Genomic DNA, 57671 nt, shown 5'->3' with positions numbered 1-57671 from the left:
CGCACAGCTGGGGGAACTGCTCCGCGACATGGACGACCGGGCAGTGGTGCTGGCAGAGCTGCTCGCCTTTTTGAGGGAGGGGCGCGCTGCGCGCCGTAGCAGCGTACCCGTCGACGCTCAAGGCCTTGGCCAGGGCTTCGGTCCGCTCATCGGGGCTGACGGCCTCGATCGCCTTGCGGTAGACGCTCGCCTGGGCGGCGATCCGGGCGCGGGCGAAGGCGGCGACCGCCTCGCTCCCGCCCTCGCGCTCGGCGATCCACTTCAGGGCGTCAGCGGCGAGCTTGTCGTAGGACTGGTCGAAGGCGTCCCGGCCGCAGTCGGTGAGCGCGAAGACCTTGGCGGGACGGCCGCGCGTGCGCGTGCCGTACACCCGCTGTTCCCGGGGCTCCACGACGTCGTCGGCGACCAGTGCGTCCAGATGCCTGCGTACGGCGGCCTGGGTGAGACCCAGGCGCCCCGCCAGCTCGGCGACGGTCGACGGGCCGTGGTGCAGGATGGACCGCGCGACCCGGTTGCGTGTCGAACGCTCCCCGGTCGTGAGCTCCTCCTGAGGGGCCCCCGTGGGGGTCTCCCGAGCCTCGCCGACGTTTTTCACAACGCCATTGTTGCGTAATTCCTCAAAGGCAGGCAAGCCGCGCCCGCGCCCCCCGACGGTGCGCTGCGTCACTTAGGCATACCTAATCTGACCTGCGGAAACGATCTTTGATCGATCAAACCAGTGGCGCCGCGAGACCCCCTTCCGGAACACTCCGGAAGCATGCCCACACCCCCTCCGACCGGCCCTCTTGTCACTCGGGGCACCCTCGCCGCACAGTTGCGCGAGGTAGGCGTCCGATCCGGTGACACGCTCCTCGCGCACTCCTCGCTCAGCTCCCTCGGCTGGGTCTGCGGAGGCCCCGTCACGGTGGTCCAGGCACTGCTCGACGCCCTCGGTCCCGAGGGCACGCTGGTGGTGCCCACCCAGACCGGTGACCTCTCGGATCCGGCGGTGTGGAGCAACCCGCCCGTTCCCGAGGAGTGGTGGGAGACCATTCGGGCGACGATGCCCCCGTACGACCCGGCCGTCACGCCCACGCGCGGGGTCGGCGTCGTTCCGGAGACCGTGCGGACCTGGCCGGGCGCCCTGCGCAGCGCGCACCCGCAGACGTCCTTCGCGGCTCTCGGCCCGCGCGCGGCCGAGATAGTCGGGGGCCACGCCCTCGACTGCCGGCTCGGTGAGCGCAGCCCGCTGGCCCGGCTGGAGGCGCTGCACGCACGCGTGCTGCTGCTCGGCGCCGGCTACGACACCTGTACGTGCTTTCACCTGGCCGAGTACCGGATCCCGTCACCGCTGGTGAAGGTGGGGCGGCCGGGGCCCACGGGCTGGGAGGTGGTGACCGAGGTGTCGATCACCTCGGACCGGTTCGACGAGCTCGGCCACGACTTCGAGCGGGACCGTCCCGTGGTGCGCGGGAAGGCGGGCGCGGCCGACGTGCGACTGTTCCCGGTGGCCGACGCGGTGGCCTACGCACAGCGGTGGCTGGGCATCCACCGGCCCCGCGTGGAGGAGATATGAGGACGGCCCTGCGGGAAGATGTGAACCCGGCCGTCCGGGGGACCCGCGCCCTACCTAGACTCTGGAGCCATGCGAACTGAGCCCGTGCTCCAGGTCCAGGCCCTGGTGAAGCGGTACGGCGGCAAAACCGCGGTCAACGGCCTCGACCTGGTGGCCCGGGCCGGTGTCACCGCCGTGCTCGGACCCAATGGCGCGGGCAAGACCACGACCGTCGAGACCTGCGAGGGATACCGCAAGCCGGACTCCGGCTCGGTACGGGTCCTGGGGCTCGACCCGGTGAGACAGTCCGCTGCGCTGCGGCCCCGGATCGGCGTGATGCTCCAGTCCGGCGGCGTCTACTCGGGCGCGCGGGCCGACGAGATGCTCCGCCATGTCGCCAAGCTGCACGCGGAGCCCCTGGACGTGGACGCCCTCATCGAGCGGCTCGGTCTGGGCAGCTGCGGCCGGACCGGCTACCGCCGGCTGTCCGGCGGGCAGCAGCAGCGGCTCGCGCTCGCCATGGCCGTGGTCGGACGCCCGGAGCTGGTGTTCCTGGACGAGCCGACCGCCGGTCTCGATCCGCAGGCCCGCCGGGCCACCTGGGACCTGATCCGGGACCTGCGCACGGACGGCGTCTCCGTGATCCTCACGACGCACTACATGGACGAGGCCGAGCAGCTCGCCGACGATGTCGCGATCATCGACGCCGGCCGTGTCATCGCCCACGGCTCCCCCGAGGACCTGTGCCGCGGCGGCGCCGAGAACACCCTCCGCTTCACCGGCCGCCCCGGCCTGGACGTGGGGTCCCTGCTCAAGGCGCTGCCCGCCGACTGCACGGCCGCGGAGCTGACGCCGGGCTCGTACCGCGTCGTCGGCAAAGTCGACCCGCAGTTGCTCGCGACGGTGACGTCGTGGTGCGCACAGCACGGGGTGATGCCGGACCGGATCTCGGTCGAGCGGCACACCCTGGAGGACGTCTTCTTGGAGCTCACCGGTAAGGAGCTGCGCGCGTGACCGCCGTCGGTACAGGTTCGGGTACCTACACCCCGAGGCCGGGCGCCGCCCCGCTCCCCCGCATGATCGGGGCGCAGGCGGCCCTGGAGACGAAGATGCTGCTGCGCAACGGCGAGCAGCTGCTGCTGACGGTGGTGATCCCCACCCTGCTGCTGGTCCTGTTCAGCTCGGTGGACATCGTGGACACGGGCGCCGGCGAGGCCGTCGACTTCCTCGCTCCCGGCATCCTGGCGCTCGCCGTGATGTCGACGGCGTTCACGGGGCAGGCCATCGCCACGGGCTTCGAGCGCCGCTACGGCGTGCTGAAGCGGCTGGCCTCCTCACCGCTGCCGCGCTGGGGCCTGATGACGGCGAAGACGGTGTCGGTGCTGGTCACCGAGATCCTCCAGATCGTCCTGCTGACGATGATCGCCTTCGCGCTGGGCTGGTCGCCCGAGGGCAGCCCGCCGGCCGTCCTGCTCCTGCTGGTCCTCGGCACCGCGGCCTTCTCCGGGCTCGGTCTGCTGATGGCCGGCACGCTCAAGGCCGAGGCCACCCTGGCTGCCGCCAACCTGGTGTTCCTGCTGCTGCTCGTCGGGGGCGGGGTGATCGTGCCGCTGGACAGGTTCCCGGCCGCCGCGCAGGACGTCCTCGGTCTGCTGCCCATCTCCGCGCTCTCCGACGGACTGCGGGACGTGCTCCAGCACGGGGCCGGAATGCCGTGGGGCGACCTGGGGATCCTGGCCGTGTGGGCGGTCGTGGGCCTGGCGGCGGCCGGCAGGTTCTTCCGCTGGGAGTAGGGCTCCGCGAACCCGGTGGGGACCCTCGTGAAAGCGTGCACAAGCGGCCGCCTACGATAGGGCGCGTGCCAAACGTGACCCGCGCCGACGCCGTAGCGGCCGTGCGCAACCCGCTCGCCTTCATCGCCGCACGCTGGACCCCCGCTCCGAGGACGGTCCGACGGGCGGCCCTCGCCGCGCTCGTGATGTCGGTGCTCATCGTGGTCACCGGCGGTGCGGTGCGCCTGACCGGGTCCGGGCTCGGCTGCCCGACCTGGCCCAAGTGCACCGACGACTCGCTCACCGCCACCAGCGAGATGGGTCTGCACGGCGCCATCGAGTTCGGCAACCGCATGCTGACGTACGTGCTGTGCGCCGCGGTCGGCTGGGCGATCATCGCCGCGCGCGCCACGAAGCCCTACCGGCGGGACCTGACCCGCCTGGGGTGGGCGCAGTTCTGGATCGTGATGAGCAACGCCGTGCTCGGCGGCATCGTCGTCCTGGTCGGCCTCAACCCGTACACGGTGGCGGCCCACTTCGTGGCGACGTCCGCGCTCATCGCCGTCGCCACGGTGATGTGGCAGCGCACCCGGGAGGGCGACGGCGCCCCGCGCCCCCTGGTGGGCAAGGCGGTGCAGCAGCTGGTGTGGGTCCTGGTCGCGGCCTCGGTGCTGCTGATCCTGGTCGGCACGGTGGTCACCGGCGCGGGCCCGCACGCGGGCGACTCCAGCGAGGTCGAGCGGATGCCGGTCGACTGGGAGAACGTCACCAAGCTGCACGCCGTGCTGGCGTGGATCGTGGTCACCCTGACCTTCGCGCTCTGGTTCGTCCTCAAGGCGGTCGACGCCCCGAAGGGCCCCCTGAACCGCACCCGCGACCTCTTCCTGATCCTGCTCGCGCAGGGCGTCATCGGCTACGTCCAGTACTTCACGGACCTGCCGGAGCTGCTGGTCGGCCTGCACATGTTCGGCTCGGCCCTGGTCTGGATCGCCGTGCTCCGCGTGCTGCTCGCCCTGCGGGAACGGCCGCTCGACGAGGTCGCGATCCCGCAACCGGCCGCCGAGGCCGCGGTCGGCACGCGCGCGTAGGCCGTCCGGGCCGCTCGGTCCGGCCCCTGCACATGCGTAGCCGTTCGTCCGCTCAGTCCAGCCCGTACACCCGCCTGGCGTTGGCCGCCGCGACCATGCCCGCCACCCGCTGGGCGTCCGCGAGCGACCACGCGCCCTCGGCGACCCAGCCGCCGAGCACCCTGGCGAGGGCCTCGCGGAAGAGCCGGGCGCCCACCACGTGCAGTTCGGGCAGGCCCTGGGCACCGCTGGAGAAGAGGATCTTGCCGAAGGGCGCGAGCTCCAGGATCTCGGCGAGGATCGTCGCCGCGCGGGCGCCGGTGCGGACGAGTGCGGCGCCGGAGTCGGCGTAGACGTGCGGGAAGACGCCGGCCAGATGGGCGGCGTGCCGGTGGTACGGGTAGCCGTGCAGCAGGACCAGATCGGTGCCGAGGCCGGCCGTGGCGCGGACGAAGTCCGTGAGCAGCACCGGGTCGGTGCGGTCGATGCGCAGGCCCGGCTCGCCCAGCCCCGCGTGCAGTTGGAGCGGCAGCCCCGAGGCGATGGCGATCCACAGCAGGTGCCGCAGCAGCACGGGGTCGCTCAGCTCACCGCCGACCCTGCGGGCCGCGAGCCAGCGCCCCGCCGCGCCACGCACCTCTCCCGGGCCCGGCGGTTCGGGTGCGAGCGCGAGGCCGTGCCGTACGCCCGCGACCGAGGTGAAGGCCACGGCGTTCACGGCAGCACCGTGCACCGACTCGGCGAGGTTGGCGAGGAAGGACTCGACCGTGCCGGAGGTGTCGGCGACCTGTTCGGCGAGGAGTTCCAGGCGCACGATCTCGTGGGCCCGGGCGGAGCCGGCGGACGCCATCTCGGGCGGTCCGGTGAGGTCGCCGGGCAGTCCGGTGTCGACCAGGTAGGTGGTGATGCCGCTGCCCCGCAGCAGACGCCGGCCCGCCTCCAGTACGCCGAGTTCACGACGCCGGGCCAGATAGCGGGCGGGCGGGCAGTGCGGTTCCAGGCCCAGCAGAGGGGGGCACCAGCGTCGTACGGCGAAGCCCGTCTGGGTGTCGAAGAGGGTGGTGCCGGGCGCGGGCGGGCCCTCGGTGCGGGCCAGCTGGGCCTCGAAGGTGCCGAGGCCCAGTTCCGTACGCAGTACGCCGTGGCAGTACTGGTCCACGAGGGACGGCGTCTCGATCATCCGGGCTCCCCGTGGGTGGACGCTTCTTACACGTCCTAACGGGTGAACCGGTGAGTTGGTGTTGCGAAAGGGGAGGGTGGCTCAGGAATGGGCGTGACTCAGCCGCCGATCTGGATGCCCGCCATCCTCTTCCACTCGTACGGCCCGGTCGTCACCTTCGCCGCGAACTCGCCGTCGAAGGACTCGTGGCGGGTGATCCCGGACTTCTCCACCGCCTTCTCGGCGATCTCGTACGACGGTGCCACCAGGTCTCCCCAGCCGCCGTCCTCGCCCACGAGCACGATCCGGGCGCCCCGCTCGCCGATGTAGGCCACCTGCCCCTCGGCGCCGCCGTGGGACTTCGCGAAGGAGTTGATCTGCTTGGCCAGCTTGGCCACCCTGCGCTCGGCCTTCTGGTCAACCTGCTGCGTGTCTGCCATGGCCAGGATGCTACTCACGAGTAGATCAGCTGGCGAGAGCGGGGCACTGTGACGTGCGTCAGCGCAGGAAGGGATCCACCGCGACCGCGACGAAGAGCAGCGAGACGTAGGTGATCGACCAGTGGAACAGCCGCATCTCCTTGAGCCTGCCGCCCGTCACCTCGGCCTTCGCGCGGTTCTGGAGGGCGTGCGCCTCCCACAGCCACCAGCCGCCCGCGCCCAGCGCGACCGCGGTGTAGAACCAGCCCGTGTAGCCGAGCGGGGTCAGCAGCAGGGAGACCGCCACCATCACCCAGCTGTAGATGACGATCTGCTTGGCGACGACCTTGTTGGAGGCGATGACCGGGAGCATGGGCACGCCCACGCGCGCGTAGTCGTCCTTCACCTTCATGGACAGCGGCCAGTAGTGCGGCGGCGTCCAGAAGAAGATCACCATGAAGAGGATGAGCGGGGCCCAGGACAGCGAGTTCGTGACCGCCGACCAGCCGATCAGCACCGGCATGCAGCCCGCGATGCCGCCCCACACGATGTTCTGCGACGTACGCCGCTTGAGGATCATCGTGTAGACGACGACGTAGAAGAGGAGCGCTCCGAGTGAGAGCCAGGCGCTCAGCCAGTTGACGGTCAGGCCGAACAGCAGGGTGGAGACGACCGCGAGGGTGATACCGAAGGCCAGGCACTCGCGCGGGCTGACCGTCCCGGTGACCAGCGGCCGCTGCGACGTGCGGTCCATGAGCGCGTCGATGTCGCGGTCGATGTACATGTTCAGCGCGTTGGCGCCACCCGCGGAGAGGTAGCCGCCGATGCAGGTGAGCAGCACCAGACCGAGGTCGGGCACCCCCTGCTCGGCCAGGAACATCACCGGAACCGTGGTGATGAGCAGCAGCTCGATGATCCGCGGCTTGGTAAGCGCCACGAACCCCTTGACCCGGGCCCCGATCGGCCGCCGGCTCGGGCTCTGGCTCGTCCCGATATCCCCCATGGCCTTAATGGCATGGGCGGTGCCCCCATCCGCTGGACGGGATTCAACGGCCGTCACGCACACCCCTGACAGAGACATCCCAGCAAGCCTCTCCGTGTGAAGTCCCGGTAAAGGCTCGCGCGTACCACGCCACTGTAGACGTTGCCCAGACCCGGACATTCGCGGGGGTGGGGTCGTGTTGGAGGGGGCCGTCCGAAGGGCGCGACGAAGCTCGATTGAGCACCCGGATGAGCGGCTCCGTATTCACTTGCCGAATGCGGAACGTCCCAGTCGGGAGGCACATCCCGGCGACTCCCGGCAGTCTGGAACGAGTCGAAAAAACGCACGTACTTCCGGGGGTAGGCTCGACAACGGCCGGCCGACGCCGAGTACGCCGGCAGCCGGTGGGCCGTGTGCCCGCGACACCGGCAACCGACATGTGGAGAGGAGCCCTGACCCAGGGTGAGCACCAAGCCGACCACCACAGACCTCGAGTGGACCGAGCTGGACCAGCGGGCTGTCGACACCGCCCGCGTCCTGGCCGCCGACGCCGTACAGAAGGTCGGAAACGGCCATCCGGGTACGGCGATGAGCCTGGCCCCCGCCGCCTACACCCTCTTCCAGAAGGTGATGCGGCACGACCCCGCGGACGCCGAGTGGGTCGGTCGCGACCGCTTCGTGCTGTCCGCGGGCCACTCGTCCCTGACCCTCTACACCCAGCTGTACCTGGCCGGCTTCGGTCTGGAGCTGGACGACCTGAAGGCGTTCCGGACGTGGGGTTCGAAGACCCCGGGCCACCCGGAGTACGGCCACACCACGGGCGTCGAGACGACGACCGGCCCCCTGGGCCAGGGTGTCGCCAACGCCGTCGGCATGGCGATGGCCGCCCGCTACGAGCGCGGCCTGTTCGACCCGGAGGCCGCCCCGGGCACCTCCCCCTTCGACCACTTCGTCTTCGCCGTCGCCGGTGACGGCTGCCTCCAGGAGGGCATCTCCGCCGAGGCGTCCTCGCTGGCCGGCCACCAGCAGCTCGGCAACCTGGTCCTGCTGTGGGACGACAACCACATCTCGATCGAGGGCGACACCGAGACGGCCGTCTCCGAGGACGTCTGCAAGCGGTACGAGGCGTACGGCTGGCATGTGCAGCGGATCGCCCCGAAGCCGGACGGCGACCTCGACCCGCACGCCGTCTACAACGCGATCGAGGCGGCGAAGCAGGTGACGGACAAGCCGTCCTTCATCGCGATGCGCTCGATCATCGCCTGGCCCGCCCCGAACGCGCAGAACACCGAGGCCGCGCACGGCTCGGCGCTCGGCGACGACGAGGTCGCGGCCACCAAGCGCGTCCTCGGCTTCGACCCGGAGCAGTCCTTCGAGGTCACCGACGAGGTCATCGGCCACACCCGCAAGGCACTGGAGCGGGGCGCCGAGGCGAAGGCCGAGTGGGAGAAGTCCTTCCAGCTGTGGCGGGACAACAACCCCGAGCGCGCCGCGGAGTTCGACCGGATCAGCAAGGGCGAGCTGCCCACGGGCTGGGAGGAGAAGCTCCCGGTCTTCGAGCCCGGCAAGGGCGTCGCCACCCGCGCCGCGTCCGGCAAGGTGCTCCAGGCGCTCGGCGCGGTCATCCCGGAGCTGTGGGGCGGCTCGGCCGACCTGGCCGGCTCCAACAACACGACGATCGACAAGACCTCGTCGTTCCTGCCGGCGGACAACCCGCTGCCGGAGGCCGACCCGTACGGCCGCACGATCCACTTCGGCATCCGCGAGCACTCCATGGCCGCGGAGATGAACGGCATCACCCTGCACGGCAACACCCGTGTCTACGGCGGTACGTTCCTCGTCTTCTCCGACTACATGCGCAACGCCGTCCGGCTGTCGGCGCTGATGCACCTGCCGGTGACGTACGTCTGGACGCACGACTCCATCGGTCTGGGTGAGGACGGCCCCACGCACCAGCCGATCGAACACCTGGCGTCGCTGCGCGCCATCCCCGGTCTCAACGTGGTCCGCCCGGCGGACGCCAACGAGACCGCGATCGCCTGGCGCGAGATCCTCAAGCGGTACACGAAGGAGTTCGGCAAGGGTGCCCCGCACGGGCTCGCGCTGACCCGTCAGGGCGTGCCGACGTACGAGGCCAACGAGGACGCCGTGCGCGGCGGTTACGTGATGTTCGAGGCCGAAGGGCCCTCCGGGCAGAGCGCGGCGCCGCAGGTCGTCCTCATCGCGACCGGCTCCGAGGTGCACGTGGCCGTCGAGGCGCGCGAGCGGCTCCAGGCCGACGGGGTGCCGACGCGGGTCGTGTCCATGCCCTCGGTGGAGTGGTTCGAGGAGCAGGACCAGGGGTACCGGGACAGCGTTCTGCCGCCGGCCGTGAAGGCGCGGGTGGCGGTCGAGGCCGGTATCGGTCTGACCTGGCACAAGTACGTCGGGGACGCGGGTCGCATCGTTTCCCTGGAGCACTTCGGTGCTTCGGCCGACGGCAAGGTCCTTTTCCGGGAGTACGGCTTCACTGCCGAGAACGTGGCGGCCGTCGCGCGGGAATCCCTCGCCGCGGCCCAGCGCTGACGCTCATATACAAGACGTAGGAGTTTGATTTTCCATGACAGACGCACTCAAGCGCCTCTCCGAGGAAGGCGTCGCGATCTGGCTGGACGACCTGTCGCGCCAGCGCATCACGTCCGGCAACCTCGCCGAGCTGATCGACCAGCAGCATGTCGTCGGTGTCACCACCAACCCGTCGATCTTCCAGAAGGCGATCAGCGGCGGTGACGGCTATGAGCAGCAGGTCGCCGACCTCGCCGCCCGCAAGGTCACCGTCGAAGAGGCGATCCGCATGATCACCACGGCGGACGTCCGGGACGCCGCCGACATCCTGCGCCCGGTCTTCGACGCCACCGGCGGCCAGGACGGCCGGGTCTCCATCGAGGTCGACCCGCGGCTCGCGCACAACACGCGTGCGACCGTCGCCGAGGCCAAGCAGCTGGCCTGGCTGGTCGACCGCCCGAACACCCTGATCAAGATCCCGGCCACCAAGGCGGGCCTCCCGGCGATCACCGAGGTCGTCGGCCTCGGTATCAGCGTCAACGTCACGCTGATCTTCTCGCTGGAGCGCTACCGCGAGGTCATGGACGCCTACCTGGCCGGTCTGGAGAAGGCCAAGGAGCGCGGGCTCGACCTGTCGCTCATCCGCTCGGTGGCGTCCTTCTTCGTGTCCCGGGTGGACACCGAGATCGACAACCGTCTCGGCTCGCTCGGCACCGACGAGGCCAAGGCGCTGCGCGGCAAGGCCGCCGTCGCCAACGCCCGGCTCGCCTACCAGGCGTACGAGGAGGTGTTCGCCTCTGGCGACTATTCGACACAGCCCTCGGACCGCTGGAGCGCGCTGGAGAACGCGGGCGCCAACAAGCAGCGTCCGCTGTGGGCCTCGACCGGCGTGAAGGACCCGGCCTACAAGCCGACCCTCTACGTCGACGACCTGGTCGCCCCGAACACGGTCAACACCATGCCCGAGGCCACCCTCCAGGCCACGGAGGAGAAGGGCGAGATCACCGGCAACACCGTCGCCGGCACCTACGAGCAGGCCCGTGCGGACCTGGACGCCGTCGAGCGCCTGGGCATCTCGTACGACGACGTGGTGCAGCTGCTGGAGGACGAGGGCGTCGAGAAGTTCGAGGCGTCCTGGAACGACCTGCTCAAGTCGACCGAGGCGGAGCTGGAGCGCCTCGCCCCCTCGGAGGGCTGATCCCTTGCCACCCTTCACCGTCACTGAAGCGAACCCGCTTCGTGACGCCGCCGACCGACGGCTCCCGCGCATCGCGGGGCCGTCGGGCCTGGTGATCTTCGGCGTTACGGGCGATTTGTCACGGAAAAAGCTCATGCCTGCCGTGTACGACCTCGCCAACCGGGGTCTGCTGCCGCCGGGCTTCTCGCTGGTCGGCTTCGCCCGCCGCGAGTGGGCCAACGAGGACTTCGCGCAGGAGGTCCACGACGCGGTCAAGGCACACGCCCGCACGCCGTTCCGCGAGGAGGTCTGGCAGCAGCTCATCCAGGGGATGCGCTTCGTGCAGGGCACCTTCGACGACGACGACGCCTTCGAGCGGCTGCGCGCCACCATCGACGAGCTGGACAAGGCCCAGGGCACGGGCGGCAACTTCGCCTTCTACCTGTCGGTGCCGCCGCGCTCCTTCCCGGTGGTCATCCAGCAGCTGAAGAAGCACGGCCTCGCCGACCAGACGTCGAACTCCTGGCGCCGCGCGGTCATCGAGAAGCCGTTCGGCCACGACCTGGCCTCCGCCGAGGAGCTCAACAAGGTCGTGCACGAGGTCTTCGCCCCGGACCAGGTCTTCCGCATCGACCACTACCTGGGCAAGGAGACCGTCCAGAACATCCTGGCACTGCGCTTCGCCAACACGATGTTCGAGCCGATCTGGAACCGGTCCTTCGTGGACCACGTGCAGATCACCATGGCCGAGGACATCGGCATCGGCGGCCGGGCCGGGTACTACGACGGCATCGGCGCCGCCCGTGACGTCATCCAGAACCACCTCCTGCAGCTGATGGCCCTGACGGCCATGGAGGAGCCCGCCTCCTTCGACGCGGACGCGCTGGCCGCCGAGAAGACCAAGGTGCTCGGTGCCGTACGGCTGCCGAAGGACCTGGGCCGCGACACGGTGTTCGGGCAGTACGCGGAGGGCTGGCAGGGCGGCGAGAAGGCGGTCGGCTACCTCCAGGAGGAGGGCATCGACCCCAAGTCGAAGACCGACACCTACGCCGCGGTCAAGCTGTCGATCGACAACCGCCGCTGGGCGGGTGTCCCCTTCTATCTGCGCACCGGCAAGCGGCTCGGCCGGCGCGTCACCGAGATCGCGGTCGTCTTCCAGCGGGCACCGCACTCCCCGTTCGACACGACCGCCACCGAGGAGCTGGGCCAGAACGCGATCGTGATCCGCGTCCAGCCCGACGAGGGCGTCACGGTCCGCTTCGGCTCCAAGGTGCCCGGCACCTCCATGGAGATCCGGGACGTGTCGATGGACTTCGCCTACGGCGAGTCCTTCACGGAGTCCTCGCCCGAGGCGTACGAGCGGCTGATCCTCGACGTCCTGCTCGGCGACTCCAACCTCTTCCCGCGCACCGAGGAGGTCGAGCTGTCCTGGAAGATCCTCGACCCGATCGAGCGGTACTGGGACACGCACGGCAAGCCCGCCCAGTACCGGTCCGGTACCTGGGGGCCCGTCGAGGCGGACGAAATGCTCGCACGAGAGGGACGGAGCTGGCGCCGGCCATGAAGATAGACCTCACGGACACCACGGCCAGCAAGATCAACAAGGCTCTGGTGCAGGGGCGGCGGGCCATCGGCACGCCGGCCGTCGGCATGGTGCTCACGCTGGTCATCGTCACGGACGAGGAGAACGCGTACGACGCGCTCAAGGCCGCCGGCGACGCCTCGCGCGAGCACCCCTCGCGCACGCTGGTGGTCATCAAGCGGGTCTCGCGCTCGCCCCGCGACCGTACGACGTCCCGGCTGGACGCCGAGGTGCGGGTGGGCGCGGACGCGGGCACCGGTGAGACGGTGATCCTGCGCCTGTACGGCGAGGTGTCCGAACACGCCCAGTCCGTCGTCCTCCCCCTGCTGCTGCCGGACGCCCCGGTGGTGGTCTGGTGGCCGGTGAACGCGCCGCTCGACCCGGCGAACGACCCGCTGGGCGCGCTGGCCCAGCGCCGGGTGACCGACACCTACGCCTCGGAGCAGCCGGTGCGGGAGCTGTCGTCCCGCGCCGACGCCTACACGCCGGGCGACACGGACCTGTCCTGGACCCGGATCACGCCGTGGCGCTCGATGCTGGCGGCGGCTCTGGACCAGGTGGTCTGCGAGGTGAAGGCCGTCGAGGTGGAGGGCGAGGAGTTCAACCCGAGCTGTGAGCTGCTGGCGATGTGGCTCGCGGACCGGCTGGACGTCCCCGTGAAGCGGTCGCTGTCGTCGGGCCCCGGTCTGACGGCGGTCCGGATGGACACCGACTGCGGCCCGATCGTGCTCGACCGGGCGGACGGCTCGCTCGCCACCCTCTCCATCCAGGGCCAGCCCGACCGTGCGGTGGCGCTGAAGCGGCGCGAGACGGCCGAGCTGATCGCGGAGGAGCTGCGCCGGCTCGACCCGGACGACACCTACGCCTCCGCCCTGCGCTTCGGCGTGGAGCGGCTGAACTCGGTGCCGGCCTCCTCGGTCCGGGGCGCCGAGGCGGCCGTGGCCAAGGCGGAGCAGGCCGTGGCACTGGCCCAGGCCGCCGTGGCCCAGGCCGGGCAACCGGTGGCGGAGGCGCAGGCCGAGGGGGCGTCTGCGGCCAAAGGAGAACCGGCCGGAACGGCCCAGGCAACTGCGCAAGCATCCGGGAAGGAAGCGGCGGCGCAGGAAGTGACGGCGCAGGGCACGAAGAAGGCGGCGGCGAAGTGAGTACTCCGCAGCTCGTCGTGCACCACGACAAGGAGCTGATGGCCCAGGCCGCGGCGGCCCGCCTGATCACCAAGATCGTGGACGCGCAGGCCTCCCGGGGCTCGGCGTCCGTGGTCCTCACGGGCGGCCGCAACGGCAACGGCCTGCTGGCCGCGCTGGCGGCGGCCCCGGCTCGGGACGCCATCGACTGGGGCCGTCTGGACCTGTGGTGGGGCGACGAGCGCTTCCTCGCCGAGGGCGACCCCGACCGCAATGTCACTCAGGCCCGTGAGGCCCTGCTGGACGCGGTGCCGCTGGATCCCGAGCGGGTGCACGCCATGCCCGCCTCGGACGGCCCGTTCGGCTCGGACGTGGAGGCGGCGGCCGCCGCCTACGCGGAGGAACTGGCCAGGGCGGCCGGCCCCGAGAACCACGGGGCGGTCCCCACCTTCGACGTCCTGATGCTGGGCGTGGGCCCCGACACCCATGTGGCCTCCCTGTTCCCGGAACTGCCCGCGGTACGGGAGACGCAGCGCACGGTCGTCGGAGTGCACGGTGCCCCGAAGCCCCCGCCGACCCGTGTCACCCTCACGCTCCCCGCGATCCGTGCGGCGCGCGAGGTGTGGCTGCTGGCGGCGGGCGAGGACAAGGCCCGGGCCGCGGCGATCGCCCTGTCGGGCGCGGGCGAGATCCAGGCACCGGCGGCGGGCGCCCGCGGCCGTTCCAGGACCCTGTGGCTCCTGGACTCGGCGGCGGCTTCACAGCTGCCGAGGTCGCTGTATCCACCGGCGTCTCCCTGAACGCCTCTTCGGGCCCCCGCTTCGGTCGAAGCGGGGGCCGAAACACTTGGGCTACTTCACGGAACCGGCCATCACGCCCTGTACGAAGTGCCGCTGGAAGGCGAAGAACACGACCACCGGCACCACCAGGGAGACGAACGCGCCGGGTGCGAGGACGTCGATGTTGCTGCCGAACTGCCGTATCTGGGACTGGAGTTCCACGGTCAGCGGCTGTGCGGAGCTGTCGGCGAAGAGCAGCGCCACCAGCATGTCGTTCCACACCCACAGGAACTGGAAGATGGCCAGCGAGGCGATCGCCGGGCGTCCGACGGGCAGCACCAGGCGGGTGAAGATCCGCCACTCGCTGCCGCCGTCCATGCGCGCCGCCTCCAGCATCTCCTTCGGCATCTCGGCGAAGTAGTTCCGCAGCAGGAACACCGCGAACGGCAGCCCGTACGCCACGTGGAAGAGGACGACGCCGGGAATCGTGCCGAACAGCCCCAGCTGGCCGAAGAGTTTGGCCACCGGGAGCAGGCCGATCTGCACGGGCACCACGAGCAGCGCCACCACGAGAAGGAAGAGCGCCTCGCGGCCGGGGAAGTCCAGCCAGGCGAAGGCATATCCGGCCAGGGCCGCCAGGACGACCACCAGCAGGGTCGCCGGCACCGAGATCAGCACGGTGTTCCAGAAGGCCTGGCTGATCCCGGCGTTGCCCAGCAGTGCCGAGTAGTTGTCGAAGGACAGCTGGCCGGGGCTGGTGAACACCGTCCACCAGCCGCCGTTCGCCGTGTCCTCGGCGGAGCGCAGGGAGGAGAGGAACAACCCGGCCAGCGGGGTCAGCCACACCAGTCCGATCACCACGAGGAACGCCTGGACCAGTGAGTTGCCCAGGGCCCGCCTGACCGCGTTCATCGCTGACTCCTTCGGAAGCGGCGGACGTTGAAGACCATCGCCGGGATGACCAGCAGCAGAAGCAGGACGCCGAGCGCGCTGCCCAGGCCCTGGTTGTTGCCGCCGCCGAACGACACCAGCCACATCTGGGTCGCGAGCACGGTCGCGTCCTCCTGCACCGGACCGGGCGCGATGATGTAGACGAGGTCGAAGACCTTCATCACGTTGATGACGAGAGTGATGAAGACGACGGTCAGGACCGGTGCCAGCAGCGGCACCGTGATCCGCCGGAAGATCTGCCACTCGTTCGCGCCGTCCATCCGCGCCGCCTCCAGCGCGTCCCGGGGCAGCGTCGACAGGCCCGCGCCGATCAGGACCATCGCAAAACCGGTCCAGATCCACAGGTACGCCCCGATGATCGCCGGGGTGACGAGCGTGGGGCCGAGCCAGGAGATGCCCTCGTAGGGGGCGGCGAAGTTCGAGGCCGGCAGCTTCACCGTGTACGAGCCGTCGTCCAGCCCCTCGAAGCGGAAGGAGCCGTCGGACGCGGTGGTCGCCGTGGCCACGGTCTCACCGGCCCGTGACGCCTCGACCGTCACCTCCGGCAGCCCGTTCTCACGCCGGTCGACCTTGCCCTGCTCCCCTCCCCCGCCGGGCGTGAAGTCGAGGTACACGACACCCCGCAGCTCACCGGGGCCCGCCTTCTGGCCCGCCGCCGCGTACGCCGGTTCGGTCCCGCGGGGCAGGTCGTCGGGGAGGACACCGACCAGGCCGAGCGTGAGCGCGTCACCCGGGGACACGCTCGTGCTGGTGCGGTACGAGCCGTCCGGGTCCTTCGTCAGCCCCTGTCCGTCGCGTGCCCGGGCCGTCGGATAGGTCGACGTGCCCTGGAAGGCGTCGTGCACGGAGACGGCGGCGGCGTTCAGCACACCCTTGTCGGGGTCCTCGTCGTAGGCGAGGCGGAAGATGATGCCGGCGGCGAGGAAGGACACGGCCATCGGCATGAACAGCAGCAGCTTGAACGCCGTGGCCCAGCGGACCTTCTCCACCAGCACGGCCAGGATCAGACCGAGGCCGGTGAGCAGGGCCGGGGCCACCACGACCCAGATCGTGGTGTTGCGGATGGCCTTCAGGGTGGCCGGGTCGCGGAACATCTCCGTGTAGTTCTCGCCGCCGACGAAGCGCGTGCCGGAGGCGTCGAAGAAGCTGCGCCCGATGGAGAACAGCACGGGGTAGACGACCAGCGCGCCGAGCAGGAGCAGCGCGGGGAAGACGAAGAGGAGTGCGACGATCCGCGCGCGCCGCCGCGAGCGCCTGGCACGTTCCCGGCCAGGGCTCGCGGCGGCCCCCCGGCCCGCCTCCTTGACGAGAGTGGCGGTCATGTCGGGTCAGCCCTGGCCCTGGTACGCCTTGGCCGCCGCGGCCTCCAGCTTCGCCGCGGTCCCCTTCGGGTCGGACGGGTCGCGCAGGAAGTCCTGCAGGAGCTTCCATTCGCCCGCGCCCTTGGTGCCGCCGAACGCCGCCGGGGCCTGGTCGGACATGTCGAAGCGGACCGAGTCGCCCGCGGAGACGAGGGACTTGGCGGTCGCGCGGGTGACGTCGTCGCCGTAGGAGGCGAGGTCGACGTTCTTGTTCGGGGAGAGGAAGCCGCCGGCCTCGGCCCAGACCGCCGCGGCCTCCGGCGTCGCCAGGTACTCCAGCAGCGCCATGCCGGCCTTCTGGTTCTTGCCGTCCTTCAGGACGACGGCCGCGTCACCGCCGCTGACCACGGGCGCCTTGCCACCGCCGACCGCCGGGAACGGGAAGAAGTTCGCGTCCTCGCCGATCTTCTTGCCGAACTGGTCCTTGGCGACGCCCGCGACGAAGTCGCCCTCGTAGACCATGCCCGCCTCGGGCTTCGGCCCGAACACCTTCTCCACCGAGCCCGGGAAGTCGGTGTTCAGGGCGCCCTTCTGGCCACCCGCGATCAGCTGCTTGTCCTTGAACAGCTCGCCCAGCGTGGTGAGCGCCTCGACCACGGAGGCGTCGGTCCACTTCAGCCGGTGCGCGGCGAGGGCGTCGTACTTCTCGGGTCCGGCCTGGGAGAGGTAGACGTTCTCGAACCAGTCGGTCAGGGTCCAGCCGTCCTGTCCGGCGACCGAGAAGGCGGCGAGACCGGAGTCGGAGACGGTCTGTCCGGCCTTCAGCATGTCGTCGTAGGTCTTGGGTGCCTCGACGCCGGCCTGCGCGAGGGCGTCGGGGCTGTACCAGACGGTCGACTTGTGGGCGGCCTTGAAGTAGAGGCCGTAGAGGGTGTCGTCGACGCTGCCGTAGTTCTTCCACACGGGGGCGAAGTTGGTGTCCACGGACTTCTGGGCGGCGGACGACAGCGGCTTGAGCCAGCCGTTCTGCGCGAACTGCTTCAGGACGCCGACCTGCGGGACCATCACCACATCGGGGGCGTTGCCGCCCTCGATCTTGCTGCCGACGACGGTGGAGACGTTGTCGCCGGTGGACGTGAACTGGGTCTTGGCGCCGGTCTTCTCGGTGAAGGCGTCCAGCACCTTCTGGAAGTTCTTCTGCTCGCTGCCGGACCAGACACCGGCCACGGTGACCGTCTGGCCGTCGAGCGCCTTGTCGCCGCCGCCGGCGGAGACGTCACCGCCGCCGCAGGCGGTCGCGCCGAGTGCCAGGACGAGTGCGGTGCAGCCGGTGAGCAGGGTGGTACGTCGTCGCATCATCGTTGATGTCCCTTCGGGGATGGGGAGTTGACGGAGGTCGGTTCGGGGGAATCAGCGGTCGTTGATCCACCAGGCGGCGGTGGAGCCGGGCAGCACCCCGGCCGGGCAGGGACCGCTGGACAACAGGGGGGTGCCGGAGACCGGCGCGGGGGTGGGCGCCGTGCCGAAGTTGACGGCGCAGACCACGCCGTCGCCGCGCTCGAAGGCCAGGACACCGGGCGGGCTGTCCAGCCAGCGCAGCGTGCCCTCGCCCAACTGCGGCAGCCCGGCGCGCAGTTGGAGACCGTCGCGGTACAGGTGCCAGAAGGAGCGGGTGTCGGCGAGGGCGCGGTCGGTGGCGTACTCGGCGAAGTACTCCGGCTGCGGCAGCCACGGCTTGGCGCTCTCCGCGCCGGAGGTGAAGCCGAAGGGCGATGCCTGTCCCGACCACGGCAGCGGCACCCGGCAGCCGTCGCGGATCCGGGCCCGGCTGCCGGTGCGGCGGAAGATCGGGTCGGTGAGCACGTCGTCGGGCAGATCGACGACCTCGGGCAGCCCCAGCTCCTCGCCCTGGTAGATGTACGCGGCTCCGGGCAGCGCCAGCATCAGCAGCGCGGCGGCGCGGGCGCGGGCGGCACCGAGGCCGCTGCCCCCGGTGGCGGGCTCGCCGTAGCGGGTGACGGTGCGGACCTGGTCGTGGTTGTTGAGGACCCAGGTGACCGTCGAGCCCGTTCCGGCTATGTCCTGCATGGCCTCGGAGATGACCTTGCGGAAGGCGTCGGCCTCCCAGGGGGCGCTGAGCAGGTCGAAGAAGAAGGCCTGGTGGAGTTCGTCGGAGCGGACGTACAGGGCGTGCTCGCGGGCGGTCGGGACGGAGACCTCGCCGACGAGGAGACGCTCGTGGCCGTCGCGGGCGGTGTACTCCTCGCATATGGAGCGCCACTGGCGCCACACCGCGTGCACCTCGGGCTGGTTCCAGGCGAGCGGGTTGACCGAGTCGCGGGTGCGGGCGTCGGCCTCCGGGTCGTCGGAGTCGGGCAGTTCCGGGTGCTTGTACAGGCCGGCGGCGACGTCGATGCGGAAACCGTCGACGCCCCGGTCCAGCCAGAACCGCAGGACCCGGTCGAACTCGGCGCCGACCTCCCGGTTGCGCCAGTTCCAGTCGGGCTGCTCGGGCGTGAACATGTGCAGGTACCACTGGCCGGCCTGCCCGTCCGCCTCGGTCACCCGACTCCACGCGGGGCCACCGAACATCGCATGCCAGTTGTTGGGCGGCTCGGACCCGTCGGCGCCGCGGCCGTCGGCGAAGTGGAAGCGGGCACGGGCCTCGCTGCCGGGCTCGGCGACCAGCGCCTCCTCGAACCACCGGTGCTCGCTGGAGCAGTGGTTGGGGACGATGTCGAGCAGCACCTTGATCCCCAGCCGGCGAGCCGCGGCGACCAGCAGGTCGAACTCGGCGAGGTCGCCGAAGAGCGGGTCGACGTCGCAGTAGTCGGCCACGTCGTAGCCGTGGTCGTGCTGCGGGGAGGGGTAGAAGGGGCTCAGCCAGATCCCGTCGACCCCGAGCTTCTTGAGGTACGGCAGCCCCGCGCGGACCCCTGCGAGGTCGCCGACACCGTCGCCGGTGCTGTCGAGGAAGCTGCGGACGTAGACCTGGTAGATCACCGCGTCACGCCACCAGTGGTACTTACTCAGCATGCATGCATGTTAAGTAGCGGTTTCCGGAGGGTGTCAATGAACTGGACGCAAGCTACCGAACAGTTGACCTGGCAAAACCGGACATACAGGGGCACCGGAAGAGGGGATGAGATGCTGCCGTTACCTAACAGGTAACTACTCGGCTGAGCGAATTCTCAGCGCGCGACGGCGTCGAGCTCGCGCGCCAGTCGGCGCACCGCGGCCTCGGGCGTGTCGCGCCCGGTCATCGCGTCGTGCACGATCGCCTGCACCACCAGACTCACCTGGTCGTAGCGCGGGCTCTTGGGGCGCGGCGCGGCCGTGCGCACGCTCTCGCGCAGGGTCGGCAGATACGGGAACTCCCGCACCAGTGCCGGATCCTCGTACAGGTCGGCCCGCACGGGCGGCAGCGCGCCGCGCGTGAGGACCTGCCGCTGGACGCGCTCGCTGGTCAGATACGCGAGCAGCCGCGCGGCGGAGTCGGGGTGCCGGGCGTGTGTGCTGACGGCCAGGTTGGAGCCGCCCAGGACGCTGGTCCCGGGTCCGTCCGGCCCGGGCAGCGGCACGGCGCCGATCTTCCCGGCGACGGGCGACCCCGCGGCCGACGCGCCGACATAGGCGTACGGCCAGTTGCGCAGGAACAGCAGGCGCCCGTCCTGGAAGGCCTGCTTGGACTCCTCCTCCTTGTACGTGAGCGCCTGTTTCGGGATCCAGCCCTCGCGCACACCCCGGGCCAGGAAGTCGATGCCGTCACGGGCCGCCATCGAGTTCACGGTGACCCGCTCGCCCTCGTCGCCGAGGATCGAGCCGCCCGCCGAGTAGACGGCCTCGGCGGCGTTCACCGTGAGGCCCTCGTACGGCAGGAACTGGCCCGCGTAACCGTCGAGGCCGTACTTCGGCGCGACGGTCTTCGCCTGTTTCTCCAGCTCGGCCCAGGTGCGCGGCGGGTCGAGGCCCTCCTTGGCGAGGATGTCCTTGCGGTACAGGAGCAGGCCGGCGTTGGTGACGTACGGGACCGCGTACAGCTGTCCGTCGTAGGTCGCCGTGTCCACGACCGGTGGCAGGAAGGTGTCCAGCGGGAAGCGGTCGCGGGCGAGCGGGCGGATCCAGCCGTGCGCCGCGAACTCCGAGGTCCAGCTGACGTCGATGTTGAGGATGTCGAAGCGGCTGCGGTCGCCGCCGCGCAGATCGGTGGTCATCTGCGCGTGGGTCTCGTCTGCGGAGTCGGGCAGCTCGACGAGGGTGACCTTCTCGCCGGGGTGAGTGCGGTTCCAGCCCTCCAGCACGGAGCCGAGATAGCCGGTGAGGTCTCCGGCGGTGGCGAGGGTCAACGGCCCCCTGCCACCCGCGGGACCCTCGTCGGCACGGGCGCCGGAGGCGACGTAGCCGGTCAGGATCACGACGAGGACGAGAAGGCCCCTACCCGCGGCGTGGATCCACCGCATAGGTTCCTCCCTGTACACCTGGCACCGGGCGTCTTCGTCCGGAGTCAGAGGCCATGTATACCTGTTAGGTATGCGCGATACTAGGGCCTGCGGCACATTACTCGGGATGCGGGAGGAGAGCACGAGTGCGGCTGCCCCTCCTGGCCCTGCTGGCGCGCGGCCCGGCGCACGGATACGAGCTGAAGCAGGACCTTGAGGTACTGCTGGGCTCCGCGTACCCTCAGCCGAACGTCGGCCAGATCTATGTGACCCTCGGCCGTCTCGAGAAATCGGGACTGATAGAGGGCGAGGACGTCGAGCAGTCGAGCCGGCCCAACAAGAAGGTCTACCACCTCACCGACGCCGGGCGTGAGGCGCTGCGCGCCTGGTTCGAGGAGACCGAGGACGAGCCGCGCGTTCGGGACGAGTTCTTCATGAAACTGGCCGTCGCCCCGCAGACCGGTCTCGCCGACCAGATCGCCCTCATCAACAAACAACGGCGTCAGTACCTGAACACCATGCGTCAACTGTCGAAGCTGGCCGCCGCCGAAGACCGGGACAACCGCATCGCCCATCTGCTGATCGAGGGTGCGATGCTGCACCTTCAGGCCGACCTCGACTGGCTGGAGCGGTGCCAGGAAGAGCTGGAGGAGCTGGAGTGAGCGACGATTCCGCTCCCGTGCTGCGCGCCGCCGATCGCCCTGAGGCCGACGAGCGTCCCGTGCTGCGCGCCGGGGCCCTGGTCAAGACCCACTACGGCGAGGGTGCTCCGGCGCACGCCGTACGCGGTGTGGATCTCTCCGTCCGACGCGGCGAGTTCGTGGCCGTCACCGGCCCGTCCGGTGCCGGCAAGTCGACCCTGCTGCATCTGCTGGGCGGGTTGCAGCGGCCGGACAGCGGCTCCATCTGGCTGGACGGCGAGTGCGCGGACCGGTGGAGCGAGGCCCGCTGGTCGGTGGAGCGCAGGAAGCGCATCGGGATCGTCTTCCAGTTCTTCAACCTCGTCTCCAACCTGTCCGTCGCCGACAACGTCGAGCTGCCCGCCCTGCTGGCCGGCGTCCCGCCGAAGCGGGCCCGCGCCGAGCGGACGGAGCTGCTGGCCGAGCTGGGGCTCACCGGCAAGGAGCGCAGCATGCCGGGCGAGCTGTCCGGCGGTGAGCAGCAGCGGGTGGCGCTGGCCCGGGCGCTGGTGAACCGGCCGCCGCTGCTGCTGGCCGACGAGCCCGCCGGCAGCCTGGACAGCAAGGGCACCCGCGAGGTGATGCGGCTGCTGTCCCGCTTCCACCAGCGGGGCCAGACGATCGTGCTGGTCACGCATGACGCCCGGCTGGCGAGCGCCGCGGACCGGGTGATCAGCTTCTTCGACGGCCGAATAGCCGACGACGCCGAGCTGGACGGCGGCCCGCCGCCGCGCCGGGCCGGCACCTCGGGCGTGCTGGAGCTGGAGCTCAGGGACTGAGATGCGGGTGTACGAGCATGTCCTTCGGGGGCGCTTCCACTACGGGCGCCTCTTCGTCGCCGAGCGCTTCTTCGCAACCGGGCGACACTTCGTCACTGGGCGACACCTCGTCACTGGGCACCCCTTCATCACCGCGCGCGGCTTCGTCACCGGGCGTCTCTTCGTCACCGGGCGTCTCTTCGGCGCCGGGCGCCTCTTCGCCGCCGACCGCCTCTCCCTGACCGGGCGCCTCTTTGTCGCTGCGCGCACCTTCACCTCCGACCGCCTCTCCGAAACCGGGCGCCCCTTCACCGCCGGGCGTCCCTTCATCACCGCGCGCGCCTCCGCCGCCGGGTCGAGGGGCTGAGGCCCGTGCGAGCCACCCTGCGCTGGGCGCACTCCGATCTGCGCACGCACCGCGGCGAGGCCCTGTTCCTCGTGCTGGCCACGGCCGGCATCGTCGTCTCGCTGCTGCTGGCCACGGCCCTCTTCGGCTACGCCACCAACCCCTGGCAGCGCGTCTTCACGCAGGCGCGCGGCGCCCACGTATGGCTGCACACCGGCGCCGCGGCCGACTCCGCGAAGCTCGCGGGCCTCGACGGCGTCGAGTCCGTCGCGGGCCCCTACCCCACCGCGGCCACCACGCTCGCCTCCCGCGGCACCCGTGCCTCGGTCGAGCTGCGCGGCACGCCCGAGCTTCCCCCGGTCGGCCGCCCGCTGCTGACCTCCGGCCACTGGCTGGACCCGGCGAACCCGGACGGCGTCGTCCTGGAGAGCCGGCTGGCCCGCGCCCTGCTGGCCGCCCCCGGCGACACCCTGACCCTGCCCGGCACCGGCCGGTCCCTGACCGTCCTCGGCATCGCCGACAGCGCCGAGCCCCGCTACCGGGCGGGCGAGCAGGCCGGCCTCGTCTGGGCGCCGCCGTCCGCCGTGCGCAACCCGGGCGGCCAGGTGATCGGGCTGCGCCTGACCGACCCCGACGACACCGACTACGCCGTCCAACGCGCCGTGACGGTGCTGGGCGCCGGCGCGGTCAGCGAGGTCTCCACCTGGAAGCAGGCCCGCGCCGAGGCGCAGGGCGACAACCGGCTGCTCGGCCAGGTGCTGGGGCTGTTCGGGCTCGGCGCGCTGGTCGCGGCCGGGCTCGCCGTGCACGGGGCGATCGGCACCCGGATCCGCGGCCATCTGCGGGACATCTCGGTGCTGAAGGCGATCGGCTTCACCCCGGGTCAAGTGGTCCGGGTCTTCGTGCTCCAGCATCTCGCCTTCGCGCTGCTGGGGGCGGTGGCCGCGGCCACCCTCATCCAGGCCCTGGGCAGCCGCATGACGGGGCGGCTCGGGGACGCGGTCGGCGTGTGGCAGGGGCTGCCCGGGCACACGGTGGCGCTGTTCGCGGTGCCCGTTGGGGCGGTGCTGTTCATCGGCGCGACCACGGGGCTCGCGGCGTGGCGGGCCGGGCGGGTGCCACCGGTGCCGGTGCCGCGGCGTGCCGCTCCGCTGGGCGGGCGGCTCTCGGGCGCGGCCCGGCAGGCGCTCGGGCTGCGGCTGCCGCCCGCGCTGGTACTGGGCTGGCACCAGGCGTTCACCCGGCGCCCGCGGTCGCTGGCCACGGTCGCCCGGCTGGCGCTGCCGCTGCTGCTGATCGTGGTGGCGATGAGCGCGTGGACCACCATCGACCGCTTCGACAGCAGGCCCGAGCAGATCGGCCTGCCGACCGCGCTGACCGTCCACACCGACGCCGGACTTGCCGACGGGGACGCCCGCACACTGCTGGAACGCGACCCGCAGGTCGCCGCCGCGTATCCGGGCGTCGAGGTGGCCGCCCTGGTCCCCGGCCAGACGGCCACGATCGCCCTGCGCGGCCTCGGCACCCACCAGGCCCCCTTCCCGTACGCCCTCGCCGAGGGCCGCGCCGCGCTGGGCCGCGACGAGGCGGTCGCCGGCCAGGGGCTGCTGGATCTGCTGAACGCGCGGGTCGGCGACTGGGTGCGGATGACCGTCGGCGACCAGCCGCAGATCCTGCACATCGTGGGCCGCAGCATCGAACCGGAGAACGCCGGCCGGGTCATCTCCACCTCCCTCGACACCCTCCGGGAGAACGACCCCGGTCTCGGCCCCACCCTCTACGAACTGCGGCTGCGCCCCGGCGCGGATCCGGCCGAGGTCGCCGACCGACTGGCCGACGCCGGGCAGGGACGCCTGGACGTGCACGCCGTACCGAATCCCGCCGACGGGCTCTCGCCCCTGCGCGGCGTCGTCGTGGGCCTGATCGCCGTCCTCGCCCTCATCGGGCTCATCGAGCTGCTGACCGCGATCGGCGGTACCGTCCGCGAGGGCGAGCGCGACCTGCTGGCCCTGAAGGCGATCGGCCTCTCGCCACGCCAGATCACCGCGATCACCGTCACCTCCACCGCCTGCACCGCCCTGGCCGCGGTCGTCATCGGCACGGCCCTGGGCACACCCCTCGCGCACTGGCTGATCGACACCCAGGGCCGATCGAGCGGTATCGGTGCCGGCATCGCCCAGGACCCGTCCCCCGCGCTCCTGCTCCTGCTCGGCACGGCGGCGGTCACCGGCGCGGCCGCCCTCGCCGCGGTCCCGGCCTCCCGCGCGGCCCGCCGCCGCCTCGCGGACACCTTGAGCGCGGTCGCCTGACCGGCGCCCGCCGAACTACTGCGGGTTGTACGGGGGCGGCGCCGGCGGGTTGTACGGCGGCTGCGGGGCGTACGGATTCTGCGGGCCCGGCGTGTACGGGTTCCCGTGCGGGGGTGTTCCGTAAGGGCTGCCCTGCGGCGGCGTGCCGTACGGGTTGCCCTGCGGCGGCACGAAGCCGTTCGGGGCGTACGACGGTGGCGGCGGGGTCGGCGTCGGACCGGGCGCGGGTGCCGGCACCGGTGACAGGACGGCCGGGTGATCCGCGAGCCGGATGCCGTAGCGGCTCTTGAGGCGGCCCATCTCCAGCATGGCGATGGCCGTGACCGTCACCGGGGCGCCCAGGATGAAGAAGACGCCCATGGCGAGGCTGAGGCCGTGCAGATCACCGGTGACGAGATCGGGAATGGCCATGAGCCAGGTCGTCACCGTGGCCAGCAGCGGCGGCAGACAGCGGTGCACGACGGCGGTGCCGAAGAAGTTCCCCGAGATCCGGTAGGCGCCGGCGATCACGAAGAACGCCATCCAGAGCCCCACGACGCTGACCAGCATGGTCCCGAGCATCCCGAGGGAGCCGCCCAGCTGGAAGATCAGAACCGTGCCGAGCGCCGAGCCGATGAACGCCAGCAGCAACTTCAGCGACCGCAGCAGCGGCTCCTTCAGCTGCGCGACCGTACCGGCGCCGGAGCGCTGCCAGAGGTAGAGCATCACACCCACGGTGAGCGGCGTGATGAACAGCAGCACCAGACAGGCCGTCGCCGCGTTGTCCAGCATCTCGTCGAAGGCGAACCCGCCCTCCACGAAGGTGTAGACACCGAACCCCGCGACCGCGCCGGCAATGACCCGCACCCTCTTGAGGGCATCCACCGAAGGGTCCAGCGACTGAGGGATCCAGGCCGGATGGAACACCGCCCGCGCCACATGATGGGGCTTCAGGAAAGACCGCGCGGTCAGCGTGCCACCGGTCCAACTCCTCTGTGGATAAGTCAACTTGCACTCCCCCGAGTGATCGTTGTCATGATCGACGAGGGAGTCTACGGGAAGCGGACGGCCACGCGCCGCCCGCTTTCCGTAACCGTGGTCAGCTCCGGCCGCGCAGTGCCCGGTACTTGGCGACGAGCGCCTTCGTCGACGTGTCCAGACCCGGCACCTCGGCCCCGTCGGTCAGCGCCGGTTCGACCCGCTTGGCCAGCACCTTGCCGAGCTCGACGCCCCACTGGTCGAAGGAGTCGATGTTCCACACCGCGCCCTGCACGAACACCTTGTGCTCGTACAGCGCGATCAACTGGCCGAGCACGGACGGCGTCAGCTCGCGCGCGAGGATCGTCGTCGTCGGGTGGTTGCCCTTGAACGTCTTGTGGGTCACCAGTTCCTCGGGCACCCCCTCCGCACGCACTTCCTCCGGCGTCTTGCCGAACGCCAGTGCCTGCGTCTGCGCGAAGAAGTTCGCCATCAGCAGGTCGTGCTGCGCCTTGAGTCCGTCGCTCATCTCGGCGACCGGCTCGGCGAAACCGATGAAGTCCGCCGGGATCAGCTTGGTGCCCTGGTGGATCAGCTGGTAGTACGCGTGCTGCCCGTTGGTGCCCGGCGTGCCCCACACCACCGGCCCGGTCTGCCAGTCGACCTCCCGGCCGTCCCGGCCGACGTACTTGCCGTTGGACTCCATGTCCAACTGCTGGAGGTACGCGGTGAACTTGGACAGGTAGTGGCTGTACGGCAGCACCGCGTGCGACTGGGCGTCGTGGAAGTTGCCGTACCAGATGCCCAGCAGACCGAGCAGCAGCGGCACGTTCTCCTCGGCGGGCGCGGTGCGGAAGTGCTCGTCGACGGTACGGAAGCCGTCGAGCATCTGACGGAAGCGGTCCGGCCCGATGGCGATCATCAGGGACAGGCCGATCGCCGAATCGTAGGAGTAGCGTCCGCCCACCCAGTCCCAGAACTCGAACATGTTGGCCGTGTCGATGCCGAAGTCGGCGACCTTCCCGGCGTTCGTCGACAGGGCGACAAAGTGCTTCGCGACGGCCTCCGGCCCCGCCTTCAGCTCGGCGAGGAGCCATTCCCGCGCGGACGTGGCATTGGTGATCGTCTCGATCGTGGTGAACGTCTTGGAGGCGATGACGAACAGTGTCTCGGCCGCGTCCAGGTCCCGGGTGGCCTCGTGCAGGTCGGCACCGTCGACGTTGGAGACGAAGCGGACGGTGAGGTCGCGGTCGGTGAAGCTGCGCAGCACCTCGTAGGCCATGGCGGGGCCGAGGTCGGAGCCGCCGATGCCGACGTTGACGACGTTCTTGATCCGCTTGCCGGTGTGGCCGGTCCAGGCGCCGGAGCGGACCCGCTCGGCGAAGCCGGCCATCTTGTCGAGGACGGCGTGCACACCCGGCACGACGTTCTTCCCGTCGACCTCGATCACCGCCTCGCGCGGGGCGCGCAGCGCGGTGTGCAGCACGGCGCGGTCCTCGGTGGTGTTGATCTTCTCGCCGCGGAACATGGCGTCCCGCAGCCCGAACACCTCCGTCGCGGCGGCCAGCTCGCGCAGCAGCCGCAGCGTCTCGTCGGTGACGAGGTGCTTGGAGTAGTCGATGTGCAGGTCGCCGACCTGGAGGGTGCAGCCCGAGCCGCGATCGGGGTCGGCGGCGAACAGCTCCCGAAGCCCCACGTCGCCGAGCTTCTCGCGGTGCCTGGTCAGCGCGCTCCACTCGGGCGTCTGATTGAGCCTGGTACGGCCGTCTGCGTTCATGTCCGACTTCAGCCTTCTTTCGTGCCTGTCCCAGCTGTTCCAACCTAATTGATCAGCGCTGGACGTGAGCTGTCCTCGCGTCGTCGTCCTGCGCAACAACAGGTACGTCCCGCTTGCCCGCAGGTATCAGCGCGACCAGGGCCAGCACGAAGAAGGCGGCCGTGAGCAGGGGCGGGGTGTTCAGGCCCCAGGCGGTGGCGACGGCACCGCCCAGCAGGGCGCCGAGCGGCACTCCGGCGAAGGCCAGGGTTCTGAAGGCCGAGGCGACCCGGCCGAGCAGCTCGGCGGGGCTGCGCTGCTGCATGAGCGTTGTCGTGTTGACGTTCCACACCATGCCCATGAGTCCGAAGACGATCAGCGCCGCCACCAGCACGGTCAGGCTGCGCACGGTGCCCATGACGATCAGGGCCCCGGTCTGCACCGCGCCCGCGACCAGCAGGGCCCGCACCCGGCCCAGCCGCTTCACGATCCAGCCGTTCGCCACTCCCCCGGCCAGGCCCCCGACGGTGAAGGCCGCGCCCGCCGCCGCGTACCCCGTGGCCCCGGCGTCCAGCCAACCGGTCACCAGGACGACCAGGGTCGCGAGCTGGGCGCCCATGCCGATGTTGCACAGAGCGGTGGCGGCACACAGCCCTCTCAGGGCGCGATCGCGCCACAGGGTGCGCAGCCCCTGCCCGATCTCCCGGCGCAGAGTGCTGCCCGCCGGGGCCGGGGGCCGCTCGGGCGCCGTGATCCGCAGCGAGGCCACCAGGGCGGCCGCGACCAGGAAGGTGGCGGCGTCGGCGAGGAAAGGCACGGCAGCCCCCGCGACCAGCAGCAACGGCACCAGTGGCCCGCCCATCAGTCCGCCCGCGATGCGCTGGCCGGTCATCAGCCGGGCGTTCGCGCTGCCGAGCGCGTCCCGGTCCACCAGGGCGGGGAGCAGGGCTGTGGAGGCGTTGTCGAACAGGGTCTGGAGCGCGGTCAGAGTGAAGGCCAGCGTGATGAGCAGGCCGATCGAGGCATGCCCCAGCGCCACGACCACGGCGAAAGCGGCGACCAGCAGTCCGCGTAACGTGTCCACCGTCCACATCGCGCGCCGCTGGTCCACCCGATCGGCGACGGCGCCGCCGAGGAGCCCGAAGACGATCCAGGGCAGATAGCCGCAGGCGGTGACCGCGGCGATCAGCAGCGGCCGGTCCGTCAGTGTCACGGCGAGGAGCGGCAGGGCAGCCGTACGCAGGGAGTCGCCGAAGCTGGAGAGCACGGCGGCGCCCCACAGCCGTCCGAATCCACCGCGCCATGCCGGCACGCGCCCGCCCACCGTCTCAGCCATCGCCACGGCTCCCCCTCCCGGTCCGTCGATCCGAAAGATCGATACACAAACCGTAGAGGGCACCACTGACAATCGGCCCCGGAGCGGGATCCGGGCAGCGCGTCGGACAGGTCCGGCCGGGCACCCATGGGCACCCGGCCGGTCCTCAATTCCTAGATCTCGCCCCGCAGTTTGGCGAGCGCCTCGGCGAGGATCGCCTCGCCGTCCGCGTCACTGCGCCGCTCCCGTACATACGCGAGGTGCGTCTTGTAGGGCTCGGTGCGCGGCGGGTCCGGCGGGTTGTCCCGGTCCTGTCCGGCGGGAAAGCCGCAGCGCGGGCAGTCCCAGGTTTCGGGAACCTGCGCGTCGCTGGCGAAGCTGGGCTGCGTTTCGTGCCCGTTGGAGCACCAGAAGGAGATGCGCAGCCGGGGCGCGGACTCGCCCCGCTCGGCCTCGCCCATCGGCCCCGCCCCGACCCGGCTTCCTCGGATCGCGTTGCCACTTGCCACGGTCGTAACTCCCTGCGTGATGGTGCCGCAAAGCGAGTCGGCGTTTCGCTTCGCTGCGAGCGCCTCAGTCTACGTAAGGCCCAACGCGCGTCCAGTGATTGGAGTTACAGACCCCCACACCAAGACGCAAGCCCCATGATAGGCCGCGCTCAGCTGCGCGTACCGAACATGGGGCCTTACGTGTGGATTGTGTGTGCTCGTCAGTTGTTGACCTTCATCATGATGCCGAGCACGACAATGCACGCGAACCACAGCAAACCGACCACAACAGTGATCCGGTCGAGGTTGCGCTCGGCGACGGAGGAGCCGCCGACGGAAGACTGCATGCCACCGCCGAACATGTCGGAGAGGCCGCCGCCCTTCCCCTTGTGCATCAGCACCAGCAGCATCAGCAACCCGCTGAAGACGATCAGGGCGATCGAGAACCCCAAAACCACGGCTGGACCAACTCTCTCGGACTCGGATGGACGACGGGGGCACGGTAGCTGGCTACCATGCCCCCGCAAGGGTACGACGGATCGTCGCTACGGCCTACTCACTGGTCGCGGAAGCGCACGATCTTGACGAACTCGTCGGCGTCCAGCGAGGCACCGCCGACCAGGGCGCCGTCGATGTCGGCCTGCGACATGATCTCGGCGACGTTGCCCGCCTTGACGGAGCCGCCGTACTGGATGCGGACCTTGTCGGCCAGCTCCTGCGTGTACAGCTCGGCGATCTTGCCACGGATCGCGGCACAGACCTCCTGGGCGTCCTCGGCGCCGCAGACCTTGCCGGTGCCGATGGCCCACACGGGCTCGTAGGCGATCACGACGGACTCGGCCTGCTCGGCCGGGAGGTCCTTCAGACCGCCCTCGACCTGGGCGAGGGTGTGGGAGACGTGGTTGCCCGCCTCGCGGATCTCCAGCTCCTCGCCGACGCACAGGATCGGGGTCAGGCCGTGCTTGTACGCGGCCTTGACCTTTGCGTTGACGATCTCGTCGGTCTCCGCGTGGTACTGGCGGCGCTCGGAGTGGCCGATCGCCACGTACGTGCACTTCAGCTTGGCCAGCATCGGACCGGAGATCTCGCCGGTGTAGGCGCCGGAGTCGTGCGCCGAGATGTCCTGGGCGCCGTACTTGATCTTCAGCTTGTCGCCGTCGACCAGGGTCTGCACGGAGCGCAGGTCGGTGAAGGGCGGCAGGACGGCGACCTCGACGGCGTCGTAGTCCTTGTCTGCCAAGGCGAAGGCGAGCTTCTGGACGTGCGCGATGGCCTCGAGGTGGTTGAGGTTCATCTTCCAGTTGCCCGCCATCAGCGGCGTGCGCCCCGAAGAAATAGATGCAGCCATTGAGGTCAGTCCTCCAGTGCGGCGAGGCCGGGGAGCGTCTTGCCCTCGAGGTATTCGAGGGAGGCGCCGCCACCGGTCGAGATGTGACCGAATGCCGACTCGTCGAAGCCCAGGGTGCGAACGGCCGCGGCGGAGTCGCCACCACCGACCACGGTGAAGCCCGGGCTGTCGATGAGGGCCTGGGCGACCGCCTTGGTGCCCTCGGCGTAGTCGGGGTGCTCGAAGACGCCCATGGGGCCGTTCCAGAAGACGGTGCCGGCGTCGGCGAGCTTCGAGGCGTACAGCTTGCGGGTCTCGGGACCGATGTCCAGACCCTCCTGGTCGGCGGGGATGGCGTCCGCGGCGACGGTCGTGGGGTTGGCCGGAGCCTTGGTCTTCAGGTCCGGGAACTCGGGCGCGACCAGGACGTCGACCGGCAGGACCAGCTCGACGCCGTTCTTCTCGGCGCGCTCCATGTACTCGGTGACGGCCGGGACCTGGTCCTCCTGGAGGAGGGAGATGCCGACCTCGTAGCCCTTGGCCTTGAGGAAGGTGTACGCCATGCCGCCGCCGATGAGCAGCCGGTCCGCCTTGGCGAGCAGCTGGTCGATGACGGCGAGCTTGTCGGACACCTTGGCGCCGCCGAGCGCAACGACGTAGGGCCGCTTGACGTCCTCGGTGAGCTTCTTGAGGACGCCGACCTCACCGGCGATGAGGTACCCGGCGTAGTGCGGCAGGCGGGCCGGAAGGTCGTACACGGACGCGTGCTTGCGGTGCACCGCGCCGAAGCCGTCACCGACGTAGACGTCGGCGAGGGCGGCGAGCTGCTCGGCGAAGGCGGCGCGCTCGGCGTCGTCCTTGCTCGTCTCGCCGGCGTTGAAGCGCAGGTTCTCGACGACGGCCACCTGGCCGTCCGCGAGGCCGGCGACGACTGCCTGAGCGGACTCGCCGACCGTGTCGGTCGCGAAGGCCACGTCGGCGCCGAGGAGTTCACCGAGGCGCGCGGCGGCGGGCGCGAGGGAGAACGCGGGGTCCGGGGCGCCCTTGGGGCGGCCCAGGTGCGAGGCGACGACCACGCGTGCACCCGCCTCGGCCAGGGCCTTGACGGTGGGCAGCACGGCGCGGATGCGGCCGTCGTCGGTGATGATGGTGCCGTCCAGCGGCACATTCAGGTCGGCGCGGACGAAGACCCGCCGGCCCGCGACTGACTCAGCGAGGAGTTCGTCGATCGTCTTCATGGAAGGGGACTCCCGAGGAGGGTTCGTATGCTCGGATCGCCAGTGATCCTAAAAGGCCTGGTCTGCACGTGAGTCAGGGCCCGGGCGGCGCGTCCCTGCGCCGCACGGGCCCTGCCCTCACATCAAGGTGCCGCTCTGCCGATCAGAGCTGGTTGCCGACGAAGACCGTCAGGTCGACGAGGCGGTTGGAGTAGCCCCACTCGTTGTCGTACCAGCCGAGGATCTTCACCGACGTGCCCTCCTGGACCATGGTCAGGGAGGAGTCGAAGGTGCAGGACGACGGGTCGCTGACGATGTCCGAGGAGACGATCTCGTCCTCGGTGTAGGTCAGGTAGCCCTGGAGCTCGCCCTCGGAGGCCTTCTTGAAGGCGGCGTTGACCTCGTCCTTGGTGACCTCGCGGGACAGCTCCACGACGAGGTCGGTGGCCGAGCCGGTCGGGACCGGGACGCGCATGGCGATGCCGTCCAGCTTGCCCTTGAGCTGCGGCAGGACCAGCGCGGTGGCCTTCGCGGCACCCGTCGTGGTCGGGATGATGTTCTCGGCGGCGGCACGGGCGCGGCGCAGGTCCTTGTGCGGGAAGTCCAGGATGCGCTGGTCGTTGGTGTACGCGTGCACCGTGGTCATCAGACCCTTGACGATGCCGAAGTTCTCGTCGAGGACCTTCGCCATCGGCGCCACACAGTTGGTGGTGCAGGAGGCGTTGGAGATGACGTGGTGGTTCGCCGGGTCGTACTTGTCCTGGTTGACACCCATGACGATGGTGATGTCCTCGTCCTTGGCCGGAGCCGAGATGAGGACCTTCTTCGCGCCACCGGCGAGGTGCTTGGCGGCGTCTTCCTTCTTGGTGAAGATGCCGGTCGACTCGATGACGATGTCGACGCCCAGCTCGCCCCACGGGATGTCGGCGGGGTTGCGCTCGGACAGGACCTTGATGGTCTTGCCGTCGACCGTGATGGTGTCGGCGGTGTGCGAGACCTCCTGCTTGAGACGGCCCAGGATGGTGTCGTACTTCAGCAGATGGGCGGTGGTCGCGGTGTCACCCAGGTCGTTGACAGCCACGATCTCGATGTCAGCACCCTGCTCCAGCAGCGCGCGGAAGTAGTTGCGACCGATACGACCGAAGCCGTTGATGCCTACGCGGATCGTCACGAACCGATCTCCTCGTTGGTACGCCGGCCATGCGGTGCCGGCGAGCTCTATTTGGGATGTCCCCGACCGCCTACGACCCTACCTCTCTGCGGCCTCCGTGGTGACATCCAGATGCCTCATAGACGGCACGGCGGTCCGTACCCGCCAGTAGGGGTACGGACCGCCCCGCCGGGAAGCCCGGATCACTCGTTTCGGTCACCGTGCGTTGCGCGCGGTTGACCTCGGCGTGTCATTTCTCAAGTGAGGAAAGGGCCTTTCCGATGAGCGCCGCACGGTCGGCCGCCGCGGTGAGGTGTTCCAGGCCGAAGCCGAGGAGCACCGTGTCGTCCGTGGTGATCGCGCCGTACGTCTGGAACAGCACCCCGGTGCGCGACCAGTCCTTGAGCACGGCCGGGCTGCCCGCGGGCGGTCCGGTCACGCTCCAGGCGCCGAGCGACGTCTCGAAGCCCTCGGTCTCGGTGGCCGCGCCGCCGACCACGAGCGAGGCCTGGTCGGCGAGAACGCCGCGCCCGCCGAAGCCCGGGTCGGAGACATAGGCGATCGAGAGCTCCACCGACTTGCCGGCGTACGCGCTCAGGTCGAACTCGACCTGCTTCCAGCCCGCGGAGGCGCCGGTGAGGGCGTTCCACTGGCCGCTGGTGCCCGACGCGGTGCAGCCCGCGGCCGACTGCGTCAGGTAGTGCCCCAGCCAGGGGTGTTCGGCCATGTAGAAGCCGGCCTCGCACTCCACCGGCACGGTGTCACCGCTTGCGCCGTTCTTCTCGGGGAGTGTCGTCCAGTCCTCGGCACCGGTGGTGTGGGCCTCGATCAGGACGTTGTCGTAACCGGGTTCGACGTCCCAGAGCAACTGGGTGCGCAGGGTCGGCGCCTGTGCCGCGGTCACACCGGTGAGGTCGACGGTCCTGGTGAGCCGCTTGTAGGCGTCGTCGGTGTGCACGGCTGCCGCCATCCACGAACCCGCGTAGGGGCCGTACGGGTTGACCGTGCCGGCGAACTGGCCCGCGCCCGAGCTGGCGAACTGCGGGTACTTGTCGACGGCCAGCTGGTCCGAGGTGACGCTGTAGCTCCCGGCCTTGTCCAGCGGGTTGCCGGTCGCGTCACCGAGTGCTCCGGTGACCCCACCGAGTTCGCCGGAGCCGGTGAAGCCGGTGGCGCCGGACAGCGACGTACGGGTGTAGGCGCCCAGGTAGTACTGGCCGAAGTCGTTCGACAGGGTGCCGTCGCCGAGGTCGACGCTGCCGCCGGCCTGTTCGCCCGCCTCGACCAGCTTGCCGCCCTCGTTGAGGTAGGCGCGCAGCTGGAGCTGCGTGGCGTTGCCCGGGACGTTCGCGCCCGTGTAGTGGACGACCGTGTCGAAGTGGCTCAGTACGCCGAGCGCGTCGGGCGCGCCCTGCGCTGCGACGTCCCAGACGATCGCCCGGTGGCCGTTGGCCTTCAGCGCGTCGACGTACTTCTGCGCGTGGGCGGCGCCGGCGCCTTCCTCGGCGACCACGAGCACGTCCGCGCGCGGCCGCTCGGCCACGGTGTACGTGAAGTGCTCGCTGGAGACCTTCTTGCCGCTCCTGGTCTCGCCGGTGAACCACACCTCGACCTTGTCGCCGCGATCGCCGTCGGCGACCTTGGCGCGGTACTCGTCGAAGTAGATGTTGTCCTCACCGCCGTACGTCTCGCCGCCCCTCCAGGGCCGCAGCGACCTGTCGTGTGTACGGCCGCCGTTGACGCGGTACTTGAGCTCCTTGTCGCGCACGGACTTGCGTACGACGACGGAGACCTCCTGGTCCGCGCCGCGGGAGTACGACGTGGTGAACGACGCCGGGGTGAAGTCGGCGGCCTTCAGGCCGAGCGAGGAGACGGGCCGGTCGGGCCGCTCGGCGCTCTCGGCGACGGACAGCGCGAACGGCACGTTCTTGGCGAACTCGTCCTGGATCAGCTTCTCGTCGTCCGGGAAGTTGAACACCGACTGGCAGTCGGCCGCGTTCCACTGGTCGTTCGAGTCGATGTTCGACACGGTCTGGCAGGTCGACATCTCGGGCGTGTACATCGCCAGGCCGTTGACGTTCGAGGCGTGACCGTCCGCCTCGCCGTTGGTCGTGTACAGCTCCGAGGAGACCTGCGGCCGGTAGCCGGGGATCGCGGAGTTGTCCGGGGTGCCGGCGAGCGCCTTGTACAGCACGTCGTCGGGGGTGTTGGTGGCCACCTGCCAGCCGACGCCGTAGAGGATGAGCTCGGCGGCGGAGTGGTAGTTGATGCCGTAGGTGAAGCCGATGCGCTTCTGGAAGGCGTCAAGCGCCTTGGTCTCGGGCTCCGAGCCGGCGCTCGCGCCACGGTAGGTCTCGCTGGTGGGGTTCGGGGACGAACCCTCGTCGTCGTAGCCCCACTTGTAGGAGAAGTTGCGGTTCAGGTCGACGCCGTCACCGGTGCTGATCGTGCCGTCGCCGTTGATGTCCCGCAGGTTCTTGCGCCACAGCCGGTTGGCGGCGTCCTTGAAGGTGTAGTCGTAGCCGTCGGGGTTGGCCGAGAGGACGAACCACATCTCGGTCGAGTCGACGATCTTCTTGACCCGCTTGTCCTTCTTGTAGTTGTCCAGGTAATAGTGCATCAGACGCCGGGTCATCTCCGGTGTGATCCACTCGCGCGCGTGCTGGTTGGACATGTAGAGGACGGCGGGCTTGGCCCCGTCCTTCGTCTTCCTGGCGTTCTTGCTGAGCTTGAGCGCGAGGATGTCCTGGCCGCCCACCGTCTTGCCGATGGAGACGACCTTGGTGAGACCCGGGTTCTGCCGCCCGGTCCGGACTATCTCCTCCTTGAGCCCCCCGGCACCGCTGTACGGGCGGAACACGCCCTCCGCGGCCTTCTCGGTGCGGGCCTCCGCCTTGGCGGAGAGGTCGTGCTCGGTGAGCTCGACGCCCTGCTTCTGGAGCTTCCCGGCCTGGTCGTCGGTGAGGTAGACCTCGACGGTGGCCGTGCCCTTGGCGGGCGCCTGCTCACTGAGTTCGTGGCCGTCCTGGCCGGCCGCCAGCAGCAGGGGTACCTGCTTCTTGGTGACCTCGGCCCGGAAGACCTTCACTTCACTCGGGTCTGCATCTTGTGAACTGCCCGGTTGTGCCTGGGCGATGGGTGCGATACTCGCTCCACCTATGAGGAGCGCGCCGACAGCGAGGATCGATCTCGCTCTGGGTCTCATGTACCCCCCTAGCAGTGTTTCGCCACAGTGACGAATGACTGCCAGGCTCGGGCCACTTCATGTTCCAGTCAAGAGCGCCGCAAAGACCGACAAATACCGGTGCCGACGCCCCAAGTGGACGTCGGCACCGAGTTGTTGACGATCAGTCACGTCATCCGACGAGGTTGTCCGCCAGCTCCTCGCTGAGGTTGGCCTCGGTACCGGGGATGCCGAGGTCCTGGGCCCGCTTGTCGGCCATGGCCAGCAGCCTGCGGATACGGCCCGCGACGGCGTCCTTGGTCAGCGGCGGGTCGGCGAGCGCGCCCAGCTCCTCCAGAGAGGCCTGCTTGTGCTCCATGCGCAGACGTCCGGCGGCGGCGAGGTGCTCGGGGACCTCCTCGCCGAGGATCTCCAGGGCGCGCTGCACCCGGGCACCGGCCGCGACGGCCGCGCGGGCGGAGCGACGCAGGTTGGCGTCGTCGAAGTTGGCGAGGCGGTTCGCCGTGGCACGGACCTCACGGCGCATCCGGCGCTCCTCCCAGGCGAGCACGGACTCGTGTGCGCCCAGACGGGTGAGCAGGGCGCCGATGGCGTCACCGTCACGGACGACGACCCGGTCGACGCCGCGCACCTCGCGGGCCTTCGCGGCGATCGACAGCCGGCGGGCGGCGCCGACCAGGGCGAGCGCGGCCTCGGGGCCCGGGCAGGTCACCTCCAGGGAGGAGGACCGGCCTGGCTCGGTGAGCGACCCGTGCGCGAGGAACGCGCCGCGCCAGGCGGCCTCGGCGTCACAGGTGGCCCCGGACACGACCTGCGGGGGCAGGCCACGGATCGGGCGGCCCCGCCCGTCGACCAGACCGGTCTGCCGGGCCAGCTGGTCACCGCCGGCGACCACCCGTACGACGTAACGCGAGCCGCGGCGCAGCCCGCCCGGGGCCATCACGATCAGCTCGGAACTGTGGCCGAAGATCTCCAGGATGTCCCGCTTGAGGCGACGGGCCGCCATGGCGGTGTCCAGCTCCGCCTCGATCACGATGCGCCCGCTGACCAGGTGGAGGCCGCCGGCGAACCGCAGAATGGCGGAGACCTCCGCCTTCCTGCAGCAGGTCCGGGTGACGGGGAGTCGGGAGATCTCATCCTTCACCGCTGCCGTCATCGCCATGGGCCGATCCTTCCATGCATCCGAAAAATACGGTCGTACGCGGCGGCGAGGAGCTCCGGGTCGTGCCGGGGCGTCCCGTCCGTCCGGGCCACCGGGGCCAGCTCGACCGCCGCACCGAGCCGCTTCGCGGCCTCGGTGAGCACATCGCGGTCGGGCACGGCGGCCTCGTCGGCCAGCACCACGTCCAGGGCGAGTTTAGGGGCGTGTCGTCCCAAAACCTCCAAATGACGCTGCGGTGAGAAGCCCTCGGTTTCTCCCGGCTGCGGCGCGAGGTTCAGGGAGAGTACCCGGCGGGCCTTCGTCTCGGTGAGCGCGTCCAGGAGTTCCGGCACGAGCAGATGCGGGATGACCGAGGAGAACCAGGACCCGGGGCCGAGCACCACCCAGTCCGCGTCCCGGACGGCGGCGACGGCCTCCGGGACGGCAGGCGGATCGTGCGGCACGAGGTGCACCGACTGCACCTCACCGGGGGTGAGGGCGACGGTGGCCTGCCCACGGACGGTGTCGACCTCCTCGGGCCGGTCCGCGTCGTGGCCCTTGACCAGGGCCTGGAGCTCCAGCGGCACGGCGGACATCGGCAGCACTCGCCCGTGCGCGCCGAGCAGCTTGCCGACCAGGTCGAGGGCCTGGACGTGATCGCCGAGCTGCTCCCACAGGGCGACGATCAGCAGATTGCCGACCGCGTGGTCGTGCAGGTCGCCCTGGGAGTGGAAGCGGTGCTGGATGACGCGGGCCCAGGTCTGCCCCCAGTCGTCGTCGCCGCACAGCGCGGCCAGGGCCTTGCGCAGGTCGCCGGGCGGCAGCACGCCCAGCTCGTCGCGCAGCCGCCCGCTGGAGCCGCCGTCGTCGGCCACGGTGACGACGGCGGTGAGGTCGCCGGTGATCCGGCGCAGCGCGGCGAGCGAGGCGGACAGACCCATGCCGCCGCCCAGGGCGACGACCTTGGGCTGGGTGCCCCGGCGGCGTGGGCGGCCGCCCCGGGCCTCGGCGGGCCGGCTTGCGCGTGACTCGGGCATCGCCCGGCGCAATCTGCTCAGCCGCGGAGTACGTGCCGTCATTCCCGTCCCATGTCCCGGTGTACGACCACCGTCTCCACGCCCTGGGAGGCGAGGCGGGCGGCGAGCTTTTCGGAGGTGGCGACCGAGCGGTGCTTGCCGCCGGTGCAGCCGACGGCGATGGTCACGTATCTCTTGCCCTCGCGACGGTATCCGGCCGCGACGAGCTGGAGCAGCTCGGAGTAGCGGTCGATGAACTCCTTCGCGCCGGGCTGGTTGAAGACGTACGCCGACACCTCCTCGTTGAGGCCGGTGTAGGGGCGCAGCTCCGGGACCCAGTGCGGGTTGGGCAGGAAGCGCATGTCCACGACCAGGTCGGCGTCGACCGGGAGGCCGTACTTGAACCCGAAGGACATGACCGTGGCCCGCAGCTCGGGCTCCTCGTCGCCGGCGAACTGAGCGTCCATCTTGGCCCGCAGCTCGTGCACGTTGAGGCTGGAGGTGTCGATCACCAGGTCGGCATCGCCGCGCAGTTCGCGCAGCAGCTCCCGCTCGGCGGCGATGCCGTCGACGATGCGCCCGTCGCCCTGGAGGGGGTGCGGGCGGCGCACCGACTCGAAGCGACGCACCAGGGCGTCGTCGGAGGACTCCAGGAAGACGATCCGGCGGGTCACGCCCCGGGTGTCGAGGTCGGAGAGGGACTCGCGGAGGTTGTCGAAGAAGCGCCGGCCACGGACGTCCACGACCACCGCGATCCGCGCCACATTGCCCTGGGAACGGGCGCCGAGCTCCACCATCGTGGGGATCAGCGCGGGCGGGAGGTTGTCGACGACGAACCAGCCGAGGTCCTCCAGACATTTGGCCGCCGTCGAGCGGCCGGCCCCGGACATGCCGGAGATGATCACCAGCTCGGGGATGGCCGCCTCGGGGGCCCCGGCCGTGTCGCTGCCCGTACTCACCTGTGCTCCGTCGTTCTGGGATGCGTGCTGCCGGGTGAGATCCTCGCCGGTCTTCTTGTGCGTTTCCTGGGCCTGCTGATCTCGCTCGCCCGTGGGCTGTGTGTGGTGCTCGCTCATCTCTCCTGCCCCCGTCGTTCGTCCGGGGCGCCCGCGGACACGGGCTCCCCCGAGGTCTCCGCCGTCGTTTCGGATTCCTCGTCATCCATGATCTCTCCAGTCGCCGTGTTCACGGCGGGCGCGGCCGGGGCCGCCTGGGCGAAGGCCGCGGCAATGGTCTCGGCCGTCTTGCGGCCTATGCCGGGGACCTCGCAGATCTGGTCGATGGTCGCAGCTCGCAGCTTCTTCACCGAACCGAAGTGCTTGATCAGGGCCTGCTTACGGGTCTCGCCGAGACCGGGGACGTCGTCCAGGGGGCTAGCCCGGAAACGCTTGGCGCGCTTGGTGCGCTGGTAGGTGATCGCGAAGCGGTGGGCCTCGTCACGGACGCGCTGGAGCAGGTAGAGGCCCTCGCTGCTGCGGGGCAGGACGACCGGGTCGTCGTCGCCGGGCAGCCAGACCTCCTCCAGCCGCTTGGCGAGGCCACAGACGGCGATGTCGTCGATACCGAGCTCGTCCAGAGCCCGCTGGGCTGCCGCGACCTGCGGCTGGCCGCCGTCCACGACGACGAGCTGGGGCGGGTAGGCGAAACGCTTGGGGCGGCCGTCGTCGCCCGTGAGGCTGTTGGTGAGGGCGTCGGGGGACGTGGCGGGGGAGGTGGTGGTGAGGGCGTCGGCCGGCGTGTCGCCCGGTGGAGTGGGCGACGTGTCGCCGAGCGTGTCGGAGGACGAGTCGGCGCCGAGCGTGTCGGAGGACGAGTCGGCGCCGAGCGTGTCGGAGGACGTGTCGGCGAGGGTGTTCTCGCCGTCGGACCACTCGCCCGTGCGCTCCTTCTCGGCGAGGTAGCGCTTGAAGCGGCGGGTGATCACCTCGTGCATGGAGCGGACGTCGTCCTGACCCTCGAAGCCCTTGATCTGGAAGCGGCGGTACTCGCTCTTGCGGGCCAGGCCGTCCTCGAAGACGACCATGGAGGCCACGACGTCGTCGCCCTGGAGGTGGGAGATGTCGTAGCACTCGATCCGCAACGGAGCGCTGTCCAGGTCGAGGGCGTCGGCGATCTCCTCCAGCGCGCGCGAGCGGGTGGTCAGGTCGGAGGCGCGCTTGGTCTTGTGCAGGACGAGCGCCTGCTGGGCGTTGCGCTCCACCGTCTCCATGAGGGCGCGCTTGTCGCCACGCTGGGGAATGCGCAGCGAGACATTGGAGCCGCGGCGTCCCGACAGCCACTCCTGCACGGGCTCCAGCGGGTCGGGCAGGGCCGGGACGAGCACCTCCTTGGGCACCGCGTCCCCGGTCTCCTCGCCGTAGAGCTGCTGGAGGGCGTGCTCGACGAGGGCACCGGTGGTGATCTCCTCGACCTTGTCGGTGACCCAGCCGCGCTGGCCGCGCACGCGTCCGCCGCGGACGTGGAAGATCTGCACGGCCGCCTCCAGCTCGTCCTCGGCGACGGCGATGAGGTCGGCGTCGGTCGCGTCGGCGAGCACGACCGCGTTCTTCTCCATGGCCTTCTTCAGGGCCTCGATGTCGTCGCGCAGGCGGGCGGCCCGCTCGTACTCCATCTCGTCGGCCGCCTCCATCATCTGCTTCTCCAGGCGGCGCAGATAGGTGCCGGTGCGGCCGGTCATGAAGTCGCAGAACTCATCGGCGAGTTCACGGTGGTCCTCGGCGGAGACGCGGCCCACGCAGGGGGCGGAGCACTTGCCGATGTAGCCGAGCAGGCAGGGCCGGCCGGTGCGGGAGGCGTTCTTGAACACGCCGGCCGAGCAGGTGCGGACCGGGAAGACGCGCAGCAGGAGGTCGACGGTGTCCCGGATCGCCCACGCATGCGCGTACGGCCCGAAATACCTGACGCCCTTCTTCTTGTGACCGCGCATCACCTGCACGCGCGGGAACTCCTCGTTCATCGTCACCGCGAGATAGGGGTAGCTCTTGTCGTCGCGGTACTTGACGTTGAACCGGGGGTCGTACTCCTTGATCCAGGAGTACTCCAGCTGAAGGGCCTCGACCTCCGTGGACACCACCGTCCACTCCACGGACGCCGCTGTGGTCACCATCGTGCGGGTGCGCGGGTGCAGGCCCGCCAGGTCCTGGAAGTAGTTCGCCAGGCGCTGGCGCAGGCTCTTCGCCTTTCCGACGTAGATCACCCGGCGGTGCTCGTCGCGGAACCTGTACACCCCGGGAGAGTCGGGGATCTGTCCCGGCTTGGGGCGGTAGCTGGAGGGGTCGGCCATGTCTCACACCCTACTGGCGCCCGGTGACAGTCCGGCGAGCCTGTGGATAACCTCCGCCACGGTCGGCGGGTGCCCTGGAACGTGAGAACGGGCAGTACAGGACATCCGTCTCTGCCCCCGGTGACCTGCGGCGTCGGGCCGCGCCCCGGTCGGAGTCCTCCCCGGCCATCGGGGCGAGGGCACACGTGGGCGAGCGCGCTGAGCCCTTGTCCCGGAGTCGCGGGCGCGCGGGCTTGCGGGCTTGCGGGCTTGCGGGCGGGCGTCCCGCGACGGAGGCCGTAGGCCGGTCTCCACAATCCGCCCGGTGCCCTTCGCCACAGTCCGGCGTGCTTCCTCCATGGAGATCGGCCCTGTCGTCGCATGCCATCAGGGACGTGCTCGGCAACACCGCGACGGGCACGACGACTTGATCTGGACGTATCGCGACTCGGCCAGGAGTGGGCTGCTGTTGGGCATCAGGTGTTGTCGGGACTTGGTCAACACGCTTCAATGCGGGGGAACTCGGGGAACTGAACGGCGGCGTACGGATGTGACCACCTCCCGACGCCCCGACGGGGTGACCCCGATCAGTCGCGTGAACGGTCTGACCAGCCGTTGTGAAACAACCACAGAAAGGCCCCTGCATGCCGCACGCCACACAGCACGCGGACATCGCCGCCGTCGCCTCCGCGGAACTGGACTCGGCCCTGCGAGGCGGCCCCTTCCATGCCGCCTTGCGTGCAGCGATTGCCGCCCGGGGACTGCCTCTCCAGCGCGTGCAGCACCACCTGTCCCGTCGCGGGGTGAAGGTCGGCGTCACCAGCCTGAGCTACTGGCAGCAGGGGGCCCGGCGGCCCCAGCGCCCCGAGTCACTGCGTGCGGTACGAGCGCTGGAGGAGATCCTCCAGCTGCCGGAGGAGTCCCTGATCAGGCTGTTGTCCGAGGCCGACGACCACTCCGCCCTCCAGCAGCCCGCCGCCCGCTCCTACCGCTCCCTGGTGGAGGCATCAGGCATGCTGGAGCGGCTGCTGGCCGAGCTGGACTGCCCGGTCGACGGCGGCCTGCACACCCTCGCCCACCACGAGCAGGTCCGGATCGGGGCGCGCCGCGAGCTGGCGGGGCGCGACTCGCACCACATAGTGCGGGCCCACAAGGACGGCGTGGACCGTTTCGTGGCCGTCCACCACGGTGACCCGGGGTGCACGCCGGAGCGCATGACGGTGCACGCCCTGGAGAACTGCCGCATGGGCCGGGTCCGCTGGCATCACGACACCGGTGTCCTCGTCGCCGAGCTGCTCTTCGGCACGCGTCTGCGGGCCGGCGACACCTATCTCTTCCGCTACGGCGTCGAGGACGGCACGGCCGACGTCTCCCGCGAGTACGCCCGCGGCTTCCCTCTTGCGGGCGGCCAGTACGCCCTGCAGGTCCGCTTCGCCGAGGACGCCCTCCCGGCCCGCTGCCACCGATTCGCCCAGCACTCGGCGGCGGCACCGCGCAGTGGCCGCCAGGGGCTGGCCATCAGCGGGCTGCACCGATCCGTCCACCTCGTCGAGCCACGGGTGCGGACCGGGATCGTGGGCATCGGGTGGGAGTGGGAGTGAGCGGCTGCCTCGGGCTGTCCGCGACCGGCGCCGCCGTGGGCTGTCCGTAGCCTCATCGCGCCTCGGCTTGGGACATCGGTCCTCTGACGCGGTTCTCTGACCTCGGAACGCCCTGGTGCGCCTCCACGCTCATCGCTCCGAAGGGTCCCCTCGGCATGTTCGATCCCTGACGTAAACGATTGCGCAAGCGTTTACGTCAGGCACTCGTATGGGATACCTTCCCGGCCAGGAGGACTGCATCAGCCCGGGATCGGGCGCCGCATGGGGGCGACAGACAGGGAGAGCTTCTCGATGGCGACCATGGCCGACGTCGCGCGGCATGCCGGTGTGTCCGTGGCGACCGTCTCCCATGTGCTGAACGAAACCCGCCCCGTGCTGCCGCACACCCGGCAGGCGGTGCTGGACGCCATGGAGGAACTCGGCTACACCCCCAACACTCTCGCCCGGTCTCTGGTGACCTCCCGCACCCGGTCCATCGGGCTCGCGGTGTCCGCGATCAGCAACCCGTACTTCACGGAGATCCTTCAGGGCGTCGAGGCCGCGGCCCTGGAACACGGCTACAGCCTGCTCATCGCCGACCCGCACGACGATCCGGGGCATGAACGCAAGGTCGTGCAGCTTCTGCACGAGCGTCGCGTGGACGGCATGATCGTCGCGCCCTCCGCCGATCCGCGCGAGCTCCTCGCCTACCTGGGGCGCCACAAGGTGCCGGCCGTCCTCCTCGACCGCGTGGTCGACGCCCCGGCGGACGGCTCGACGGGGCTCGACCAGGTCTGCGCAGACAGCGCCGAGCCCACGGCCCGGCTCGTGACCCACCTCGCCGAGCTCGGTCACCGGCGGATCGGCCTCGTCGCCGGCCTTCCCGGACTCAGCACCACGACCGAGCGTCTCGCCGGATACCGGGACGGCCTGGCGGCCGCCGGGCTCGCCCACGACGAAGGGCTCGTCGTGCACGGCAACTCCGAGTCGCCCGGAGCCGAACAGGCCACCACCGCGCTGCTGTCGCTCCCCTCGCCGCCCACCGCTCTCGTCACCGCCAACAACGCGATGACCATGGGCGCCCTGCGCAGTCTGCGCGACCATGGGCTGTCCGTGCCCGATGACATCGCCCTGTGCTGTTTCGACGACTTCGCCTGGGCCGATCTGTTCTCCCCCAGGCTGACCGTGATCGCCCAGCCCAGCAGGGACATCGGCGCCCAGGCGGTGAGCGTGCTGCTGGACCGGCTCGCCGGGCCGGACCGGCCCGCCCGGACCGTGCGTCTCCCCTGCACCTTCGTGCACCGCACCTCGTGCGGCTGCCCCGAACAGTCCCTGACGTCCGTGAAAGGAACCGCCTCGTGATCGTCGTCGCCGGTGAGGCCCTGATCGACCTGGTACCGCAGGGCACGGGCGCCCTCGCGAGCCTGAAGCCGGCGCTCGGCGGCGGCCCCTACAACACCGCCGTGGCCCTCGGCCGGCTCGGCTCCCCCAGCGCCTTCTGCTCCCGGACCTCCTCCGACGCGTTCGGTGAGGCCCTGCTGGACGGGCTGCGCGAGGCCGGAGTGGACGTGTCGGCCGTGCAGCGCGGTATGGAGCCGACGACGCTCGCGGTCGCCACCATCGACGACAAGGGGTCGGCCGCCTACTCCTTCTATGTCGAGGGCACCGCGGACCGCCTCTTCACGGCACCTGCCAAGCTGCCCCAGCAGACCCGCGCGGTCTCCTTCGGCACCTGCTCGCTCGTCCTGGAACCCGGGGCGAGCGCCTATGAGGAGCTGATGCGGAGTGCGGCCGCACAAGGGGTGTTCACCGCGCTCGACCCGAACATCAGGGCCGGACTGATCCCCGACCCGGATGGCTACCGGGCCCGGTTCAAGAGCTGGCTGCCGTCGGTGACGCTGCTCAAGCTCTCCGAGGAGGACGCGCAGTGGCTGGGCGGCACGCCGCGTGAGTGGCTGGACGCGGGACCCGCTGCCGTCGTGATCACGCGGGGCGGGGACGGGCTGACCGCCTTCACACGGGACGGCGCCGTGTACTCCGTACCGGGCGAAGAGGTCGACGTCGTGGACACGATCGGTGCGGGCGACACCGTCAACGCGGCCCTGTTGCACGGTCTGGCCGCCCTGGATGGCCTGTCCGCCGAGGCGCTCGTGGGACTCGATGCCGACGACTGGACACGGCTGCTGGGGTTCGCGACGCGGGCTGCCGCGATCACCTGCTCCCGGGCGGGTGCCGAACCGCCGTACGCCTCCGAACTGGGGGACTTCCAGTAGGCGTTGGGTGCTTCCTTCATTCCGCTCTTGAGGAGTCAAGGTCCTACGCGGCCACCTGGCTCGGGCCGCTGATGATCCAACGGGTGGCGCCCCGCGGGGAGTTCCCGCGGGGCGCCACCCGTTTCGGTATTTCTTCGGACTCGTCGCTTGCCGGGCTCAGGCCTTGCGGGCCCGCGTCGTCTTCTTCGCGGGAGTCGTCTTCTTCGCGGCGGCCGCCTTCTTGGTGGCACCGGTCGCCTTGTCGGTGGCCTTGTTGTTGGCCGCCTTCGTGGTCCTCGCCGTCGCCGTCTTCTTCGCCGCCGTCCCCGCCGCGACCGTCTTCCTGGCCGCCGTCTTGCGCGGGGCCTTCACCGAGGCCGCGTCGCTGATGCGGTCGGCGCCGAGGACCTCGCGCAGGAACTTGCCGGTGTGGCTGGCGGGCACCGCGGCGACCTCCTCGGGCGTGCCCTCGGCGATGACCAGGCCACCGCCGGCGCCGCCCTCGGGGCCCATGTCCACGAGCCAGTCGGCGGTCTTGATCACGTCGAGGTTGTGCTCGATGACGATGACCGTGTTGCCCTTGTCGACCAGGCCGGAGAGCACCTTCAGCAGCTTGCTGATGTCCTCGAAGTGCAGACCGGTGGTCGGCTCGTCGAGGACGTAGACGGTGCGGCCGGTGGAGCGCTTCTGGAGCTCGCTCGCCAGCTTCACACGCTGCGCCTCACCGCCGGACAGGGTGGTCGCCGACTGGCCGAGCCGGACGTAGCCGAGACCGACGTCGTTCAGCGTCTTCAAGTGGCGGTTGATCGCCGGGACGGCCTCGAAGAAGTCCATGGCCTCTTCGATCGGCATGTTCAGGACCTCGGAGATGGACTTGCCCTTGTAGTGGACCTCCAGGGTCTCCCGGTTGTACCGGGCGCCGTGGCAGACCTCGCACGGGACGTACACGTCCGGGAGGAAGTTCATCTCGATCTTGATGGTGCCGTCTCCCGCGCAGTTCTCGCAGCGGCCGCCCTTGACGTTGAAGGAGAAGCGGCCGGGCTGATAGCCGCGAACCTTCGCCTCGGTGGTCTCGGCGAACAGCCTGCGGATGTGGTCGAAGACGCCGGTGTACGTTGCCGGGTTCGAGCGCGGGGTGCGGCCGATGGGCGACTGGTCGACGTGCACGACCTTGTCGACGAGGTCGTCGCCGTCCACGCGCGTGTGCCGCCCCGGGACGTTGCGGGCGCCGTTGAGCTCGCGGGCCAGGTGCGTGTACAGGATGTCGTTGACCAGCGTCGACTTGCCGGAGCCGGACACGCCCGTGACCGCGGTGAACACGCCGAGCGGGAACGAGACGTCGATGTCCTGGAGGTTGTTCTCCCGGGCGCCGTGCACCGTGAGCAGCCGGGACGGGTCGTGCGGGCGCCGGATGTCGGGCACCGGGATCGCCTTCTTGCCGGCCAGGTACAGACCGGTCTGGGACTCGGCGTTGGCGAGCAGCTCCTTCAGGGAGCCGCTGTGCACGACCTTGCCGCCGTGCTCACCGGCGCCGGGGCCGATGTCGACGATCCAGTCGGCGGTCTTGATGGTGTCCTCGTCGTGCTCGACGACGATGAGCGTGTTGCCCATGTCGCGCAGCCGGACGAGGGTCTCGATCAGCCGGTGGTTGTCACGCTGGTGCAGACCGATGGACGGCTCGTCGAGGACGTACAGCACGCCGACGAGTCCGGAGCCGATCTGGGTGGCCAGGCGGATGCGCTGGGCCTCGCCGCCGGAGAGCGTGCCGGCCGCGCGGTTCAGCGAGAGGTAGTCCAGGCCCACGTCGACCAGGAACCGCAGCCGCTCGTTGACCTCCTTCAGCACGCGCTCGGCGATCTTCTTGTCGCGGGCGTTGAGCTTCAGCTCGCCGAGGAACTCCGCGCAGTCGCTGATCGACATCGCGGAGACCTCGGCGATCGACTTCTCCATGATCGTGACCGCGAGGACGATCGGCTTCAGGCGCGTGCCTTCGCAGGTGGGGCAGGGCACCTCGCGCATGTAGCCCTCGAAGCGCTCACGGCTGGCGTCGCTCTCGGCCTCGCTGTGCCGGCGCTTGACGAAGGGGACGGCCCCTTCGAAGGGCGTCGTGTAGACGCGCTCACGGCCGTACCTGTTGCGGTACCGGACCTCGATCTGCGTCTTGTGGCCGTACAGCAGGGCCTTCTTGGCGCGCTGCGGCAGGCCCGCGAAGGGGATGTCGGTCCGGAAGCCGAGCGCGTCCGCGAGGGCACCGATCAGACGGCCGAAGTAGTCCTTGGTGTGGCCGTGCGACCAGGGGTGGATCGCGCCCTCGTCGAGGGACTTGTCCTCGTCCGGGACGATCAGCTCGGGGTCGACCTCCATACGCGTGCCGATGCCGGTGCACTCGGGGCAGGCGCCGAACGGCGAGTTGAAGGAGAAGGAGCGCGGCTCCAGTTCCTCGAAGGAGAGGTCGTCGTACGGGCAGTACAGGTGCTCGGAGTACATGCGCTCGCGCTCGGGGTCGCCCTCGGGGAGGTCGACGAAGTCGAGCACGACCATGCCGCCGGAGAGGCCGAGGGCCGTCTCCACGGAGTCGGTGAGCCGGCGCTTGGCGGAGTCCTTCACCGTGAGGCGGTCGACGACCACCTCGATGGTGTGCTTCTCCTGCTTCTTCAGCGTGGGCGGGCTGGACAGCTGGATCGTCTCGCCGTCCACCCGCGCGCGGGAGTAGCCCTTGGTCTGGAGGTCGGCGAAGAGGTCGACGAACTCGCCCTTGCGCTCGCGCACCAGCGGCGACAGCACCTGGAAGCGGCTCCCCTCCGGCAGCTCCAGGACCTTGTCGACGATGGCCTGCGGCGACTGGCGGGAGATCGGCCGGCCGCACTCGGGGCAGTGCGGCTTGCCGATGCGCGCGAAGAGCAGCCGCAGGTAGTCGTAGACCTCGGTGATGGTGCCGACCGTCGAGCGCGGGTTGCGCGAGGTCGACTTCTGGTCGATGGAGACGGCCGGGGACAGACCCTCGATGAAGTCGACGTCCGGCTTGTCCATCTGGCCGAGGAACTGCCGCGCGTACGACGACAGCGACTCCACGTAGCGCCGCTGGCCCTCGGCGAAGATGGTGTCGAAGGCCAGCGAGGACTTGCCCGACCCCGACAGGCCCGTGAAGACGATGAGCGAGTCGCGCGGCAGGTCGAGCGAGACATTCTTCAGATTGTGCTCGCGCGCGCCACGGACGATGAGACGGTCGGCCACGCCGGTCCGCACCTTTCTTGAGAGAAGTGACACGAAGGCGAGGCCCCCGTGTGTTCTCGGACTCGAGTCCCCCGTGCTTTCCCAGACTAGGGGGCACCACTGACAACGCCGGTCGGATTCCCGGATGCGTTAACAATCCCCGGCCATCCAGCATGCCCGACGCCAAGGCCGAGCCTATAGCACGTGCATTCGATTTACGGCACTCGTTCACCACCTTCACCCAAAGGTGTGGCGGGACTAATGTCAGCACCATGATTGATCACGCTCGTGACCTGGTGTCTGTACGTGAAGCGACCGAACGGCTGCTCACCGCAGCGGCGAAACTGGACAACGCCTCAGCGGCCGAGCCGTCACGGCTCCCCGGCTGGAGCCGCGGCCATGTCCTCGCGCACATCGCCCGCAACGCGGACGCCCTCGTGAACGTCCTTCAGGGGCGCCCCATGTACGTCTCCGCCGTCGCCCGGGACGCCGACATCGACCGCGACGCCCCGCGCCCCCTCGACGTCCAGCTCACGGACGTGCGGGAGAGCGGCAGCCGCTTCCAGGAGGCGGGCGCCGTGCCCGCGGACTGGGCGCGCACGGTGGAGCTGCGCAACGGCGTCACCGACGCGGCGGCCCGGGTGCCGTTCCGGCGGTGGGTCGAGGTGGAGCTGCACCACGTCGATCTCGGGATCGGGTACGAGCTGGAGGACCTGCCGGCGGAATTCGTCCAACGGGAGATCGACTTCCTCGCGGACCGGTTCACCGGGCACGCCGACGTGCCGCCGACCCGGCTCACGGACGGCACGCGCGCGTGGAGCACGGGCCGGGAGGCGGACGCCGCCGAGGTCACCGTCCGGGGCACCGCGCCCGAACTGCTCGGCTGGCTCGCCGGGCGCCGCGACGGGGCCGGGCTGACCGCGGAGGGCGGCGCGCTGCCGTCGCTTCCGCCGCTGTAGCGCCGGCGGCCACCGGCCGCCCTGCCGACGCTTTCGCCGCTGCAGCGCCGGGGGGCCACCGGCCGCCCTGCCGCTATAGGCTGCCGCCATGACGTACAGCGGACAGGTGACGGTCGGTGGCCCCGCCGACGTGCATGAGCTCAAGGACCTGATGATCACCAAGATCGCGGTCGGCCCGATGGACAACAACGCCTATCTGCTGCGCTGCCGGGCCACGGACGAGCAGTTGCTGATCGACGCCGCCAACGACGCGGACACGCTGCTCGGCATGATCGGGGACGACGGCATCGCGTCCGTCGTCACCACGCACCAGCACGGCGACCACTGGCAGGCGCTCGCCGCGGTCGTCGAGGGCACCGGCGCGCGCACGTACGCCGGCCGGGACGACGCCGACGGTATCCCGGTGCCGACCGATGTCCTGGTCGACGACGGCGACACCATCCGAGTAGGGCGTGTGGAGCTCACCGCGCGCCACCTGGTGGGGCACACACCGGGTTCGATCGCCCTCGTCTACGACGACCCGCACGGGCATCCGCATGTCTTCACCGGCGACTGTCTCTTCCCGGGGGGTCCTGGTAGGACAACACGTCCGGAAGAGTTCAACTCCCTGATGGACGGCCTGGAAACCAAGCTGTTCGACGTCCTGCCCGACGAGACGTGGATCTACCCCGGCCACGGCAACGACACCACCATCGGCACGGAGCGGCCCCAACTCGCGGAGTGGCGCGCCCGAGGCTGGTAGCCGTCCCCACGACGACCGCCCCCGTTTCGAAACCGAAGCGGGGAGGTCGCGCGCTCAGGCACGTCGACGCCCCGGCAACGTCCTGCCCGACGGACGACGGCGTCCGAACTCACCCAGACATCGGGCCCGCCGCCACGCCACTCGATCAGCCAGACGCCGCGACGTGCGCCTCGTCAACATCCTCGATCCCAGCCTTGCGCAGCAATCGTGACCGCGGCGTGTACCTCGCCCGCCACACCACCGGAGCGGCCGTTGCGAGCGAGCCGGACCATGCGTGGAATACCGCCAGAGTGGTGGCGGACACCGCCGTCGAGACCCGATCGGCGCGATCCGCCGCGAGTTGGCTACAGGGGTGGGTCCCACTGACTCATCGCCCGGCCTTGTGCATGGTGCTTCGGCGTCAGTCCCTGGGTCGCCCGGTCGGCGCCTCACATACCGGTGGATCTCGGCGGCGTGTCTGTCGCAAAGCCTGGCGAATATCTCCGGCCGCTCCAGGGATTCCTGGATGCCCAGCGCGTCGTCGGTGGGTGGCTCCCCCACGAGGCCCGAGCTTCTTCATGCAGTAGGAGTGGAGTGTTGCGTGGGCGGTCGACCTCGATGCTGCCGGGTGCCTCGGTGTCGGCTTCGGAGGAGGGGAACCGACCGTGTACCGAGGGGGATGCCTCCGCAAGCCGCCTTCGGCCCATGCATGGCCCACTGGGGAGGGATTCGTCCACCACGAGCCTCCTGGCGACCACACGGATCCCTGGGACCGTACCAGCCTCTCGCCTCGCGCAAGGCGGGGATTGTCTGATGCCCGATCGTGATTCGCGGGTGTACAACCCCGTGCGGGTGCCGGCCGTCTGTAAGGCGCTGGAGGGATGAGCCTTCGGTGCCTTTCCGTAAGGAGATTGGGGATCAGGTGGGGAAGCAGGTCTGGAGAGCCGTCGTAGCCGGTGGTGCGGCGGCGGTGTTCACGACCGTGGCCGCGGCGCCGGCCGGGGCGGCCGAGGGTGGGGTCTCGTTCACCCGTGTCCAGGTGAACGGCGGCAAGCCGATTGTGATCGGGGTGTCGAAGGAGGTCGCGGTGCCCGCCTCCTTCCGGATGGCGACCACTCACAAGTGGAAGTGGCCTGCGGTGTTCCTGTACCGGGGTGGTGCGGGTGATCGGCTGTGGCACGCCATCGAGACGAGCGACTGCATCAAGGTGAGCTCGGGCGTCTGCGATTTCAACGAGACGATGTACTTCGACCCGAGCGTGTGGGACATGCGTAACAGCGAGGCCGGGGCCTGGAAGGTCGGGGCCGAGGTGTACTTCGAGGGCGGCGGCGGCGACACCGACGACGAGGATCTGACGGTCCACGTCAAGCGCAACTCCCGCCTGACCGTGAACGCCTCGCCCGAACCGGTGGCCAAGGACAGGACCATCACCGTGACCGGGAAGGTCACGCGGGCCAACTGGGAGACCAGGAAGTACGCCTCCTACGGAGGCCGCCTGGTGAGTCTGCAGTTCAAGCCTGCCGGCACCGCCTCCTACACCACGGTGAAGAAGGTGTACGCGAACGGCTCGGGTGATCTCAGGACGACCGTGAAGGCCTCCAAGACGGGTACGTGGCGCTGGGTGTACTACGGGAACACCACCACCGGGCCGTCGACGTCGGCCGGGGACAACGTCGTCGTGAAGTGATGTCCCCGGTGCCGGCGGGCCGGTGGGGGCCGAACCGGCGGTAACGGCTGCGACGCCTTGCGCTGGCCGACCGCGAGCGGCGAGGTCGTGCGTCGGGCTGCTCTGCGTGTTCTGGGCGTGGAGACGCGGGGGTCCGGCTCCACTCGCCGTGCGCCAGGATGGGGGTGGTGAGGTCGCCAACTGGGTGGAGGGCAGCGGATCATGGGCCTCGTGGTCGCGTATGGATGCAAGGCCACCCCCGCCCATCGCGCCGTGGAGGTGTATGACGCCGACGCCTATCCGGGCGACACGGAGGCCATGGACGCTGCCGACCGGCAGGTGGTGGCCGGCAACGGATATCAGCTGTACATCCGCAGTCTGCAACCCAACATCGACGTCGAGGTCGCCATCCGCGTCTGGGATACTCCGCCGGCCCCGCCCGCTCATGCGGAAGGGCACATCCCCGTGAGTATCGAGTCCGACACCGGCGGCAACGACACGACGCTGGGCGCCGAGCGACCGCATCTGCCGGAGTGGCACACGCGGGGTTGGTGAGGGCGAACCGGGCGCAGGCGTATGGCGCGTGAACGAGTCGGAGCGCAGGTCCAATCACCACGCGCCCCGCGCACGCGCCCCGTGTGAACCGTTCACACACGCTGGTGTCATGCGCGCGCTCCCGGCGCGCGTTGTTGCGCAGTCAACTGGAAGCAGCCCCGCGAAGGATGACGGCTCCTGAGCGGAAAGGGCCGCCGGTCTCTCAATCCCCGCCCTCGACCGGCGGCCCCGGCGGCCCTCCGCGCGAGTGTTCACAGGAACGCAACACCCGTTCCCAATATCAGGAGGGAGCGGACGGCGACGGCGGCGTGTCCGGCGCGGGTGACGACTACGTCCCCTCGCAACGGCGGCTCGACCGCGAACGCCACAAGCGCGCCCGGGCCTGCTGCGCCACCGCCATCGGCGCCCTGTCCACCCTGGTCACCGGTGTCGTCCTCTACCTGGTCGTGGTCAACGCGCCGCGCTGGCCGCGCACCAAGGAGACGTTCTTCGACCAGGAGTACGCGCGCGAGGCGTTCCCCAAGGTCCTCGAAGGGTTGTGGCTCAACGTCCGGCTGCTGCTGATCCGCGGCGCCTGTGTGCTGGTCCTCGGAATGCTGATCGCCGTCGCCCGCACGCTGCGCGGCCCGGTGTTCTTCCCGCTGCGCGTACTGGCGGCCGCCTATACAGACTTCTTCCGGGGCCTTCCGCTCATCATTAACCTCATGATCGTCGTCCTCGGCGTCCCCGCGCTGCGGCTGCAGGGCGTGACCGTCGATCCGGTGCTGCTGGGCGGCACGGCACTCACCCTGACGTACTCGGCGTACGTGGCCGAGGTGTTCCGCGCGGGCATCGAGTCCGTGCACCCCTCGCAGCGCGCCGCGGCACGCTCGCTGGGTCTCACCAACCGGCAGGCGCTGCGGCACGTGGTCCTGCCCCAGGCGGTGCTCCGTCAGGTGCCGCCGCTGCTGAACGACCTGGTGTCGTTGCAGAAGGACACCGGACTGGTGTCGATCGGCGGCGCGGTGGACGCCGTACGGGCCGCGGACATCATCGTGGGCCGCAGCCTCAACTACACGCCCTGCATCGTCGCCGGCCTGATCTTCGTGGCGCTGACCATTCCGATGACACGCTTCACGGACTGGGTGACGGCGCGCATGGACCGCCGGCGCGCCCAAGGAGGTGCCCTGTGAGCGACGCATCCGTGAGCGACGCATCCATGAGCGACGCACCTGTGCTGCGCATGGAGTCCGTCCGCAAGACCTTCGGCGGCTCGGTCGTGCTGCGGGACGTCGAACTGGAGGTCGCGCCGCACACGGTGACCGCGCTGATCGGCGCCTCCGGTTCCGGCAAGTCCACGCTGCTGCGGTGCGCGAACCTGCTGGAGGAGATCGACGACGGTGCGATCTGGCTGGACGGCGAGGAGATCACCCGATCCACGCGTCGACCAGGACGCCGTACGCCGCCGTATCGGCGTGGTGTTCCAGGCGTACAACCTCTTCCCGCACATGACGGTCCTGGAGAACATCACCCTCGCCCCGCGCCGGGTGCACGGGCTGTCCCGCGCCGAGGCCGAGGCACACGCGCGTGAGCTGCTGGAGCGGCTGGGGCTCGCCGAGAAGGCGGGCGAGTACCCGGACCGGCTGAGCGGCGGCCAGCAGCAGCGGGTTGCGATCGTCCGTGCGCTGGCCGTACGCCCGCGGCTCCTGCTGCTCGACGAGATCACCGCCGCCCTGGACCCCGAGCTGGCCGGCGAAGTCCTCGCCGTCGTCCGTGACTTGAAGTCGGACGGGATGGCCATGGCCCTGGCCACGCACGAGATGGGGTTCGCCCGCGAGGTCGCCGACCAGGTTTGCTTTCTGGACGGAGGGGTGGTGCTGGAGCGCGGCACGGCCGAGCAGCTCTTCGGTGATCCCCAGCAGGAGCGCACGCAGCGCTTCCTGCGACACATCGTGGAGGCCGGGCGGTTGTAAGGACCGCACCGCAAGGGCGGGCGGTCCTTACAACCGTGCCTTCCCGCATCCGCGGCTCATCTGTGTCCTCCCCCGTCCCCGGGCCGGACGCGTCACGTGTTCGCCTGCCCCGCCCCCACCAGCGCCACGACCCGCTCCACACCGAAGACATAACCCTGTACGCCGCACCCGGCAATGACCCCGTCGGCGCGCAGCGAGACGTAGGAGTGGTGCCGGAAGGACTCGCGCTTGTGGATATTGGAGATGTGGACCTCCAACACAGGAATGCCGTCACAGGTGTTGAGCGCATCCAGGATCGCCACGGAGGTGTGCGAGTAGGCGCCGGGGTTGATCACGATCCCGCAGTGGTTCAGCCGTGCCTCGTGGATCCAGTCGACCAGCTCGCCCTCGTGATTGGACTGCCGGAGGTCGACCGTGCCGCCGTGCGCCGCCGCCGCCTTGGCGCACAGGGCCTCGACATCGGCCAGGGTCTCGGAGCCGTAGATCTCCGGCTGGCGCTGGCCGAGCAGGTTCAGGTTGGGGCCGTTGAGGATCATGATCGGGGCATTGGCCAGGGTGCGGGGCACGGTTCCTCCGGTCCGTTCGAGGTGCGGCGGTGCGTCGATGACCGCTGCTCAGACCCCGGTTTATCACGATGCACCTGGCACGCATCGCCCCCTACCCTCCGGACATGACCACGATCTCGTACCCTGCCAAGCCCTCCCCCGGCGACCGCGTCGCCGTCATCTCGCCCGGCGCGGGCCTGCCCGGACTCTTCCCGCGCCCCTACGAACTGGGCCTGGAGCGGCTGCGCAAGGAGTACGGACTCGCACCCGTCGAGTACCCGACGACCCGCAAGATGGGCGCGACACCGCAGGAACGCGCCGACGACATCCACGCCGCCTTCGCCGACCCCGGCATCAAGGCGGTCATCGCCTCGATCGGCGGCGACGACCAGATCACCGTGCTGCCTTTGCTGGACCGGGAGTTGATCCGGGCGAACCCGAAGCCGTTCTTCGGGATGAGCGACAACACGAACCTGCTGATGTTCCTGCGCAACACCGGGATCGTCGGCTATCACGGCGCCACCGTGATGTGCGAGCTGGGCCGACCGGGCGCGATGCACCCGCAGACCGCCGACTCGCTGCGGGCCGCTCTGTTCACCTCCGGCGAGTACGAACTCGGGCCCGCCGAGCGCTGGAACGACATCAATCGCGACTGGGCCGACCCCGCGACCTTCGACGCTGAGCCCGGGACACGGCCCGGCACGGGATGGACCTGGGTGAACGCCGACCGGGTGGTGGAGGGCCGTACCTGGGGCGGCTGTCTGGAGATCGTCGGCTGGCTGCTCATGGCCGACCGGGAGATCGCGCGCGACCTCTCGGAGTACGACGGCGGGGTGCTGCTGCTGGAGACGTCGGAGGAGATGCCGAGCGCCTCCCAGGTCTTCTGGACCCTGCGCAACATGGGCGAGCGCGGGCTGCTCCAGCGCTTCTCCGCACTCCTGATGGGCCGGGCGAAGACCTGGTCCTTCGAGCGTCCCAACGGCCCCGAGGAGGCCGCTCGTTACGCGGCGGACCAGCGCGAGGCCGTGCTGCGGGCCATGCGTACGTACGCCCCGAACACCACCGTCGTCCTCGACGTGGACTTCGGCCACACCGATCCACAACTCGTGATCCCCTATGGCGGCACCGTCCGCGTCGACGGCCCCGCCCGGCGCATCACCGTCACGTACTGACGAAACCCCCAGCGCGCCTGTACGCCCCCGTAACCGGCGATCACTGTGGGTAGTTGACGCAGCATGCACGATGCACGCACAGTCAAGACACCTCCGTCCATGCTGCGGCTGGCGGCCGCCTCGCTCGCCGGGACGGCCATCGAGTTCTACGACTTCTTCGTCTACGGAACCGCGGCGGCGCTGGTCCTGGGACCGCTCTTCTTCCCGACCTTCTCGCCGGTGGCGGGAACCCTGGCCGCGTTCGCCACGTTCGGAGTGGGCTTCGTGGCACGGCCCCTGGGGTCGGTGCTGTTCGGGCACATCGGGGACCGCCACGGGCGTCGGCCGGTCCTGGTCGCCTCACTGCTGCTGACGGGGGCGTCCACGGTCGCGGTCGGCTGCGTGCCGACGTACGAGGCCATCGGTGTGGCCGCTCCCCTGCTGCTGCTCGTGCTGCGCTTCCTCCAAGGGCTGGGGCTCGGTGGTGAGTGGGGCGGGGCCGTCCTGCTGACCGTCGAGCACGCGCCGCCCGGTCGGCGGGGTCTGTGGTCGAGCTTTCCGCAGGTCGGGCCCGCCCTGGGTTTCCTGCTCGCCAACGGCGTGGTGCTGGGGCTGTCGGCGACGCTGTCCGACGCGCAGTTCGCCTCGTGGGGCTGGCGTGTGCCGTTCTGGGCGGCGGGGGTGCTCGCGCTGGTGGGGCTGTGGCTGCGGTCGTCCCTGGCCGAGAGTCCCCGGTTCCTCGAGATCGACGACCACGCGCGTGTGCCGCTCACCGAGGTCGTACGCGACCACTGGCGGCTCGTGCTGCTGACGGCGGGAGCGCTGGCGATCGGGTACGCGATCTTCTACGCCGTGACGACCTGGTCCCTCGCGTACGCCACCGAGCGACTCGGTGTGAGCCGTGGCGTCATGCTGACCTGCATCATGGCCGCGGTGGTGGTGAAGGGCTCGCTGACACCGCTGGTGGCGGTGCTGGGCGACCGGTACGGACGCCGGCCGCTGTGCCTCATCGGGTGCACCGCGTCCGCGCTGTGGATGTTCCCGCTGGTCGCGCTGCTCGCCACGGGTCAGCCGCTGCTGATGTTCCTGGGCTTCCTCGGCGCGATGCTCGCCTTCATCACCATGTTCGCCGTGATCGCCGCGTATCTGCCGGAGCTGTACGAGCCCCGGGTGCGCTGCACGGGCGCCGCGGTGGGCTACAACCTCGGCGGCGTCATCGGTGGCGCGCTCACTCCGATCGTGGCGACGGCGCTCGTCGAGCAGAGCGAGGGGCGGGTGCCCTGGGGTGTGGGAGCGTATCTGACCGGGGTCGCGCTGCTCAGTCTGGGGTGCTTCACGCTG

Annotated in this window: 47 protein-coding genes and 1 pseudogene (1 of these 48 running past the window's edge); 24 read left to right on the top strand and 24 right to left on the bottom strand. The window is 70.3% G+C overall.

Annotated elements, in window-relative coordinates; all coding sequences use genetic code 11:
- On the bottom strand, positions 1–595 hold the 5' portion of the coding sequence (locus AC3ETA_RS39515; protein ID WP_432197730.1) for a helix-turn-helix transcriptional regulator. The gene continues 158 nt to the left of window position 1, outside the view; 595 of the gene's 753 nt are visible here — the first part of the coding sequence; the start codon lies at positions 593–595; the stop codon falls past the left edge of the window.
- Between the two features lie 162 nt (positions 596–757).
- On the opposite strand from AC3ETA_RS39515, the gene AC3ETA_RS39510 reads away from it, so the two are divergent.
- The 4 genes from AC3ETA_RS39510 to AC3ETA_RS39495 all read left to right on the top strand — a co-directional run bounded on the left by AC3ETA_RS39510 (position 758) and on the right by AC3ETA_RS39495 (position 4394).
- Positions 758–1555: an AAC(3) family N-acetyltransferase gene (locus AC3ETA_RS39510; RefSeq protein WP_432197729.1), complete on the top strand. Its 798-nt coding sequence runs from the start codon at positions 758–760 to the stop codon at positions 1553–1555.
- A gap of 69 nt (positions 1556–1624) precedes the next feature.
- Positions 1625–2548 carry an ABC transporter ATP-binding protein gene (locus AC3ETA_RS39505; RefSeq protein WP_432197728.1) on the top strand — a complete coding sequence of 308 codons (924 nt, stop codon included), beginning with the start codon at positions 1625–1627 and terminating at the stop codon, positions 2546–2548.
- Positions 2549–2610: 62 nt separating this feature from the next.
- Positions 2611–3327, top strand: a complete 717-nt coding sequence (locus tag AC3ETA_RS39500; RefSeq protein WP_432197736.1) for an ABC transporter permease — start codon at positions 2611–2613, stop codon at positions 3325–3327.
- Positions 3328–3392: 65 nt separating this feature from the next.
- Positions 3393–4394: a COX15/CtaA family protein gene (locus AC3ETA_RS39495; RefSeq protein ID WP_432197727.1), complete on the top strand. Its 1002-nt coding sequence runs from the start codon at positions 3393–3395 to the stop codon at positions 4392–4394.
- Between the two features lie 52 nt (positions 4395–4446).
- On the opposite strand, the gene AC3ETA_RS39490 is transcribed toward AC3ETA_RS39495, so the two are convergent.
- The 3 genes from AC3ETA_RS39490 to AC3ETA_RS39480 form a co-directional block, all read right to left on the bottom strand.
- The gene (locus AC3ETA_RS39490; RefSeq protein WP_432197726.1) at positions 4447–5553 is read right to left on the bottom strand and encodes an amidohydrolase family protein; all 1107 of its coding nucleotides are present in this window, start codon (positions 5551–5553) and stop codon (positions 4447–4449) included.
- Between the two features lie 98 nt (positions 5554–5651).
- Complete coding sequence (locus AC3ETA_RS39485; RefSeq protein ID WP_030949910.1) at positions 5652–5972, bottom strand: hypothetical protein; 321 nt, start codon at positions 5970–5972, stop codon at positions 5652–5654.
- A 58-nt stretch (positions 5973–6030) separates the two neighbouring features.
- The gene (locus tag AC3ETA_RS39480; RefSeq protein WP_432197735.1) at positions 6031–7017 is read right to left on the bottom strand and encodes a heme o synthase; all 987 of its coding nucleotides are present in this window, start codon (positions 7015–7017) and stop codon (positions 6031–6033) included.
- A 378-nt stretch (positions 7018–7395) separates the two neighbouring features.
- On the opposite strand from AC3ETA_RS39480, the gene tkt reads away from it, so the two are divergent.
- The 5 genes from tkt to pgl are packed head-to-tail and all read left to right on the top strand — an operon-like array spanning position 7396 to position 14160.
- Complete coding sequence (gene tkt, locus AC3ETA_RS39475) at positions 7396–9498, top strand: transketolase (protein ID WP_432197725.1); 2103 nt, start codon at positions 7396–7398, stop codon at positions 9496–9498.
- A gap of 34 nt (positions 9499–9532) precedes the next feature.
- A complete protein-coding gene (tal, locus tag AC3ETA_RS39470) occupies positions 9533–10675 on the top strand; it encodes a transaldolase (RefSeq protein ID WP_432197724.1) in 1143 nt (380 codons plus the stop codon).
- Between the two features lie 4 nt (positions 10676–10679).
- Positions 10680–12218, top strand: a complete 1539-nt coding sequence (gene zwf, locus AC3ETA_RS39465; protein ID WP_432197723.1) for a glucose-6-phosphate dehydrogenase — start codon at positions 10680–10682, stop codon at positions 12216–12218.
- Positions 12215–13381, top strand: coding sequence for a glucose-6-phosphate dehydrogenase assembly protein OpcA (gene opcA / locus AC3ETA_RS39460; protein WP_432197722.1), 1167 nt, complete (start codon positions 12215–12217; stop codon positions 13379–13381). The genes zwf and opcA overlap by 4 nt, the downstream gene beginning before the upstream one ends.
- Positions 13378–14160, top strand: coding sequence for a 6-phosphogluconolactonase (pgl, locus tag AC3ETA_RS39455; RefSeq protein ID WP_432197721.1), 783 nt, complete (start codon positions 13378–13380; stop codon positions 14158–14160). The genes opcA and pgl overlap by 4 nt, the downstream gene beginning before the upstream one ends.
- 51 nt (positions 14161–14211) lie before the next feature.
- Here pgl and AC3ETA_RS39450 read toward each other — a convergent pair whose 3' ends face one another.
- The 5 genes from AC3ETA_RS39450 to AC3ETA_RS39430 form a co-directional block, all read right to left on the bottom strand.
- Positions 14212–15051 carry a carbohydrate ABC transporter permease gene (locus tag AC3ETA_RS39450; RefSeq protein WP_432197720.1) on the bottom strand — a complete coding sequence of 280 codons (840 nt, stop codon included), beginning with the start codon at positions 15049–15051 and terminating at the stop codon, positions 14212–14214.
- Positions 15048–16412 carry a carbohydrate ABC transporter permease gene (locus AC3ETA_RS39445; RefSeq protein ID WP_432197719.1) on the bottom strand — a complete coding sequence of 455 codons (1365 nt, stop codon included), beginning with the start codon at positions 16410–16412 and terminating at the stop codon, positions 15048–15050. The genes AC3ETA_RS39450 and AC3ETA_RS39445 overlap by 4 nt, the downstream gene beginning before the upstream one ends.
- A gap of 6 nt (positions 16413–16418) precedes the next feature.
- Positions 16419–17750: an ABC transporter substrate-binding protein gene (locus tag AC3ETA_RS39440; protein ID WP_432197718.1), complete on the bottom strand. Its 1332-nt coding sequence runs from the start codon at positions 17748–17750 to the stop codon at positions 16419–16421.
- A gap of 51 nt (positions 17751–17801) precedes the next feature.
- Complete coding sequence (locus AC3ETA_RS39435; protein ID WP_432197717.1) at positions 17802–19427, bottom strand: glycoside hydrolase family 13 protein; 1626 nt, start codon at positions 19425–19427, stop codon at positions 17802–17804.
- A gap of 155 nt (positions 19428–19582) precedes the next feature.
- Positions 19583–20851, bottom strand: a complete 1269-nt coding sequence (locus AC3ETA_RS39430) for an ABC transporter substrate-binding protein (protein ID WP_432197716.1) — start codon at positions 20849–20851, stop codon at positions 19583–19585.
- A gap of 125 nt (positions 20852–20976) precedes the next feature.
- On the opposite strand from AC3ETA_RS39430, the gene AC3ETA_RS39425 reads away from it, so the two are divergent.
- From AC3ETA_RS39425 to AC3ETA_RS39410, 4 genes are read left to right on the top strand one after another with little or no spacing between them, the layout of a single operon-like run.
- A complete protein-coding gene (locus AC3ETA_RS39425; protein WP_107907177.1) occupies positions 20977–21492 on the top strand; it encodes a PadR family transcriptional regulator in 516 nt (171 codons plus the stop codon).
- Positions 21489–22289 carry an ABC transporter ATP-binding protein gene (locus tag AC3ETA_RS39420; RefSeq protein WP_432197715.1) on the top strand — a complete coding sequence of 267 codons (801 nt, stop codon included), beginning with the start codon at positions 21489–21491 and terminating at the stop codon, positions 22287–22289. Before AC3ETA_RS39425 ends, AC3ETA_RS39420 begins: the two co-directional genes overlap by 4 nt.
- Before the next feature lies 1 nt (position 22290).
- Positions 22291–22635: a hypothetical protein gene (locus tag AC3ETA_RS39415; RefSeq protein ID WP_432197714.1), complete on the top strand. Its 345-nt coding sequence runs from the start codon at positions 22291–22293 to the stop codon at positions 22633–22635.
- A gap of 5 nt (positions 22636–22640) precedes the next feature.
- Complete coding sequence (locus tag AC3ETA_RS39410) at positions 22641–24923, top strand: ABC transporter permease (protein WP_432197713.1); 2283 nt, start codon at positions 22641–22643, stop codon at positions 24921–24923.
- 15 nt (positions 24924–24938) lie between these two features.
- Here the strand turns inward: AC3ETA_RS39410 and AC3ETA_RS39405 are convergent, their stop codons facing one another.
- The 13 genes from AC3ETA_RS39405 to uvrC all read right to left on the bottom strand — a co-directional run bounded on the left by AC3ETA_RS39405 (position 24939) and on the right by uvrC (position 41757).
- Positions 24939–25910, bottom strand: a complete 972-nt coding sequence (locus AC3ETA_RS39405; RefSeq protein WP_432197712.1) for a hypothetical protein — start codon at positions 25908–25910, stop codon at positions 24939–24941.
- 91 nt (positions 25911–26001) lie between these two features.
- Positions 26002–27657: a glucose-6-phosphate isomerase gene (gene pgi / locus AC3ETA_RS39400; protein WP_432197711.1), complete on the bottom strand. Its 1656-nt coding sequence runs from the start codon at positions 27655–27657 to the stop codon at positions 26002–26004.
- 52 nt (positions 27658–27709) lie between these two features.
- Positions 27710–28972 carry an MFS transporter gene (locus AC3ETA_RS39395; RefSeq protein ID WP_432197710.1) on the bottom strand — a complete coding sequence of 421 codons (1263 nt, stop codon included), beginning with the start codon at positions 28970–28972 and terminating at the stop codon, positions 27710–27712.
- Between the two features lie 152 nt (positions 28973–29124).
- Complete coding sequence (locus AC3ETA_RS39390; RefSeq protein WP_003976875.1) at positions 29125–29460, bottom strand: RNA polymerase-binding protein RbpA; 336 nt, start codon at positions 29458–29460, stop codon at positions 29125–29127.
- 200 nt (positions 29461–29660) lie between these two features.
- Positions 29661–29891: a preprotein translocase subunit SecG gene (secG, locus tag AC3ETA_RS39385; RefSeq protein ID WP_030951411.1), complete on the bottom strand. Its 231-nt coding sequence runs from the start codon at positions 29889–29891 to the stop codon at positions 29661–29663.
- Between the two features lie 104 nt (positions 29892–29995).
- Positions 29996–30751: a triose-phosphate isomerase gene (gene tpiA / locus AC3ETA_RS39380; RefSeq protein WP_432197734.1), complete on the bottom strand. Its 756-nt coding sequence runs from the start codon at positions 30749–30751 to the stop codon at positions 29996–29998.
- Positions 30752–30792: 41 nt separating this feature from the next.
- On the bottom strand, positions 30793–32004 hold the full coding sequence (locus AC3ETA_RS39375; RefSeq protein WP_432197709.1) for a phosphoglycerate kinase: 1212 nt from the start codon (positions 32002–32004) through the stop codon (positions 30793–30795).
- Positions 32005–32146: 142 nt separating this feature from the next.
- A complete protein-coding gene (gene gap / locus AC3ETA_RS39370) occupies positions 32147–33154 on the bottom strand; it encodes a type I glyceraldehyde-3-phosphate dehydrogenase (RefSeq protein ID WP_432197708.1) in 1008 nt (335 codons plus the stop codon).
- Positions 33155–33383: 229 nt separating this feature from the next.
- Positions 33384–36338: a M14 family metallopeptidase gene (locus AC3ETA_RS39365; protein ID WP_432197707.1), complete on the bottom strand. Its 2955-nt coding sequence runs from the start codon at positions 36336–36338 to the stop codon at positions 33384–33386.
- A gap of 151 nt (positions 36339–36489) precedes the next feature.
- Entirely contained in the window at positions 36490–37479 is a 990-nt protein-coding gene (gene whiA, locus AC3ETA_RS39360; protein ID WP_062719176.1) for a DNA-binding protein WhiA, read from the bottom strand.
- The gene (locus AC3ETA_RS39355) at positions 37470–38537 is read right to left on the bottom strand and encodes a gluconeogenesis factor YvcK family protein (protein ID WP_432197706.1); all 1068 of its coding nucleotides are present in this window, start codon (positions 38535–38537) and stop codon (positions 37470–37472) included. The genes whiA and AC3ETA_RS39355 overlap by 10 nt, the downstream gene beginning before the upstream one ends.
- Positions 38534–39550: an RNase adapter RapZ gene (gene rapZ / locus AC3ETA_RS39350; protein ID WP_432197705.1), complete on the bottom strand. Its 1017-nt coding sequence runs from the start codon at positions 39548–39550 to the stop codon at positions 38534–38536. Before rapZ ends, AC3ETA_RS39355 begins: the two co-directional genes overlap by 4 nt.
- Positions 39547–41757: an excinuclease ABC subunit UvrC gene (uvrC, locus tag AC3ETA_RS39345; RefSeq protein ID WP_432197704.1), complete on the bottom strand. Its 2211-nt coding sequence runs from the start codon at positions 41755–41757 to the stop codon at positions 39547–39549. The genes rapZ and uvrC overlap by 4 nt, the downstream gene beginning before the upstream one ends.
- A 623-nt stretch (positions 41758–42380) precedes the next feature.
- Here uvrC and AC3ETA_RS39340 point away from each other — a divergent pair.
- The 3 genes from AC3ETA_RS39340 (at position 42381) to AC3ETA_RS39330 (ending at position 45589) form a co-directional block, all read left to right on the top strand.
- The gene (locus AC3ETA_RS39340) at positions 42381–43337 is read left to right on the top strand and encodes a hypothetical protein (protein ID WP_432197703.1); all 957 of its coding nucleotides are present in this window, start codon (positions 42381–42383) and stop codon (positions 43335–43337) included.
- 291 nt (positions 43338–43628) lie between these two features.
- Positions 43629–44678 carry a LacI family DNA-binding transcriptional regulator gene (locus tag AC3ETA_RS39335; protein WP_432197702.1) on the top strand — a complete coding sequence of 350 codons (1050 nt, stop codon included), beginning with the start codon at positions 43629–43631 and terminating at the stop codon, positions 44676–44678.
- Entirely contained in the window at positions 44675–45589 is a 915-nt protein-coding gene (locus tag AC3ETA_RS39330) for a carbohydrate kinase family protein (protein WP_432197701.1), read from the top strand. Before AC3ETA_RS39335 ends, AC3ETA_RS39330 begins: the two co-directional genes overlap by 4 nt.
- A 156-nt stretch (positions 45590–45745) precedes the next feature.
- Here the strand turns inward: AC3ETA_RS39330 and uvrA are convergent, their stop codons facing one another.
- Positions 45746–48802 (bottom strand): excinuclease ABC subunit UvrA, encoded by a 3057-nt coding sequence (gene uvrA, locus AC3ETA_RS39325; RefSeq protein WP_432197700.1) that lies wholly within the window; start codon positions 48800–48802, stop codon positions 45746–45748.
- Positions 48803–49053: 251 nt separating this feature from the next.
- Between uvrA and AC3ETA_RS39320 the strand changes: the two genes are divergently transcribed.
- The 6 genes and pseudogenes from AC3ETA_RS39320 to AC3ETA_RS39295 all read left to right on the top strand — a co-directional run bounded on the left by AC3ETA_RS39320 (position 49054) and on the right by AC3ETA_RS39295 (position 54634).
- A complete protein-coding gene (locus AC3ETA_RS39320; protein WP_432197699.1) occupies positions 49054–49740 on the top strand; it encodes a maleylpyruvate isomerase family mycothiol-dependent enzyme in 687 nt (228 codons plus the stop codon).
- Positions 49741–49828: 88 nt separating this feature from the next.
- Complete coding sequence (locus AC3ETA_RS39315) at positions 49829–50482, top strand: MBL fold metallo-hydrolase (RefSeq protein ID WP_432197698.1); 654 nt, start codon at positions 49829–49831, stop codon at positions 50480–50482.
- Positions 50483–51383: 901 nt separating this feature from the next.
- Positions 51384–52148 carry a hypothetical protein gene (locus tag AC3ETA_RS39310; protein WP_432197697.1) on the top strand — a complete coding sequence of 255 codons (765 nt, stop codon included), beginning with the start codon at positions 51384–51386 and terminating at the stop codon, positions 52146–52148.
- Positions 52149–52349: 201 nt separating this feature from the next.
- The gene (locus AC3ETA_RS39305; RefSeq protein ID WP_432197696.1) at positions 52350–52682 is read left to right on the top strand and encodes a hypothetical protein; all 333 of its coding nucleotides are present in this window, start codon (positions 52350–52352) and stop codon (positions 52680–52682) included.
- A 308-nt stretch (positions 52683–52990) separates the two neighbouring features.
- Entirely contained in the window at positions 52991–53854 is an 864-nt protein-coding gene (locus AC3ETA_RS39300) for an amino acid ABC transporter permease (RefSeq protein WP_432197695.1), read from the top strand.
- A 26-nt stretch (positions 53855–53880) separates the two neighbouring features.
- Positions 53881–54634, top strand: a pseudogene (locus AC3ETA_RS39295) (amino acid ABC transporter ATP-binding protein).
- A 92-nt stretch (positions 54635–54726) separates the two neighbouring features.
- Here the strand turns inward: AC3ETA_RS39295 and aroQ are convergent.
- Positions 54727–55200: a type II 3-dehydroquinate dehydratase gene (aroQ, locus tag AC3ETA_RS39290; RefSeq protein WP_432197694.1), complete on the bottom strand. Its 474-nt coding sequence runs from the start codon at positions 55198–55200 to the stop codon at positions 54727–54729.
- A gap of 104 nt (positions 55201–55304) precedes the next feature.
- Between aroQ and AC3ETA_RS39285 the strand changes: the two genes are divergently transcribed.
- Complete coding sequence (locus AC3ETA_RS39285; RefSeq protein WP_432197693.1) at positions 55305–56351, top strand: S66 family peptidase; 1047 nt, start codon at positions 55305–55307, stop codon at positions 56349–56351.
- A gap of 99 nt (positions 56352–56450) precedes the next feature.
- The coding region (locus AC3ETA_RS39280; RefSeq protein WP_432197692.1) for an MFS transporter at positions 56451–57671 on the top strand (1221 nt) is incomplete at its 3' end.

This window comes from Streptomyces sp. bgisy027 (assembly GCF_057710365.1).
Note: the sequence above shows the minus strand (reverse complement) of the source record. Positions and strands in the feature narration are given on the sequence as shown.

What these genes read in the sequence shown, in the direction of transcription:
- AC3ETA_RS39510 (WP_432197729.1), top strand. Translation starts at nt 758, where the DNA reads ATGCCCACACCCCCTCCGACCGGCCCTCTTGTCACTCGGGGCACCCTC.
- AC3ETA_RS39505 (WP_432197728.1), top strand. Translation starts at nt 1,625, where the DNA reads ATGCGAACTGAGCCCGTGCTCCAGGTCCAGGCCCTGGTGAAGCGGTAC.
- AC3ETA_RS39500 (WP_432197736.1), top strand. Translation starts at nt 2,611, where the DNA reads ATGATCGGGGCGCAGGCGGCCCTGGAGACGAAGATGCTGCTGCGCAAC.
- AC3ETA_RS39490 (WP_432197726.1), bottom strand. Translation starts at nt 5,553, where the DNA reads ATGATCGAGACGCCGTCCCTCGTGGACCAGTACTGCCACGGCGTACTG.
- AC3ETA_RS39485 (WP_030949910.1), bottom strand. Translation starts at nt 5,972, where the DNA reads ATGGCAGACACGCAGCAGGTTGACCAGAAGGCCGAGCGCAGGGTGGCC.
- tal (WP_432197724.1), top strand. Translation starts at nt 9,533, where the DNA reads ATGACAGACGCACTCAAGCGCCTCTCCGAGGAAGGCGTCGCGATCTGG.
- opcA (WP_432197722.1), top strand. Translation starts at nt 12,215, where the DNA reads ATGAAGATAGACCTCACGGACACCACGGCCAGCAAGATCAACAAGGCT.
- AC3ETA_RS39450 (WP_432197720.1), bottom strand. Translation starts at nt 15,051, where the DNA reads ATGAACGCGGTCAGGCGGGCCCTGGGCAACTCACTGGTCCAGGCGTTC.
- AC3ETA_RS39445 (WP_432197719.1), bottom strand. Translation starts at nt 16,412, where the DNA reads ATGACCGCCACTCTCGTCAAGGAGGCGGGCCGGGGGGCCGCCGCGAGC.
- AC3ETA_RS39440 (WP_432197718.1), bottom strand. Translation starts at nt 17,750, where the DNA reads ATGATGCGACGACGTACCACCCTGCTCACCGGCTGCACCGCACTCGTC.
- AC3ETA_RS39435 (WP_432197717.1), bottom strand. Translation starts at nt 19,427, where the DNA reads ATGCTGAGTAAGTACCACTGGTGGCGTGACGCGGTGATCTACCAGGTC.
- AC3ETA_RS39430 (WP_432197716.1), bottom strand. Translation starts at nt 20,851, where the DNA reads ATGCGGTGGATCCACGCCGCGGGTAGGGGCCTTCTCGTCCTCGTCGTG.
- AC3ETA_RS39415 (WP_432197714.1), top strand. Translation starts at nt 22,291, where the DNA reads ATGCGGGTGTACGAGCATGTCCTTCGGGGGCGCTTCCACTACGGGCGC.
- pgi (WP_432197711.1), bottom strand. Translation starts at nt 27,657, where the DNA reads ATGAACGCAGACGGCCGTACCAGGCTCAATCAGACGCCCGAGTGGAGC.
- AC3ETA_RS39395 (WP_432197710.1), bottom strand. Translation starts at nt 28,972, where the DNA reads ATGGCTGAGACGGTGGGCGGGCGCGTGCCGGCATGGCGCGGTGGATTC.
- tpiA (WP_432197734.1), bottom strand. Translation starts at nt 30,751, where the DNA reads ATGGCGGGCAACTGGAAGATGAACCTCAACCACCTCGAGGCCATCGCG.
- AC3ETA_RS39375 (WP_432197709.1), bottom strand. Translation starts at nt 32,004, where the DNA reads ATGAAGACGATCGACGAACTCCTCGCTGAGTCAGTCGCGGGCCGGCGG.
- AC3ETA_RS39365 (WP_432197707.1), bottom strand. Translation starts at nt 36,338, where the DNA reads ATGAGACCCAGAGCGAGATCGATCCTCGCTGTCGGCGCGCTCCTCATA.
- whiA (WP_062719176.1), bottom strand. Translation starts at nt 37,479, where the DNA reads ATGGCGATGACGGCAGCGGTGAAGGATGAGATCTCCCGACTCCCCGTC.
- AC3ETA_RS39355 (WP_432197706.1), bottom strand. Translation starts at nt 38,537, where the DNA reads ATGACGGCACGTACTCCGCGGCTGAGCAGATTGCGCCGGGCGATGCCC.
- rapZ (WP_432197705.1), bottom strand. Translation starts at nt 39,550, where the DNA reads ATGAGCGAGCACCACACACAGCCCACGGGCGAGCGAGATCAGCAGGCC.
- uvrC (WP_432197704.1), bottom strand. Translation starts at nt 41,757, where the DNA reads ATGGCCGACCCCTCCAGCTACCGCCCCAAGCCGGGACAGATCCCCGAC.
- AC3ETA_RS39340 (WP_432197703.1), top strand. Translation starts at nt 42,381, where the DNA reads ATGCCGCACGCCACACAGCACGCGGACATCGCCGCCGTCGCCTCCGCG.
- AC3ETA_RS39335 (WP_432197702.1), top strand. Translation starts at nt 43,629, where the DNA reads ATGGCGACCATGGCCGACGTCGCGCGGCATGCCGGTGTGTCCGTGGCG.
- AC3ETA_RS39320 (WP_432197699.1), top strand. Translation starts at nt 49,054, where the DNA reads ATGATTGATCACGCTCGTGACCTGGTGTCTGTACGTGAAGCGACCGAA.
- AC3ETA_RS39315 (WP_432197698.1), top strand. Translation starts at nt 49,829, where the DNA reads ATGACGTACAGCGGACAGGTGACGGTCGGTGGCCCCGCCGACGTGCAT.
- AC3ETA_RS39305 (WP_432197696.1), top strand. Translation starts at nt 52,350, where the DNA reads ATGGGCCTCGTGGTCGCGTATGGATGCAAGGCCACCCCCGCCCATCGC.
- AC3ETA_RS39285 (WP_432197693.1), top strand. Translation starts at nt 55,305, where the DNA reads ATGACCACGATCTCGTACCCTGCCAAGCCCTCCCCCGGCGACCGCGTC.